52 protein-coding genes and 1 tRNA gene (2 of these 53 running past the window's edge) are annotated in these 56,248 nt (G+C 70.6%); 24 read left to right on the forward strand and 29 right to left on the reverse strand.

The features are described from left to right. Both Apa02nite_RS13820 and Apa02nite_RS13825 read right to left on the reverse strand, forming a co-directional pair. Positions 1-73 (reverse strand) — tRNA-Gly (locus Apa02nite_RS13820) (it extends 1 nt beyond the left edge of the window). A 134-nt stretch (positions 74-207) separates the two neighbouring features. Further along, on the reverse strand, positions 208-714 hold the full coding sequence (locus Apa02nite_RS13825; RefSeq protein ID WP_067701838.1) for a pyridoxamine 5'-phosphate oxidase family protein: 507 nt from the start codon (positions 712-714) through the stop codon (positions 208-210). 104 nt (positions 715-818) lie between these two features. On the opposite strand from Apa02nite_RS13825, the gene dcd reads away from it, so the two are divergent. Continuing rightward, a complete protein-coding gene (dcd, locus tag Apa02nite_RS13830) occupies positions 819-1,397 on the forward strand; it encodes a dCTP deaminase (protein ID WP_203825349.1) in 579 nt (192 codons plus the stop codon). Here the strand turns inward: dcd and Apa02nite_RS13835 are convergent. After that, the gene (locus tag Apa02nite_RS13835; RefSeq protein ID WP_203825350.1) at positions 1,394-1,603 is read right to left on the reverse strand and encodes a hypothetical protein; all 210 of its coding nucleotides are present in this window, start codon (positions 1,601-1,603) and stop codon (positions 1,394-1,396) included. The genes dcd and Apa02nite_RS13835 overlap by 4 nt on opposite strands. Positions 1,604-1,710: 107 nt before the next feature. On the opposite strand from Apa02nite_RS13835, the gene Apa02nite_RS13840 reads away from it, so the two are divergent. Beyond that, positions 1,711-1,989 (forward strand): YciI family protein, encoded by a 279-nt coding sequence (locus Apa02nite_RS13840; RefSeq protein WP_067702162.1) that lies wholly within the window; start codon positions 1,711-1,713, stop codon positions 1,987-1,989. A gap of 12 nt (positions 1,990-2,001) precedes the next feature. Here Apa02nite_RS13840 and Apa02nite_RS13845 read toward each other — a convergent pair whose 3' ends face one another. Then, the gene (locus Apa02nite_RS13845) at positions 2,002-2,556 is read right to left on the reverse strand and encodes a phosphoribosyltransferase (RefSeq protein WP_203825351.1); all 555 of its coding nucleotides are present in this window, start codon (positions 2,554-2,556) and stop codon (positions 2,002-2,004) included. Between the two features lie 141 nt (positions 2,557-2,697). Here Apa02nite_RS13845 and Apa02nite_RS13850 point away from each other — a divergent pair, with 141 nt between their 5' ends. Both Apa02nite_RS13850 and Apa02nite_RS13855 read left to right on the forward strand, forming a co-directional pair. Next, positions 2,698-3,807 (forward strand): PP2C family protein-serine/threonine phosphatase, encoded by a 1,110-nt coding sequence (locus Apa02nite_RS13850; RefSeq protein ID WP_198171187.1) that lies wholly within the window; start codon positions 2,698-2,700, stop codon positions 3,805-3,807. 515 nt (positions 3,808-4,322) lie between these two features. Continuing rightward, positions 4,323-6,179 carry an acyl-CoA dehydrogenase gene (locus tag Apa02nite_RS13855; RefSeq protein ID WP_203825352.1) on the forward strand — a complete coding sequence of 619 codons (1,857 nt, stop codon included), beginning with the start codon at positions 4,323-4,325 and terminating at the stop codon, positions 6,177-6,179. 74 nt (positions 6,180-6,253) lie between these two features. Here the strand turns inward: Apa02nite_RS13855 and Apa02nite_RS13860 are convergent, their stop codons facing one another. Further along, positions 6,254-6,772, reverse strand: coding sequence for a SixA phosphatase family protein (locus Apa02nite_RS13860; protein WP_203825353.1), 519 nt, complete (start codon positions 6,770-6,772; stop codon positions 6,254-6,256). An 81-nt stretch (positions 6,773-6,853) separates the two neighbouring features. On the opposite strand from Apa02nite_RS13860, the gene Apa02nite_RS13865 reads away from it, so the two are divergent. After that, positions 6,854-7,135: a DUF6458 family protein gene (locus Apa02nite_RS13865; RefSeq protein WP_067701824.1), complete on the forward strand. Its 282-nt coding sequence runs from the start codon at positions 6,854-6,856 to the stop codon at positions 7,133-7,135. Between the two features lie 83 nt (positions 7,136-7,218). Here Apa02nite_RS13865 and trhA read toward each other — a convergent pair whose 3' ends face one another. Beyond that, positions 7,219-7,896, reverse strand: a complete 678-nt coding sequence (gene trhA, locus Apa02nite_RS13870) for a PAQR family membrane homeostasis protein TrhA (RefSeq protein ID WP_203825354.1) — start codon at positions 7,894-7,896, stop codon at positions 7,219-7,221. A gap of 78 nt (positions 7,897-7,974) precedes the next feature. On the opposite strand from trhA, the gene Apa02nite_RS13875 reads away from it, so the two are divergent. Beyond that, positions 7,975-8,763 carry a LamB/YcsF family protein gene (locus Apa02nite_RS13875; RefSeq protein ID WP_239164307.1) on the forward strand — a complete coding sequence of 263 codons (789 nt, stop codon included), beginning with the start codon at positions 7,975-7,977 and terminating at the stop codon, positions 8,761-8,763. Here Apa02nite_RS13875 and Apa02nite_RS13880 read toward each other — a convergent pair. From Apa02nite_RS13880 to pdhA, 6 genes are all read right to left on the reverse strand, one after another. After that, positions 8,738-10,531 (reverse strand): NHL domain-containing thioredoxin family protein, encoded by a 1,794-nt coding sequence (locus Apa02nite_RS13880; RefSeq protein WP_067701813.1) that lies wholly within the window; start codon positions 10,529-10,531, stop codon positions 8,738-8,740. The genes Apa02nite_RS13875 and Apa02nite_RS13880 overlap by 26 nt on opposite strands. A 90-nt stretch (positions 10,532-10,621) precedes the next feature. After that, positions 10,622-14,089: a hypothetical protein gene (locus tag Apa02nite_RS13885; protein ID WP_203825356.1), complete on the reverse strand. Its 3,468-nt coding sequence runs from the start codon at positions 14,087-14,089 to the stop codon at positions 10,622-10,624. 313 nt (positions 14,090-14,402) lie between these two features. Beyond that, positions 14,403-14,543 (reverse strand): hypothetical protein, encoded by a 141-nt coding sequence (locus Apa02nite_RS13890; protein ID WP_198171186.1) that lies wholly within the window; start codon positions 14,541-14,543, stop codon positions 14,403-14,405. Positions 14,544-14,743: 200 nt separating this feature from the next. Beyond that, the gene (locus Apa02nite_RS13895) at positions 14,744-16,180 is read right to left on the reverse strand and encodes a dihydrolipoamide acetyltransferase family protein (protein WP_203825357.1); all 1,437 of its coding nucleotides are present in this window, start codon (positions 16,178-16,180) and stop codon (positions 14,744-14,746) included. A 5-nt stretch (positions 16,181-16,185) separates the two neighbouring features. After that, positions 16,186-17,172, reverse strand: coding sequence for an alpha-ketoacid dehydrogenase subunit beta (locus Apa02nite_RS13900; RefSeq protein WP_373872930.1), 987 nt, complete (start codon positions 17,170-17,172; stop codon positions 16,186-16,188). Beyond that, positions 17,172-18,362 (reverse strand): pyruvate dehydrogenase (acetyl-transferring) E1 component subunit alpha, encoded by a 1,191-nt coding sequence (gene pdhA / locus Apa02nite_RS13905; protein ID WP_203825358.1) that lies wholly within the window; start codon positions 18,360-18,362, stop codon positions 17,172-17,174. Before pdhA ends, Apa02nite_RS13900 begins: the two co-directional genes overlap by 1 nt. A gap of 411 nt (positions 18,363-18,773) precedes the next feature. Here pdhA and Apa02nite_RS13910 point away from each other — a divergent pair, with 411 nt between their 5' ends. After that, on the forward strand, positions 18,774-19,544 hold the full coding sequence (locus Apa02nite_RS13910; RefSeq protein WP_203825359.1) for a hypothetical protein: 771 nt from the start codon (positions 18,774-18,776) through the stop codon (positions 19,542-19,544). Continuing rightward, positions 19,541-19,795 (forward strand): hypothetical protein, encoded by a 255-nt coding sequence (locus Apa02nite_RS13915; protein WP_203825360.1) that lies wholly within the window; start codon positions 19,541-19,543, stop codon positions 19,793-19,795. Before Apa02nite_RS13910 ends, Apa02nite_RS13915 begins: the two co-directional genes overlap by 4 nt. Positions 19,796-19,802: 7 nt before the next feature. On the opposite strand, the gene Apa02nite_RS13920 is transcribed toward Apa02nite_RS13915, so the two are convergent. The 3 genes from Apa02nite_RS13920 to Apa02nite_RS13930 are packed head-to-tail and all read right to left on the reverse strand — an operon-like array spanning position 19,803 to position 24,426. Next, entirely contained in the window at positions 19,803-21,008 is a 1,206-nt protein-coding gene (locus Apa02nite_RS13920; RefSeq protein ID WP_203825361.1) for a hypothetical protein, read from the reverse strand. A 35-nt stretch (positions 21,009-21,043) separates the two neighbouring features. Beyond that, positions 21,044-22,723 carry a GTPase family protein gene (locus tag Apa02nite_RS13925; protein ID WP_203825362.1) on the reverse strand — a complete coding sequence of 560 codons (1,680 nt, stop codon included), beginning with the start codon at positions 22,721-22,723 and terminating at the stop codon, positions 21,044-21,046. After that, positions 22,720-24,426, reverse strand: a complete 1,707-nt coding sequence (locus Apa02nite_RS13930) for a GTPase family protein (RefSeq protein ID WP_203825363.1) — start codon at positions 24,424-24,426, stop codon at positions 22,720-22,722. The genes Apa02nite_RS13925 and Apa02nite_RS13930 overlap by 4 nt, the downstream gene beginning before the upstream one ends. Positions 24,427-24,856: 430 nt before the next feature. Between Apa02nite_RS13930 and dnaK the strand changes: the two genes are divergently transcribed. The 4 genes from dnaK to Apa02nite_RS13950 all read left to right on the forward strand — a co-directional run bounded on the left by dnaK (position 24,857) and on the right by Apa02nite_RS13950 (position 29,064). After that, positions 24,857-26,716 (forward strand): molecular chaperone DnaK, encoded by a 1,860-nt coding sequence (gene dnaK, locus Apa02nite_RS13935; RefSeq protein ID WP_067701783.1) that lies wholly within the window; start codon positions 24,857-24,859, stop codon positions 26,714-26,716. After that, positions 26,713-27,324, forward strand: a complete 612-nt coding sequence (gene grpE / locus Apa02nite_RS13940) for a nucleotide exchange factor GrpE (protein WP_203825364.1) — start codon at positions 26,713-26,715, stop codon at positions 27,322-27,324. Before dnaK ends, grpE begins: the two co-directional genes overlap by 4 nt. Positions 27,325-27,397: 73 nt before the next feature. Beyond that, positions 27,398-28,603, forward strand: coding sequence for a molecular chaperone DnaJ (gene dnaJ / locus Apa02nite_RS13945; RefSeq protein WP_067701777.1), 1,206 nt, complete (start codon positions 27,398-27,400; stop codon positions 28,601-28,603). A gap of 20 nt (positions 28,604-28,623) precedes the next feature. After that, entirely contained in the window at positions 28,624-29,064 is a 441-nt protein-coding gene (locus tag Apa02nite_RS13950) for a heat shock protein transcriptional repressor HspR (RefSeq protein ID WP_067701774.1), read from the forward strand. 54 nt (positions 29,065-29,118) lie between these two features. On the opposite strand, the gene Apa02nite_RS13955 is transcribed toward Apa02nite_RS13950, so the two are convergent. The 4 genes from Apa02nite_RS13955 to Apa02nite_RS13970 form a co-directional block, all read right to left on the reverse strand. Continuing rightward, positions 29,119-29,565, reverse strand: coding sequence for a hypothetical protein (locus Apa02nite_RS13955; RefSeq protein ID WP_067701771.1), 447 nt, complete (start codon positions 29,563-29,565; stop codon positions 29,119-29,121). Positions 29,566-29,764: 199 nt separating this feature from the next. Further along, on the reverse strand, positions 29,765-30,973 hold the full coding sequence (locus tag Apa02nite_RS13960; RefSeq protein ID WP_067701768.1) for a cation:proton antiporter: 1,209 nt from the start codon (positions 30,971-30,973) through the stop codon (positions 29,765-29,767). Between the two features lie 10 nt (positions 30,974-30,983). Then, positions 30,984-31,478, reverse strand: coding sequence for a cation:proton antiporter regulatory subunit (locus tag Apa02nite_RS13965; protein ID WP_067702153.1), 495 nt, complete (start codon positions 31,476-31,478; stop codon positions 30,984-30,986). A gap of 44 nt (positions 31,479-31,522) precedes the next feature. Continuing rightward, positions 31,523-32,725, reverse strand: coding sequence for a sugar efflux transporter (locus Apa02nite_RS13970; RefSeq protein WP_203825365.1), 1,203 nt, complete (start codon positions 32,723-32,725; stop codon positions 31,523-31,525). A 144-nt stretch (positions 32,726-32,869) separates the two neighbouring features. On the opposite strand from Apa02nite_RS13970, the gene clpB reads away from it, so the two are divergent. The 6 genes from clpB to Apa02nite_RS13995 all read left to right on the forward strand — a co-directional run bounded on the left by clpB (position 32,870) and on the right by Apa02nite_RS13995 (position 40,410). Continuing rightward, entirely contained in the window at positions 32,870-35,458 is a 2,589-nt protein-coding gene (gene clpB / locus Apa02nite_RS13975; RefSeq protein WP_203825366.1) for an ATP-dependent chaperone ClpB, read from the forward strand. A 585-nt stretch (positions 35,459-36,043) separates the two neighbouring features. Beyond that, positions 36,044-37,189, forward strand: coding sequence for a shisa family protein (locus tag Apa02nite_RS13980; protein ID WP_203825367.1), 1,146 nt, complete (start codon positions 36,044-36,046; stop codon positions 37,187-37,189). A 134-nt stretch (positions 37,190-37,323) separates the two neighbouring features. Next, complete coding sequence (locus Apa02nite_RS13985) at positions 37,324-38,421, forward strand: hypothetical protein (protein ID WP_203825368.1); 1,098 nt, start codon at positions 37,324-37,326, stop codon at positions 38,419-38,421. Positions 38,422-38,813: 392 nt separating this feature from the next. Continuing rightward, entirely contained in the window at positions 38,814-38,942 is a 129-nt protein-coding gene (locus Apa02nite_RS51895; RefSeq protein ID WP_269748420.1) for a hypothetical protein, read from the forward strand. Positions 38,943-39,262: 320 nt separating this feature from the next. Continuing rightward, positions 39,263-39,640 (forward strand): ArsR/SmtB family transcription factor, encoded by a 378-nt coding sequence (locus Apa02nite_RS13990; RefSeq protein ID WP_067701749.1) that lies wholly within the window; start codon positions 39,263-39,265, stop codon positions 39,638-39,640. A gap of 95 nt (positions 39,641-39,735) precedes the next feature. Beyond that, the gene (locus tag Apa02nite_RS13995; protein ID WP_067701746.1) at positions 39,736-40,410 is read left to right on the forward strand and encodes a class II aldolase/adducin family protein; all 675 of its coding nucleotides are present in this window, start codon (positions 39,736-39,738) and stop codon (positions 40,408-40,410) included. A 259-nt stretch (positions 40,411-40,669) separates the two neighbouring features. Here Apa02nite_RS13995 and Apa02nite_RS14000 read toward each other — a convergent pair whose 3' ends face one another. The 3 genes from Apa02nite_RS14000 to Apa02nite_RS14010 form a co-directional block, all read right to left on the reverse strand. Then, entirely contained in the window at positions 40,670-41,488 is an 819-nt protein-coding gene (locus Apa02nite_RS14000) for a DedA family protein (RefSeq protein ID WP_239164308.1), read from the reverse strand. A 144-nt stretch (positions 41,489-41,632) separates the two neighbouring features. Then, positions 41,633-44,125, reverse strand: a complete 2,493-nt coding sequence (locus Apa02nite_RS14005) for a polynucleotide kinase-phosphatase (RefSeq protein ID WP_203825369.1) — start codon at positions 44,123-44,125, stop codon at positions 41,633-41,635. Beyond that, positions 44,122-45,498: a 3' terminal RNA ribose 2'-O-methyltransferase Hen1 gene (locus tag Apa02nite_RS14010; protein WP_203825370.1), complete on the reverse strand. Its 1,377-nt coding sequence runs from the start codon at positions 45,496-45,498 to the stop codon at positions 44,122-44,124. Before Apa02nite_RS14010 ends, Apa02nite_RS14005 begins: the two co-directional genes overlap by 4 nt. Positions 45,499-45,595: 97 nt before the next feature. On the opposite strand from Apa02nite_RS14010, the gene Apa02nite_RS14015 reads away from it, so the two are divergent. The 4 genes from Apa02nite_RS14015 (at position 45,596) to Apa02nite_RS14030 (ending at position 49,079) form a co-directional block, all read left to right on the forward strand. Further along, positions 45,596-46,078: a SigE family RNA polymerase sigma factor gene (locus tag Apa02nite_RS14015; protein WP_203825371.1), complete on the forward strand. Its 483-nt coding sequence runs from the start codon at positions 45,596-45,598 to the stop codon at positions 46,076-46,078. Next, the gene (locus Apa02nite_RS14020) at positions 46,075-47,103 is read left to right on the forward strand and encodes an LCP family protein (protein WP_203825372.1); all 1,029 of its coding nucleotides are present in this window, start codon (positions 46,075-46,077) and stop codon (positions 47,101-47,103) included. Before Apa02nite_RS14015 ends, Apa02nite_RS14020 begins: the two co-directional genes overlap by 4 nt. A 324-nt stretch (positions 47,104-47,427) precedes the next feature. Then, a complete protein-coding gene (gene fbaA, locus Apa02nite_RS14025) occupies positions 47,428-48,453 on the forward strand; it encodes a class II fructose-bisphosphate aldolase (RefSeq protein ID WP_067701735.1) in 1,026 nt (341 codons plus the stop codon). 104 nt (positions 48,454-48,557) lie between these two features. Further along, positions 48,558-49,079, forward strand: a complete 522-nt coding sequence (locus tag Apa02nite_RS14030) for a hypothetical protein (RefSeq protein WP_232344787.1) — start codon at positions 48,558-48,560, stop codon at positions 49,077-49,079. Positions 49,080-49,089: 10 nt separating this feature from the next. Here Apa02nite_RS14030 and Apa02nite_RS14035 read toward each other — a convergent pair whose 3' ends face one another. The 4 genes from Apa02nite_RS14035 to Apa02nite_RS14050 form a co-directional block, all read right to left on the reverse strand. Further along, positions 49,090-49,272, reverse strand: coding sequence for a hypothetical protein (locus Apa02nite_RS14035; protein WP_203825373.1), 183 nt, complete (start codon positions 49,270-49,272; stop codon positions 49,090-49,092). Between the two features lie 93 nt (positions 49,273-49,365). Further along, positions 49,366-49,563: a hypothetical protein gene (locus tag Apa02nite_RS14040; RefSeq protein WP_203825374.1), complete on the reverse strand. Its 198-nt coding sequence runs from the start codon at positions 49,561-49,563 to the stop codon at positions 49,366-49,368. A gap of 32 nt (positions 49,564-49,595) precedes the next feature. Next, a complete protein-coding gene (locus Apa02nite_RS14045; RefSeq protein WP_203825375.1) occupies positions 49,596-49,859 on the reverse strand; it encodes a hypothetical protein in 264 nt (87 codons plus the stop codon). Positions 49,860-49,894: 35 nt separating this feature from the next. Then, positions 49,895-51,082, reverse strand: a complete 1,188-nt coding sequence (locus tag Apa02nite_RS14050) for an LOG family protein (RefSeq protein WP_203825376.1) — start codon at positions 51,080-51,082, stop codon at positions 49,895-49,897. Between the two features lie 74 nt (positions 51,083-51,156). Here Apa02nite_RS14050 and Apa02nite_RS14055 point away from each other — a divergent pair, with 74 nt between their 5' ends. Together Apa02nite_RS14055 and Apa02nite_RS14060 are read left to right on the forward strand one after the other, a co-directional pair. Beyond that, a complete protein-coding gene (locus tag Apa02nite_RS14055) occupies positions 51,157-52,146 on the forward strand; it encodes an ADP-ribosylglycohydrolase family protein (RefSeq protein ID WP_067701717.1) in 990 nt (329 codons plus the stop codon). Between the two features lie 67 nt (positions 52,147-52,213). Then, positions 52,214-52,636, forward strand: coding sequence for a DUF3151 domain-containing protein (locus tag Apa02nite_RS14060; protein WP_067701715.1), 423 nt, complete (start codon positions 52,214-52,216; stop codon positions 52,634-52,636). A gap of 236 nt (positions 52,637-52,872) precedes the next feature. Here the strand turns inward: Apa02nite_RS14060 and Apa02nite_RS14065 are convergent, their stop codons facing one another. The 3 genes from Apa02nite_RS14065 to Apa02nite_RS14075 form a co-directional block, all read right to left on the reverse strand. Further along, on the reverse strand, positions 52,873-54,291 hold the full coding sequence (locus Apa02nite_RS14065; RefSeq protein WP_203825377.1) for a cobalamin biosynthesis protein CobQ: 1,419 nt from the start codon (positions 54,289-54,291) through the stop codon (positions 52,873-52,875). Positions 54,292-54,354: 63 nt separating this feature from the next. Next, entirely contained in the window at positions 54,355-55,302 is a 948-nt protein-coding gene (locus Apa02nite_RS14070) for a diacylglycerol kinase family protein (RefSeq protein ID WP_203825408.1), read from the reverse strand. Next, on the reverse strand, positions 55,299-56,248 hold the 3' portion of the coding sequence (locus Apa02nite_RS14075; protein ID WP_203825378.1) for an adenylosuccinate synthase. 343 nt of this gene lie beyond the right edge of the window; 950 of the gene's 1,293 nt are visible here — the last part of the coding sequence; its start codon lies off the right edge, out of view; it ends in the stop codon at positions 55,299-55,301. The genes Apa02nite_RS14070 and Apa02nite_RS14075 overlap by 4 nt, the downstream gene beginning before the upstream one ends.

Raw genomic sequence — 56,248 nt, forward strand, 5'->3', positions numbered from 1 at the left:
GGAGCGGGTGACGGGAATCGAACCCGCGCTGTCAGCTTGGGAAGCTGATGTTCTGCCATTGAACTACACCCGCAAGCGGCCTCACTGTACCTGATTATCCGGGTCGGTGACGGGGCACCCCGCAATGTGGTCACCCCGGGGGTGGCCCGGATCGCCCGGCGGCTTCGGGCGGGTGATCCGGGCCGGCGGGCTTGCGGAGGAAGGTGGTCAGCCGGCCATGGCCAGGCGGCGGGAGGGTGTGCGGGTGGCTCGCCAGGACTGGGCGATGGTGATCGGGAGTGGGGCGGCGGCCAGGGGCAGGGCTCCGGCCGGGCCGTGCTGGCGGAGCGTGGCGGACTCGATGTGCAGCTCGAAGAGGCGCCAGTCGACGTCGGGGGAGGCGCGCAGGGCACCGGCGATGGCGGTGATGGTCTGCGGGTCGCGGACCGGGAGGGCCTGGCCGGTCAGGTAGGCCTCGTCGTCACACTCCTCCGGCGGGTACGAGTGCAGCGCGTAGCGCGGGTCGCGTTCCAGGTCGCGGCGTTTCGGGGAGTTGACCAGGAAGCAATACAGCCCGGCGTCGGTGAAGACCGGGGAGACGGGGTGCACTCGTGGGCCGCCGTCGGGGCGGAGGGTGGCGAGGTAGCCCATGCCGGGGCCGTACTGCTGCAGGAGCGCACGGATGCCGGCGGCGAGCGACGGCTCGGCGGCGGCGAATTCGGACCAGGAAGCCATGCGGGCAGTCTATCGAACATACGTTCGAGGCGGCCAGTGAACACGCCGATCGGGTGACGTCGGCCCGGTCCGGGAGCCGTTATCAGGCGAAGTATGGTGTTCCGATGCTGCTCTCCGACCGTGACCTGGTTTCCGCGATCAAAAGCGGGGATCTCTCGCTGGAGCCGTTCGAGCCGTCGCTCATGCAGCCGTCCAGCATCGACGTCCGGTTGGACCGGTTCTTCCGGGTCTTCAACAACCACCTCTACACCCACATCGACCCGGCGGAGCAGCAGGACGAGCTCACCGCGGAGGTCGAGGTCGAGGACGGGCAGCCGTTCGTGCTGCACCCGGGTGAGTTCGTGCTGGCGTCCACGCTCGAGGTGATCGGCCTCGGTGACCCGCTCGCGGCGCGGCTGGAGGGCAAGAGCAGCCTGGGCCGGCTCGGCCTGATGACCCACTCCACGGCCGGCTTCATCGACCCGGGCTTCTCCGGTCACGTCACGCTGGAGCTCTCCAACGTGGCCAATCTGCCGATCAAGCTCTGGCCGGGGATGAAGATCGGGCAGTTGTGCATCTTCCGGCTGTCCAGCCCGGCCGAGCACCCGTACGGTTCGGCCGTCTACGGCTCGCGCTACCAGGGTCAGCGTGGCCCGACGGCGAGCCGCTCGGCGCTGAACTTCCGGACCTGGCCGACCCGCTAGCGCCGGGTGCCGAGGTTGAGCAGCACCATCGGCACCACCACGGCGACCAGCGTCCCGGCGATCAGCAGCCAGGGCTGGAACTCGCCGGTGAGGAACTGGACCAGCGCGGTGATCGCCAGCAACACCCAGCCGGCGACACGCGCGGCCATCATCGCCGTACGAAAGTGGTGTCCTGCCGCGGGAACTGCGGTGGCCTGAAGCTGCATGTCTGAAAAATAGCTTTTGCCCGGGGCGAATCGACACCATCCAGACGGTCAATCCGCGCTGACCCGCAGGTCATCCCCGGGAGATCTACGATGACGCGGTGTATCTGATGATTTCCACGTACCAGAAGCCGCTCGCCGAGGTCGATCAGGCGCGCGACCAGCACCTCACGTTCCTGGCCGGGCTGGAGGAGCGCGGGCTCGCGGTCACCGCGGGCCGGCAGGACCCGCCGAACGGCGGCATCATCCTGCTTGACGTGGACACCGAGGCCGAGGCCCAGGAGCTGATCTCCCAGGACCCGTACGTGCTGCAGGGCCTGGCCACCTACGCCGCCGTCGGCTGGCAGATCACCCGCGGCGCCCTGGCCGGCTACCAGCGCAAGTACTGAGCGCGCGGAGCTCTACCGTGGACCCACCGGGTCGATCTCGGAGCCTGTGAGCAGGCTGCGGATGGTCAACTCGGCGGTGACCGCGGGCGGGCACTCGTCGAGGATCACCGCGGTGCCCACGTACCGATCGCCGACCAGCGCGCGCAGGCCCCGGGCCTGCGCGCCGGTCGAGGCCCAGTCGTCGACGACCAGCACCCGGTCGTCGTCGGCGAGCAGCCGGCTGCGCACCCCGAGGTGCTGGACCTCGCCGCGATGGTCGGCCGGCACCTCGGCCCAGATCATCGGTTCGGCGATGGCCCGGCGTGCCCCGGCCCGGAACGCCTCCACGAACCCCACCCCGAGGGCCCGCGCCACCAGCGGACCGAGCAGGAATCCGGTCACCTCGGGTGAGACCACGACGGTGGGCCGGTCGGCCCGGAACTTGTCGGCCAGCGCCGGGCCGAGACCGTCCAGAATCACCGGATCTCGCCACCAACCGGACCGGTCACTGACCAGATAATCGGCGGGCGGGCCGGGGTCGGTCCAGCGGAACGCGCCGCGCAGCCGGTCACGGAGATCGTCGGTCATCGGGACATCGTGTCACCGTCACGCCGCCCCTCGTGGACCGACCGAATGACCCCAGGACTGACAGGTGGTCAGAACCTGATCGGACAACGGGTCAACTTGATGCCCGACACCGTGTCTATCGGGCATGCTGTCCGCGGAACCATGCCTACCTTCGCGCCGGGCCGCCGCCCGATGAGCCCAGGGAACCGCGCCGGTCTCGGCGCGGCTTTTGTGCTGCTCGCCATCGTGTCCGCCGTGGAGTCCGGCGACAGCACCTCGGCCGGCTATGTGGGACTGCTCGCGATCGGCCCGATAGTGGCCGCGCTGTTCGCCGTCTGGCAGTTCGTGCTGGGTGTCGGGGTGGTCGCCACCCTGATCGGCGCGATCTTCGTGGGCCAGGCCGGTGGGTCCGGCCCGGCCGGGATGGTGCACCTGCTCGGCATCATGCTGGCGACCGGCATCGCGGTGGCCGGCGCGACGATGCGGCAGCGCCAGTCGGAGCGGATCGCCGAGCTGCTGCAGCTGGCCTCGGTGGCCCAGCAGGCGGTGCTCCGGCCGATCGGGCCGCAGGTGGGCGCGCTGGCGGTGGCCGGCCGGTACATCTCGGCGACGGCCGCCGCGGACATCGGCGGTGACCTGTACGAGGCGCTGAACACGCCGTACGGGGTCCGCATCATCATCGGTGACGTGCGGGGCAAGGGCCTGGACGCGGTTCGGCTGGCCAGCATCGTGCTGGGGTCGTACCGGCACGTCGCGTTCGAGCGTGCCGACCTCAAGTCGATCGTGGCGGACCTGGACCGGGCGGTGGCCCGCAGCGTGGGCGACGAGGACTTCGTCACGGCCGCGCTGGTCGAGGAGCGCGGCGGGACGCTGACCATCGTCAACTGTGGACATCCGGCGCCGCTGCTGCTGCGCCGTGGCCTGGTCATCCCGCTGGAGCCGCCGGCACCGGCGCCCCCGCTCGGGTTCATGCCCGAGGTGAAGGCGCGGGTCGAGCGGCTGGAGCCGGGCGACCGGCTGCTGCTCTTCACCGACGGTCTCGGCGAGGCGCGCCGGGACGGCGAGTTCTTCCCGACCGCCGACCGCGCGTGGCGTCTGCTGGGCCACGGCACGGTCGGGGACGGGCTGGCGTCCCTGGAGACCGCCCTGGTGGACTGGGTGCACGGCCGGCTGGAGGACGACATCGCCCTCGTGCTGCTGGAGTACGCCGGCCCCGATGCCGGCGCGTCCATCCCGGTACCCAGCTGGGAAGTCGGAGCGGCGGGCAGCTGAATGCCCGGCCGACGACCCGAAGACCCCTGAAAAGCAGCTAGGCCCAGCTCCAGGTGGAGCCAGGCTCAGCTAAGCGGCGGAGTTCTCGTCCGGCTCCGCAGGTGCCGGGGAGATCGGAGCCGGAAGTGGTGGTACCGGTTCAGGCTGGCGATGCCGGCCGACGTAGTTGCGCGGCTGGTTGGCCTGGCGCGGCTCGGGAATCAGACTCTTCAACGTGGCGAACATGGCGGACGCCCCCCTCAGTGCTCGCGGCGAAACGTTCTTCGCTGTCTATCCGGAGCAACGAGCCTCATCGGTGTGCGATACGTGGTTCCGGGTTCGAAGTACGCAAATGGCCGAACGGCTGTACTGGTGACCACCTGATCGGCGACGTTTGACCCACGATCCGACGGACCGGGTCCCCTGGGCAGGTGAGTTGGGCCATAAACCTTACCCGGGTTGTCGCTACCTACCGATGAGTAATACAGTGCTAGTTACTGACGGGTAACTCGCGTTCGGAGAGCGGGCCAAACACCATGACTCACTACCAGAGCAACCTTCGTGACCTCGAGTTCAATCTGTTCGAGGTCTTCGGGGCGGACAAGGCGTTCGGTCAGGCGCCGTTCGACGAGATCGACGCGGAGACTGCTCGCGACGTGCTCGCCGAGGTGAACCGGCTGGCCCGCGAGGACCTCGCGGCGAGCTACACCGACGCCGACCGCAACCCGCCGGTTTTCGACCCGGCGACGCACACGGCGCCACTGCCGGATTCGTTCAAGAAGTCGTACGCGACGTTCATGGCTTCCGAGTTCTGGCGGCTGGAGCTGCCGACCGCGCTGGGCGGCACCTACGCCCCGCGGACCCTGATCTGGGCGATCGCCGAGCAGATTCTCGGCGCCAACGCCCCGATCTGGATGTATGCGTCCGGCCCCTCCTTCGCCCACGTGGCGTACACCGAGGGCACCCCGGAGCAGCAGGAGTGGGCCAAGCTCTTCGTCGAGAAGCAGTGGGGCTCGACGATGGTGCTGACCGAGCCGGACGCCGGTTCGGACGTCGGCGCCGGCCGCACCAAGGCGATCCAGCAGCCGGACGGCTCGTGGCACATCGAGGGTGTCAAGCGCTTCATCACCTCGGGTGAGCACGACCTGACCGACAACATCATCCACTACGTCCTCGCCCGCCCGGTGGGCGTCGAGGGTGTCGGCGGCCCGGGCACCAAGGGTCTGTCGCTGTTCATCGTGCCGAAGTACCACTTCGACGCGCAGACCGGCGAGCTCGGCGAGCGCAACGGCGTCTACGCGACGAACGTCGAGCACAAGATGGGCCTCAAGGTCTCGAACACCTGCGAGGTGACCTTCGGTGAGCACGGCACCCCCGCCAAGGGCTGGCTGCTGGGCGACAAGCACGAGGGTATCCGGCAGATGTTCATGATCATCGAGGCTGCCCGGATGATGGTGGGCACCAAGGCGATCGCGACCCTGTCGACCGGCTACCTGAACGCGCTGGAGTACGCGAAGAACCGCGTACAGGGCGCCGACCTGGTGAGCAACGGTGACAAGGCCGCCCCGCGGGTGACCATCACCCACCACCCGGACGTACGCCGTTCGCTGATGCTGCAGAAGTCGTACGCCGAGGCGCTGCGCGCTCTGGTGATCTACACGGCGTCGTGGCAGGACAAGATCGCGATCGCGCAGGCGGCCGGCGACGAGAAGACCGCGAAGATCGCCAGCAAGGTGAACGACTTCCTGCTCCCGCTGGTCAAGGGCGTCGGCTCGGAGCGGGCGTACGAGCTGCTCGGCCACGAGTCGCTGCAGACCTTCGGCGGTTCCGGCTTCCTGCAGGACTACCCGCTGGAGCAGTACGTCCGGGACGCGAAGATCGACACCCTGTACGAGGGCACCACCGCGATCCAGAGCCTCGACCTGATCTTCCGCAAGATCGTCAAGGACAACGGCCGGGCGCTCGGCACGATCGCCACCGAGATCCAGGGCTTCATCGACAGCGAGACCGGCAACGGTCAGCTGAAGGACGAGCGGCTGGCGCTGGGCAAGGCGCTCGGCGAGCTGCAGCAGATCCTCGGCGTGACGATGGGCTGGCTGGCCGCGGTGCAGGGCGGCGAGGCCCGCGAGCTGTACAAGATCGGTCTGACCTCCCGCCGGATCCTGCTCGCCCTGGGCGACGTGGTCCTGGCCTGGCTGCTGCTGCGTCAGGCCGACGTGGCGCTGACCGCGCTGAACGGCGAGCTCACCCAGGCCGACAAGAACTTCTACACCGGCAAGGTGGCGGCGGCCCGCTTCTTCACCCGGGAGATCCTGCCCCGGATCGGCTCCGACCGCCGGATCATCGAGAACACCAACCTGGACCTGATGGACCTGTCCGAGGACGTGTTCTGACCTGAAGCTTTTCCCACTCTCCTGAAAAGCAGCAAAGGTCGGCGGACAAAGGCGTCCGCCGGCCTTTGCTGTTGTCAGCCGCGAGCGGTGTGCCGGCGGGACAGGCGCATCGTTCCCGGCTCGGTCCGGGTCCAGGGCTGCTCGGTGGTGTGCACGGCGAGGCCGGACGTCTTCAGCTCGACCGTCACCCCGTCCCACTGGTCGTCCGGGATCAACAGGGCGGACACTTCGGACACCGTCGGGTTGTGCCCGACCACCAGGACCGTACGGACGGTCTCCGGCACGGCCCGGAGCAGGTCGAACACCTCGGTCCGGCCGCCGTGGTAGAGCGTGTCCTCGTAGTGCACCTCGGGTGCGCCCCGGGACGGATCGCCCTGTGCCAGCGCCACCGACGCGGCCTGCCAGGTCTGCCGGGTGCGCTTGGCCGCCGAGCAGATCACCAGGTCGGGGTGCACCCGCTCGTCCACCAGCCAGGCCCCCGCCGCGTCAGCGTCTGATGTGCCACGTTCGGTGAGACTCCGGTCGAAATCCGGTGTTTCGCCGGGAGTCTCCGCTTTGGCGTGGCGTAGCAGGATGAGCGTCCGCAAGGTCATTGGAATAGCTTGCCTGATTGGAACTTCACCCGTACGGGTATGCCTCGATCGACGCATTGGACACTGAACGAGGAGGCCCCGATGGGCATCGGCGCAAGCATTTTCCTGCTAGCTCTGGGGGCGATCCTGGCGTTCGCCGTCAACGCGGACATCAGTGGCCTGGACATCAGCGTGATCGGCTGGATCCTGATGGCAGCCGGGCTGGCCGGGCTGGTCATCACGCTCTGGTTCTGGAACACCCGCCGCCGCACCGTGGTGACCCGGTCCACCGGCGCGCCGGTCGCCGGCACCGCCTACGCGAGCGAATACCAGGAGGTGCGTCAGGACGACGTGCCGCCGCCCCCGCCGCCGGCGTACCGCTGATCTTGATTTTCAGATAGTGGAAACGGCCCGGAGGAAATCCTCCGGGCCGTTTCCATGAGCGGTTGTCGTCAGGCGAAAAGGGTTCAGGCGTAGAGGGCGAAGTAGATCGCGACGTGGTGGCAGATCGCCGCGACCAGGGTGCAGGCGTGGAAGAACTCGTGGTGACCGAAAACGGTCGGCCAGGGGTTCGGTCGCCGCAGCGCGTAGAACACCGCGCCGACCGTGTAGATCAGGCCGCCGGCCAGCATCAGCACCAGGCAGGTCACGCCACCGACGTGCAGCACGTCCGGGATGATCGCGACCGCGACCCAGCCGAGCGCCACGTAGAGCGGCGCGCCCGCCCAGCGCGGCAGGTGCGGCCAGATCACTTTCAGCGCCACCCCGCCCAGGGCGCCGCCCCAGACCAGGCTCAGCATGATCGTGGCGGGCTTGGTGTCCAGCAGTGACACGCAGAACGGGGTGTACGTGCCGGCGATGAAGATGAAGATCATCGAGTGGTCCATCCGGCGCATGATCTGGTACCCGCGTTCGCTCCAGACCCGCCGGTGGTAGAGCGCGCTGATGCCGAAGAGGCCGCACACCGTGAGGCTGTAGATCAGGCAACTGATGAACGGGGCGATGCCCGGCCGGCTCAGTGCGATCGAGCAGAGCACGATGCCGCAGACGGCGGCGACGAAGAACGCGTATTGATGCAACCGGCCGCGTAGTCGCGGCTTGCCGAGGTCGGTCGGCTTCATCCGGAACGGGGCTGAGGCAGTCACGGGATCTAGGTTACGGCAGCGTAGGTTACTAGCGGGTAGTGATGCCGCATACGGTTCGCCATGACAGATGATTTCCCCATGACGTCGACACCAACCGCGGTTGATCTCAACGCCGACCTCGGGGAGGGATTCGGCGCCTGGCGACTGGGCGACGATGAAGCCCTGCTAGGCATCGTGACCTCGGCAAACGTGGCCTGTGGCTTCCACGCCGGTGACCCTGCCACGATGCATCGGGTGTGCCGGGCGGCCACCGAGCGGGGTGTCGCGATCGGCGCACAGGTCGGTTACCGGGACCTGGCCGGTTTCGGTCGCCGCCGGATCGACTACGAATTCGGTGAGCTACGCGACGACGTGCTCTACCAGATCGGGGCGCTGGAGGCGTTCTGCCGGGCGACCGACGACCGGGTCCGGTACGTGAAGCCGCACGGCGCGCTCTACAACACCGCCGCGGTCGACCAGGGGCAGGCCGATGCCGTGGTGGCCGCGGTGCTCGCCTACGACCCGGCGCTGCCGGTGCTCTGCCAGCCCGGGTCGGTGCTGTTCCGGCAGGCCGAGCAGGCCGGGCTGACCGCGGTCGGCGAGGGCTTCGCCGACCGCGGGTACCTGCCGGACGGGCGGCTGGTGCCCCGGTCCCGGCCGGACGCGCTGGTGCACGACCCGGACGCGGTGGTGACCCGGGCGACCCGGATGGCCGCCGACGGTGAGGTGGTCGCCGCCGACGGCACGGTCATCGCCTGCCAGGTCCGGTCGATCTGCCTGCACGGAGACACGGTGGGCGCGGTCGAGCTGGCCCGCGCGGTGCGGTCCGGGCTCGAGGCCGCTTCCCTTTTCGTACGACCGTTCAGCCGTCAAGACCCCGCAGGATGAGCGGCAACCGGTCCGGCCCGGTCGGGTCGATCACCACCGGCACGCCCCAGTCCTGCCTGGTCAGGTGGCACGCGCCGTACTCCGCGTCGACGTCGCACGTCGCGGCCTGAGCGACCACCTGCAGCACGCCCTTGCTGACGGCCGGATTCAGCACCAGCGTGCGGGACAGCTCGGTGCTGGTGCCCTCGCCGTCGAGCAGCAGCTCGGCCGGTGAGGCCGAGACGGTCAGCCGCAGCGGCGAGCCGAACTGGCTGTCCAGCTTCTGGCCGGGTGCCGGCGTGAAGATCACGTCGAGGGTGACCTGGCCCGGCGCCAGGTGCGACGGCGGGCGCTCGGTCTTGTGCCGCTCGCCGGCCACGGTCTGCACCACGCCGGGCGCGAGCCGGGTCAGCCGGTGCGCGGCCGACTCCACGACCAGCACCTCGCCCGCGGCGGTCACCAGGACGTCGCTGGGCTCGGCGAGGCCGGAGTCCACCGTGGAGACCTGGCCGGCGGCCGGGTCGAAGCGCCGGACCGCGCCGTTGTAGGTGTCGGCGATCAGCACCGAACCGTCGCTCAGGGCGGCGACACCGAGCGGGTGCTGGAGCAGCGCGGTGTCCGCCGGGCCGTCCACGTGACCGAAATCGAACAGTCCCTGGCCGACCGCGGTGTGCAGGGCGCCGCCCTCGACATACCGCAGCGCGGACGTCTCGCTGTCGGCGATCCAGAGGCGCGAGCCGTCCGCGCTGACCGAGAGGCCGGACGGCTGGGCCATCCAGACGTCCGGGAGCGGGCCGTCGCGGAGCGCCTCCACCGTGGTGCCGGCGTAAACGCCGACGGTGCGCTTGATCGGGTCGAACCACCACAGCTGGTGGATACCGGCCATCGCGACGATGACCTTGTCGTCGTACCAGGCCAGGTCCCACGGGGAGGAGAGGTCGGCGGCGAGCGCGTCGTGCGCGTGGTCGTCCACAGCGGAGCGCCACGGCTTGCCCGAGCCGGCCACCAGGGTGATCACGCCGGTCGTCGTGTTGATCGCGCGGAGCTGGTGGTTGACGGTGTCGGCGACGACCACGTCGTACCCGGCCACCTCGGCGACCTTCGGCGGGAGCAGGACCAGGCCCTGCGGCTCGCTGAACGGCTGGTTGCGCTCCTGGCCGCCGAACCGGCGGAGCAGGGTCTCGGCGTCCGGGGACAGCTCGACGACCGAGTGCCGGGCCGAGTCGGAGACCAGCAGATTGCCGCTCGGCAGCTCGATCGCCTTGCCGGGGAAGCGGAGCAGGCCGTCCGGTGCGGGCGGCGGGACGTACGGGCCGTTGCCGCGGTGCAGGGTGCCGTCGGCCTCGTGCTTGGCGACCAGCTCGTCGATCAGCCGGGACAGTCCCTCGGCGTGACCCTCACCGGCCATCGAGGCGACCAGGTAACCGGTCGGGTCGACCACGGCCAGGGTGGGCCAGGCCTTGGCGGCGTACTGCTGCCAGAGGTGCATGTCGCCGTCGTCGACGACCGGGTGGTGCACGCCGTACCGCTCGACCGCGGCGGCCAGCGCCTTCGGGTCGCGCTCGTGCTCGAACTTCGGGGAGTGCACGCCGATCACGACGAGCGCGTCACCGTACTTCTCCTCCAGCGGGCGCAGCTCGTCCAGGACGTGCAGGCAGTTGATGCAGCAGAACGTCCAGAAGTCCAGAACCAGGATTTTGCCGCGGAGGTCGGCCAGGGTGAGAGCCTTCCCACCGGTGTTGAGCCAGCCGCGTCCCTTGAGTTCGGGCGCACGCACGCGAGAAGTCATCCGACCATCGTGCCTCAGCGCCCGGATCGGGCCGCAACGACGTCGGGACGCCGTGTCGAGGGTCTCCCGGCACGGCGTCCCGACGGTCGGCTAGCTGGGCTTGGTGAGGCAGAAGACCTTCTTGTCGGCCACGATGTACGGCTGCGCCTTGTCGGTGCACTGGTCCTTGGCGTCGACGATCTGCGCGACCTTGTAGGCGCCCGACTCGGTGCAGGCCACCTCGGTGACCTTGTCGCCGTTCTTCACGCAGTCGCCCTGGCTGACGTCGAAGTCGTCGCCACCCGAGGAGATCAGCCAGGTCAGGCCGAACACGATGGCCAGCAGCAGGGCCGCGCCGAGCACCACGAACAGGGTGACCGGGCCGGTCTTGACCGCGGTCTTCGGCGCCGGAGCGGGCTCCTCCGCCTTGAACTGGCTCTCACCCGGGCCGGGCCAGCTCGTGGTGTCCTCCGGGCCGGGCGGGGTGACCGTGGCCCGGGCCGCCGGGTTGGCGCCGAACGGGTCCGAGGAACCGAACTGCTCGGTGCCGCCGAACGGGTCGGAACCCGGAGCCGGCGCACCGGGCATCGGCGGCAGGGCCGGCGCCGGCACGTACGGCGAGTTGCCACGGCCGGAGACGTCGGTGGTGTGCTCGCTGAAGTGGTCGGAACCGGGCGCGGCCGGAGCCGCGCTGGTGAAGTCACCCCAGGCCGGCGCGCCCTGCGGCGTGCCATAGGTCGGCGCCTCCGCCGGCGTGCCGTAGGTCGGTCCGTCCTGCGGGGTGCCGTAGGTCGGAGCCTCCTGCGGGGTGCCGTAGGTGGGCGAGCCCTGCGGCGTGCCGTACTGCGTCGGCGCGCCCGAGGTGGCGGCCGGCGTCCCGAACGGGTTCGAAGCGGGCGGCTGGCCGAACGGGCTCGGCGTGGGCCGCTCTCCGAACGGGTTCGAGGTGGCCGGCGGGCCGGAGAACGGGCTCGGTGCGCCGGACGCCGGGAACGTGCTGGCCGAGCCCGGGAACGAGGACGACGGCGGCGGGAACGTCACGTCCTCGGCCGGCGAGCCGTGCAGTCCACCCGGAGCACCGGACTGCGGGAACGGGGGCGCCGAGAACGGCGAGTTGCCGTCCTGCGGTGCCACCCGGGCGCTGCCGGCGGCGGGGCTGGTCGGCGCGGTGGGCGCGGCCGGCTCCGGCGGTGAGACGCGGGCGCTGGCCGAGGCGCGGGCACTGGCCCGAGCCGGCGACTGCGGCGCGGCTCCCGGGGCCTCGCCCTGCGACGGCGAGTATCCGCCGGAGTTCTCCTCGCTGCGCTGCGACGGCGGGAACGGGCTGTAACCCCCGGAGCTCTCCTCGCCGCGCTGCGGCGGCGGGAACGAGCCGTAGCCCTCCGAGCGGGAGGTGGGCGGCGGGAAACCACGGTCGTCGGCCGCCTGGCCGCGATCGTCGGTCTCCTGCCCCTGGTTCTGCTGGCTCTGCTGGCCCTGACTCTGGCCGAACGGGTTGCCGTAGGCGCCGCTGGACTCCGGCGACTCGAACGGCGAGGTCTCCGGCATCCGGGCGCCGGGGAAGGGCGACCCGCCGTACGGCGAAGCCTCCGGGGCTTCCGGGGTTTCCTCGGGCTCGTCGGCGGCGGGCGCCGGACGGCCGTAGACCCGGGCCTGCGGCGCGGCGCTGGCCGGCGGGACCTCGGCCCCGTCGGCCGGCGGGTTGACCCGGCCGGGCACCGAGACGCTGGCGGTCACCGGGCGGGCCGAACCGGAAGCGGGCCGGGCCGCGGCAGCATCCCGCGGCTGCGGCACCGAGCCGGCGGCGGCCGGGGAGACCGAGGCCGAACCGGGCACCGAGGCGGAACCGGCGGGCGGGACCGAGACGGACCCGACCGGCACCGAGGCGGACCCGGAGGTGGGCGCCGCAGCGGAACCGACCGGCGGGAACGCCGCAGCGGAACCAGCCGGCGGGAACGATGCCGACCCGGCCGGCGGGAACGACGGTGACCCGGACTGCTGCGGGGCCGCATTCGCACCGGGGGTGGAGGCGAGCGGAGAGATCGAACCACCGGAGTTCAGCCCGGCGCCGGGCACCCGCTGCGGGAACCCGGACGGGTTGACCTGCGGCTGCTCGGAACCCGAGTCCGCCGAAGCCGGCGACGCGCCATAAGGCGAGTCCGCCGAGGGCTGCGACGTGCCGTAGGGCGAGTCGGCCGAGGCCTGAGCCGTGCCGTAGGGCGAGTCGCTCGAGGCCTGAGCCGTGCCGTAGGGCGAGTCGCCGAACGGCGACGGGCCGGAGGCGGCATACCCCGGTGAGCTGCGGACCGGGAGGTCGAGGTTGGGGGTCTCCCCGTCGGCGCTAGGCCCGGCCGGCGCGCGCAGCGGGAACCCGCCGCTGTCGCCCTGGCGGGTCGGGAACGTGGTGGAGCCGGGCTGCTGCGGCGGTGTCGCCGTGCCGGACGCTTCCGCGGCCGGGCGGGCGGCGTTGCTGAGCCAGCTGTTGTCAGCCGGCCCGGTCAGGCCTGGCCGGGCCGCCGAGGCGTCCGGAACGTCGGTGAGGGTGGCGCCGGGCACGCGGCCCTTCTGGTCGCCGAAGGCGGAGAAGGTCGACTGGTCGGCCGCGGCGGCCGAGGCGCCCGGAGTCCGCGTGGGCAGCCCGTTGCTCGTGGTCGGCGACGGGAAACCGGACGTCTCACCGGACGGCGGCGGGAACGCGTCAGCGCTGCCCGACGGGGGCGGGAACGCCGAGGCGCTGCCCGACTGCGGGGGGAAGGCCGGTGCGTTGCCGGAGGCCGGCGGGTAGTCCGAAGCCGGGCCGGACGGCGGCGGGAAGTTCAGCGAGCCACCCGACGGCGGCGGGAACGGCGAGGCGCTGCCCGGCTGCGGGGGGAAGGCCGGTGCGTTGCCGGAGGCCGGCGGCGGGTAGTCCGAGGCCGCGCCGGACGGCGGCGGGAACCCGTTGCCCGAGGGCGGCGGGAAACCCGGTGAGCTGCTGGACGGCGGCGGGAACGCGGGAGCCTCCGGAGAAGAAGCGGACGGCGGCGCGAACGGGTTGGCACCCGGCACCGACGCGGAAGCCCGGCCGGGCGGCGTGAAACCGGCCGGCCCGAACGGCGAATCGGCCGGCGCGGGAGCAGGTGTGCCCGGCGGCGCCCAGGCCGACGGCGACGCGTCGGGCTGCTGGCCGTAGGGCGACTGCTGCTGCCCGTACGGCGAGCCCTGGTCGAAAGACGGTGACGGTGACGGCGAAGCGGACCCGTAGGTGGACCCGGCCGCGCTGGGCGACACCGATCCGTACGGCGAGGCCGCCTCGGGGGACACCGAACCGTACGGTGACGCCTCGTCCGGCTGCGGCACACGAGCCGAGCCGTACGGCGTACCGGCCTGGCTGGACCCGGAACCGAAGGTGGAGACCGCGGGCACGACGAACGGCGAACCGCCGCCCGGTGCCGTCTGCGGCGGGGGACCGTACGACGTGGGGACTCCCTCGGCGGGAGGCGGAGCCGAAGCACGGCCCGAAACTCGCTGCCCGTCGGAATCCGGTCCGCCCGACGTGGCCTCGGCCGGCTGACCGGCGTGCTGCCCCTCGGACGTCATACGCGCCTCCTCATCGATGCGGCCGTGCCAGCTTCGCACGGACGCGACCCCGTCGCGACCTTCCGCCCAGGGTCGTGCCAGCTTCCAGGCCAGGCCTGCTGGGCGCGCCGGCATGTCGCCGTCGGGAGCCCTGGTCACCCATCCGAACGGCCTCACCGGACGGGGAACCAGTGCTCAACCGTACCGGGCGTTCGCCGTAGAGAAAATCCCGGTGTACGCCACTGAGGTAACGCCACGCGGGGTGTCGGCACGGTCGCCGATACGAAACAGCCCGCCCGGGTGACGCGGGCGGGCTGGTTGTCGCACGTGCGGCCTAGAACGGCTGACGGCGCTGGGCGAAGATCGCGATCTCGTTGCGCATGGCCGGGGTCATCGCGTTCTGCATGGCGCGGTCGATGTCCCGGTTCTGACGACTGACCTGGCGACGCTGACGGAACCGCTCGATCATGCTCATGACACGTGCTCGTTTCTCCGGCGGTGAGCCGGTGTCTACGACGTGCCGCCCCCGGCCCGCTTGTGGCGGACACCGTAGGCGCACGTCTCAGGTGTGCCTCAAGTGTCCGCCGCAGCGGTGAATCTTGCCAACTAATTAGGGGGTAATCCGGGTCACCTGTTTAACAATCGAAGGTCAGGTGAACTTCAGGCCGAAAGTCCTTAGGTCCACGCCAGGATTGCCGCCTCCGGGTCGGTGAGGAACACACCGATGTCCCGGAGGAACTTCGAGCCCAGCTCGCCATCGACGATCCGGTGGTCGAAGGAGAGCCCCAGGGTGGTGACCTGACGCACCTTGATCTTGCCCTTGTGCACCCACGGGGTCGGCCGGATCGCGCCGAACGCCAGGATCGCCGACTCGCCGGGCGGCAGGATCGGGGTGCCGGTGTCGATGCCGAACACGCCCACGTTGGTGATCGAGAGTGTGCCGTGCGACATGTCGGCCGGTGTGGTTTTGCCCGATTTCGCCGTCCGGACCAGCCCGTTCAGTGATTCGGCGAGCTCCCGCAGGGTGAGACGGCCGGCGTCCTTGACGTTCGGGACGATCAGTCCGCGCTCGGTCGCCGCGGCGATGCCGAGGTTCACGTACTCCTTGACCACGATCTCGTTCGTCGCCGCCGACCAGGACGAGTTGACCATCGGGTGCCGCTTGACCGCGAGCAGCACCGCCTTCGCCACCATGAGCAGCGGAGACACCCGCAGCTCGGCGAAGTCCGGCCGGGCCTTCAGCTTGTCCAGCGCCTTCATCGTCCGGGTGACGTCGACGGTGAGGAACTCGGTGACGTGCGGCGCGGTGAACGCCGAGGCCACCATGTTCTCCGCGGTGAGCTTGCGCACGCCCTTGACCGGGATGCGCTGCTCGCGAGAGGCGTCGAAGACCGCGACGGAGGTGGCGGGCGCGGTCGCCGGCGCGACTGCCGGTTGCGCTGCGCCTTCGGCGGCCTTTTGTACGTCCTCCCGGGTCACCGAACCGACCGGCCCGGTCCCCTGGATCGTGGCCAGGTCGACACCCAGGTCCCGGGCCAGTTTCCGGACCGGCGGCTTGGCCAGCACCGGCCCGCTCCGGACCGGTGCCGCCGGGGGGACGGCCGGTGCGGGAGCAGCCTGAACGGGAACAGCCGGGACGGGCGCAGCGGGGACGGGAGCAGCCGGAGCAGCCGCCACCGGGGCGGCTGACGCCGTACCGATGCGGGGTCGCCTTTTTCCGCTGGCCTCCCGCGGTCCGTAACCGACGAGAACCGCAGTGCGCCCGCCGGGAGCCGGCCCACCGATCAGTCCCGCCTCGATGACCTCCTCGGCCGGTTCGGTCGAGGACGCCGCGGGCGGCGACACGGCCAGCGGCCCGGCACCGGGATCGGTGTCGATCGCGATGATCGGATTGCCCACCTCGACCGTGACACCGGCCTCGTGGAAGATCCGGGTGACCACGCCGGCCCACTTCGCCGGGATCTCGACGGCCGCCTTCGCCGTCTCCACCTCGACGATCGGCTGGTTCAGCTCGATCGTGTCGCCGACCTTGACCAGCCAGGCGAGGATCTCGCCCTCGGTCAGGCCCTCGCCCAGGTCGGGCAGGTTGAATTCCTTGATCCGCGTGGACATCCGGGTCACCAGCCGAACGAACGGTCGACGGCGTCCAGGACCCGGTCCAGGTCGGGGAGGTACTCCTCCTCCGAGCGGGCCGCCGGGTACGGGATGTCGTAACCGGTCACCCGCAGCACCGGAGCCTCGAGGGAGTAGAAGCACTCCTCGCTGATCCGGGCGGCCAGCTCGGAGCCCAGGCCCAGGTTCCCCGGCGCCTCGTGGATCACGACCGCGCGGCCGGTACGCCGGACCGACTCGAAGATCACCGGATAGTCCACCGGCGAGAGCGTGCGCAGGTCGATGACCTCGAGCTGCCGGCCGTCCTCGGCGGCGACCGCCGCGGCGTCCATCGCGACCCGGACCATCGGGCCGTACGCCAGCAGCGTCGCATCCGACCCGGCCCGCGCCACCCGCGCGTTGTGCAGCGGGTACGCGTCGGCGAGCGGCGCGTCCAGCTCGACGTCGCCCTTCTCCCAGTAGCGCCGCTTCGGCTCGAAGAACACGATCGGATCGTCCGAGGCGATCGCCTGCTGGATCATCGTGTACGCGTCCGCCGGGTTGGAGCAGCTCACCACCTTGAGACCGGGGGTGTGCGAGAAGTACGCCTCGGGCGACTCGGAGTGGTGCTCGACCGCGCCGATGCCACCGCCGTACGGAATCCGGATCACCATCGGCACCCGGACCTTGCCCTTGGACCGGTAGAACATCTTCGCCACCTGGGCGACGATCTGGTTGTACGCCGGGAAGACGAACCCGTCGAACTGGATCTCGCAGACCGGCCGGTACCCGCGGATGGCCAGGCCGACCGCGGTGCCGACGATGCCGGCCTCGGCCAGCGGGGTGTCGATGACCCGGTCCTCGCCGAAGTCCTTCTGCAGGCCGTCGGTGATCCGGAAGACGCCGCCGAGCTTGCCGACGTCCTCACCCATGATCACGACCTTCGGGTCGTTCTCCAGCGAGCGGCGCAGGCCGTGGTTGAGAGCCTTGCCCAGAGTGATCTTGTCGGCCATCAGTGCCCACTCCCCTCGAACGTCGCGTGGTACGCGGAGAACGCGGTGCGCTGCTCGTCGAGCTCCGGCGAGCCGTTCGGATAGACGTGGTCGAACATCGTGACCGGTTGTGGATCAGGCATCGCCAGCACCCGTTCGCGCAGGTCCAGAGCGAGCTTGCCGGCGGTCGCGTCGACCTCTTCGAAGAAGTCGGCGTCGCCCATCTGCTGCTTGGCCAGGAACGCCTTGACCCGCGCGATCGGGTCCTTCGCCCGCCACGACTCGACCTCGCTGGCGATCCGGTACCGGGTCGGGTCGTCCGAGCTGGTGTGCGCGCCCATCCGGTAGGTGTACGCCTCGATCAGCGTGGGGCCCTGGCCGTTGCGGGCGTTGTCCAGCGCGGCGCGGGTGACCGCGTAGCTGGCCAGCACGTCGTTGCCGTCGATCCGGATGCCCGGGAAGCCGTAGCCGCCGGCCCGCTTGTAGAGCGGGATGCGGGTCTGCCGCTCCAAGGGCTCGGAGATCGCATATTGGTTGTTCTGGCAGAAGAAGACCATCGGGGCGTTGAACACCCCGGCCCAGACGAACGACTCGTTGACCTCGCCCTGGCTGGTCGCGCCGTCGCCGAAGTAGGCGATAACGGCCTCGCCGTCCGGGGTGCCGGTCTTGCCGTCCATGGTGACGCCCATGGCATACCCGGTCGCGTGCAGCGTCTGCGAGCCGATCACGATGGTGTAGCTGTTGAACTTGTGCTCGTTCGCGTCCCACCCGCCCTGGTCGACGCCGCGGAACAGGCCGAACGGCATGATCGGGTCGATACCGCGGCAGTACAGCACGCCGTGCTCGCGGTAGGTGGGGAAAGCCATGTCCTGCTTGCGCAGCGCCCGGCCGGAGCCGACCTGCGCCGCTTCCTGGCCCAGCAGGCTGGCCCAGAGCCCCAGCTCACCCTGACGTTGCAGAGCAGTGGCCTCGGCGTCGAGCCGGCGTACGGTCACCAGGTCCCGGTACAGCCCCTTGTACTCGTCGACGGTGAAATCGACGGCATACGTGGTTCCGTCCGCGGTGGTGACACTGCCGAGGTGCTCGCCGTCGGGCGTGAGCAGTTGGACGAAGCCGCCGGCCGGGGCGTCTGCGGGGTGTTGATCCCCCGCGCCACCTGAAGCAGGCGCCGCCGGTCGTGTTGCACCGGCTTTGCGTTCGCCTTTCGCCATCCGTGTCTCCCTGTATCTCTCTGCGCCCGCGTCGGGTGTCGCCCGGCCGCGAGGCGGAACCACTGGGTACCGCGCATGGACCGGGTGAGGCTGCCGCGCGGCGTACCGGCTTGAACCGTGTCCCTGCCGGGACGGCCCGCCGTTGCCCCGCTTGTCGGCGGAAGGCGACGGCGGCGGTGCCGTCGGTCCCCATCCTGACAGAGGGAGTGAGGAGGGTTACAGAGTGCGTGGATCACGAATAAAGATTTTCTGCCCACGCATCGTTAACAGTATTTGTCCGATTTAGTAACTTTTGTACTGTCACTACGGTACGAATGGCCACACCTTGCCGCTGCCGAATGCCCGATGCGTCGTTCATCCCTCTGACCGAGACGGATCTAGGTTGATCTTTGGTTGGAGAGGGACACCCGCGTGCCGCACCTACCCGATGACGACGGCTTCGAGCCGCCCCTGAAGGTGCTCCGGAAGCGGATCAACGGTGTCTACCGCGAGGACCACGGCTTCTCCGGCCCGACCCGCAGATATCTCCTGATGGTGGTGATGCTGGTCGGCCTGGCCTCGGTGCCGACCCTCGCGGTGATCACCGCCGGGACCAGCGAGATCGCCCACAATGGCCGGAAAGACGCGATGGACGCGCCGTTCCTGCCGCCCGCCGCCTCCGGTCCGGTGCGACCGGCAACCCCACCGAAAAACCCTTTTGGGTACGACGATCCGAGCGTCGCCCCGTCCGATTCCGACACTGAGCCCGCCAAGCCGCCCGGCGTGTCGACACCGCGCCCGCCGAGCACCGGGGCGCCCAGGATGCCCGAGGTGCCCGGTTTGCCGCGGGTGCCGGACGATCCGCCGCGCCCCGCGCCGACGCGTTCCGATGTGGATCCGCGCGGCGGGTCCACCGACGGCGGGGTGTCGCGACCGGCCCCGGCAACGGTGTTCCCCACCGTGCCAGGGCTGCCCGAGGTGCCCGACGAGGACTGGAACGACTCGCTGGCCCGGCGCGCGCCCCGGGTGTCCGGCGCCTTCCTGGCCTCGCCGGGACGGCCGGACCCGGACAGTGACCATTCCCCATCGGACAAACCGGATTCTTCAGATAACGCGGATTTGTCCAACGACTGTGCCGACAACGACTCCACCAGCACCGACCGGTCGACCGGCGGTCCGACTCCAGCCGGAGGTCAGCAGTGACCGAACGCCAGCCCCACGTCAACGCCGCACGGCTCCTCGAGTACGGCCATCCGGAGGGACGCAACGTCCGCCGGTCGATGGTCCAGCCCCGCTCCGAGGAGAGCCGGCTCACCAACCGCCCGTACCGCGGTCACCACCGCGCCGAGCACACCCTCGACGACGAGAACATCTCGGCGTTGCAGCGCAGCTCACGGATGGGCCGGCACCACGCCGACCCGGCCTCCGACGACCATCACATGAACCACCGCTGAGGCCGGCTCACTCGTCGCCGAGGCGGTCCCCGTTGGCCTCGAGCCACGCGTCGATCGCCGCGGCGTCGTTCGGGTCGACACCCTCGGAGATCAGCTGGGCCACCGCGGCGGTGGCCGGGCTGCGCCGCTCGCCGGTGGTGTAGAGCCGGGCGAACTCCGGCACCAGCTTCTCCACCTCGGCCTCGGTCTCGGCGATCGCGGCCGAGGGCAGCCCGCGCCGCCAGGTCGCATACCCCGACCAGGCGCGCACCACCCGCGGCAGCATGGCCGCGTCGTCGATGTCCAGCACGGCACGGCGGTGCACCCAGTCCAGCAGGAACAGGCCGGCCACCGCCGGGCTCCAGCGCAGCGGGTCGCCGCCGGGCAGGGTGGCCGCGTGGTCCAGCAGCAGGCCGACGCAGAACTGCAGGGACGGCTGGTCGGCGTCCGGCCCGCTCAGCCCGGCGCGGCTGGCCTCGGGCGAGGCCAGGAAGTCGCGGATGAGCTCGGGGAGGTTCGGTCCGGTCGGCTCGGCGAGCGGCGGCGTGGTCGCCGCGGGCAGCAGTGCCAGCCGGGCCGCGGCCAGGGCCCGGTCGGTGGCCAGCGAGCCGTCCGCGGGCAGGTCGCCGAGGTCGTCGGTGATCTCCAGGTGCCGGTCCACCTCGTCGCGGGCCCGGCCGGGGTCCTCGTCGCGGAACCAGGTCAGGTCGTCGTGCTCGCACACCGTCCGGACCTGGGCGAGGATCCGCTCGGCCGAGGCGGCGACGAAGATGTCCTTGAGGATGCCGATGTTGTGGTCGACCAGGGCCACCACGGCGTGCTCCGGTCCACCGGCGACGCTGTCCTCGTACGCGTAAGTGACCAGGTAGGACGTCTGGTCGCCGTACACGTCGCCGTACGAATAGCAGCCGGTCGGCCGGACCCGCCCCAACTGGGCGGCCCAGGACGGGCCTCGCGCGCCGTGCCCGACCTCGGCGGCCCCGGTGGCGTCCGGCACCAGCGTCGCGAAAACCTCGCGGATGGTCTCGGCGGCCGGGTCCGGTCGCCGGCCGGTCGCGGTCAGGAACTCGGTGACGAACTCACGCACCGCGGCCGCCCGATCACCGGGCGCCACGGAATACACGCTGCCGAGCAACGCGGTTCCGAGCATCTCGGCGTCCAGCGCGCAGTCCAGCCTGGTCACGTCGCGGGCCGCGTGCAGCACCGCCTCGTACACGCTCTGGGGTGCCGACATGCCGCGAGCCTACCGCCCGCGGCATGTTCGGCGAATTATTCCGGACGCACCACACCGAGCGCTTCGCGCGCCTGGGCGTACGCGTTGAGCACCTCACGCACCGGCGCCACCACGTATTCACGGCCGACGTCGGTGACCGCGGCCCGCAGCCGCTGCTCGGCCCGGCGCCGGGCACGTCGCCCACCCACCTCGACCATCGGTTTCAGCAGCAGCCAGACCAGCAACCCGGCCAGCAGCCCGCCGAGCAGCAGCACGGTCGGCAGCGGGACCACGCCCAGCTCCGGATTGTCGAGTTTCGGCAGACCGAGGGCCCGCAGCCCGTAGCCGACCACCAGCCAGAGCAGGCCGGTCACCGCGGTGGCGAGCAGCACCCACTGCAGGATCCCGGTCACCCGCCACCAGAGCGGCCGGCGATCCGCGGCCAGGTCGGTGGTGGCGATCGCCCGGTCCAGCGCGTCCGGCAGGTCCGCGGTGCGGGACCGGGCAGCGGTGTTCAGAGCCGGCGCCCAGACCTCGGGCAGCGGCGCCGCGGCCCGGTCGGCGACCGCGCGGACCGAGAGGCCCACCGCCGACTTCTGCGCGGCGTCGGCCTCCGGCAACGAGGTACGCGGCACCACGTCGGTGGACACCCCGTCGGTCTTGACCTCCCCGGCCAGGTGCAGCTTGCGCAGCGGGTCGGGCCGCAGCCGGCGCAGGCCCCGGACCAGCGGCCAGCCGGTCGCCGCGGCAGCCCGGTGGCGATAGGCGGCGGCGGTCGCGTCGGCCACCGCGGGCACCCCGGCGGACGCCGAGAGGGTCTCGGTGAGCTGGCGTACGGTCGCCCGGTCCACCTCGTCCTCGGCGGCCGGCGGGCCCATCATCTCGGCCAGGTCCTCGGCGACCGCGTCCAGGTCGGCACCGAGCCGGCGCAGCGCGGCCTGCCGGTCGGCGACCGTGGACTCCAGCGCCCCGCGCAGATCGGTCAGCATGCCGGGCTGTTTCGCCGAGGTGGCCATCACCGGCGCCCCGTCCAGCCCGTCGTCGCTGAGCAGCCGCCGCAGGTCGGTGAGGACCGCCTCGGTGTCGGTGGGGCTGAGCCGGTCGGCCTGGTTGAGCACCACGATGGTCACGCCGACGTGCGAGGCGAACTGGGAGAGGTAGGCCCGGTGCAGGATCCGGTCGCCGTACTTCTGCGGGTCGACCACCCAGACGATCTGGTCGACCAGGCCGAGCAGCCGGTCCACCTCGAGCTGGTGAGCGTGTTCCACCGAGTCGAAGTCGGGCAGGTCGAGCAGGACCAGCCCGCGCAGCGAGGCCTCGTCGTCGCCGTCCAGCGCGCTCTCCCGGACGAAGCGCTGCCGGGGCAGCACACCGACCCAGTCGAGCAGCCGGCTGGCCGGTTCCAGCGGGCCCCAGACCACGGCGTGCGCGGTGCCGGTGGTCGGCCGGCGGACACCGACCGGGGACAGCTTGAACCGGGCCAGCGCGTTGAACAGGCTGGACTTGCCGCTTCCGGTGCTGCCGGCGAGCGCCACCACGGTGTGCTCCAGCGACAGGGTGAGCCGTCCGCTGGCCCGTTCCACCACGGTGTGCGCCGCGACCAGCTCGCCGTCCGGCAGGTACGGGTCGACCAGCCGGAGATACCGGGCCAGGGCTTCCAGTCGCCGGGTCAGTCCCTCGGCGTCCACCCGATCGACGGCCTGGCCGTCCCGGGATTGCTTCTCCACCAGACTCATGACCCCGATCCGGTCAACGCGATGTCCTTCCGAGCGCTCTCCACCGCGGCGGCGGCTTGGCGCAACAGTGTGCCCGGCTCCGCCTCGCGGCGGACAGCCGAGGTTCGTGCGGTGTAGCGGGCGGCCTCGGCGTCGAGCAGCTCGTCGACCCGGCCGACCAGCTCGGTCCGGGCCCGCTCGGCCAGCGTACGGATGGCCTGGTCACCGAAGACCGCCTCGAGCACCTTCTGCGCGGCGACGGTGGTGCCGGCGCCGACCGCGACCTCCAGCCCGGTCGGGATGAACGCGGTCGAGGTGAAGACGGCGATCATCACGGCCAGGCCGGCGCCGTTCACCGCGTACGCCGCGCCGCGGGCCACCGAGCGCTTGTCGCCGGCCTCCCGGCGGACCAGGTCGAGCACCCAGCGCTGCCAGTCGCGGACCAGCCGGTCGGCGACCAGCGGCAGGTCGGACGAGGCCGTCTTCAGGTCGGTGACCAGCAGCGCCTCGCCGGACGGGTGGGCCTGCCAGGACGCGTACGCCTGCTCGGCGGCGTCGGTCGCCACCCCGCGCAGCAGCGTGACCAGCTGGGACTCCAGCGCGACCTGCAGGCTGCGGCTCGGGCCGGGCCGGCCGGTGACGGCGGCGATGAACTTGTCGCGCAGTTGCCCGACCCGGGACTCCAGGCTACGGACGAACTCGCCGGTGCCGACGAACTCCTGCCAGCGGGCCAGCACCTCACCGCGGAGCAGCCGGCCGTCCTGCAAACCGTCGCGGACCGTGCGTTTCGCGGTCCGGTAGGCCGCGTCGACCCGCTCGTCCAGCGCCTGCGCCGTCCGGGTCTGGTCCTCGGCCGCCTCGGCCAGGCCCTCCACCGCCGGGGCGAGCGCGGCGAGCGCGCCGTCCAGGGTCTGCCGGGCCACCGCGTCGCGCGCGGCCGGGTCTGCCGAGAGCTGGGCGAACCACTGCCGCATCCCCTCGATCACCGGGCCGGGCAGCATGCCGCGCTCGTCCAGCTCGGTCTCCGGCAGCACGAACAGCGGGGCGTTGCCCAGGTTGTGCTCGGTGAGCATCTCGCCCAGGTGCGCGGAGATGTCGGCGGCGGCGTCCAGCGGCACCCGGTCCAGCACCAGGGCGATCACCGTGCCCCGCAGCTTGGCCGTCTTGAGCAGCTCCCAGGGCACCGCGTCGGCATACCGGGCCGCCGTGGTGACGAACAGCCACAGGTCGGCGGCGGCGAGCAGCTGTGCGGCCAGTTTGCGGTTGTGGTCGACCACCGAGTCGACGTCCGGCGCGTCCAGCAGGGCCAGGCCGGGGCCGATCGCCCGGGCGCCGACGACTTGCAGGGAGTTCGGATCGTCACTGCTCTTGACCGTACGAATAAGGGCCGGCAACAGGTGTGGCTGCTCGAACCAGGCAAGGTTTTCCGGGTGGGCGACGAGCACCGGCGAACGGGTGGTCGGGCGCAGCACCCCGGAGTTGGTCACCCGCTCCTGGACCAGGCTGTTGACCAGTGTCGACTTGCCCGCGCCGGTGCTGCCGCCGACCACCACGAGCAGTGGGGCGTCCAGCCGGTTCAGTTTGGGCAGCAGATAGTCGTCGAGTTGGGCGAGCAGGGCGGAGCCGACCCGCTGAGCCTCGTCGGCGGACGGGAGTACCAGTGGGTACGAGACCGTGCCGAGGGTCGTCCGCAGACGGGTCAGCGCCGCCGCGAGTCTGCCCACGGCGGCCGGTGGTTCGACCGGTGCGATGCCGCTCTCCTTGTTCGCCGGACTTGCCGGTTGAGTCGCCGTACGATCAGAAAGGTCTGTTCGCGCCTCTCCGGCGCCTGCCGCAGGCGTGGTGACCTGGTGTTTCTCACTCGATGCGGCGGGGACGGCGGATAGGGCCGACGGACCGACCGCGTCTCCGGGCGTCGTCACGGATAAAGCGTGCACGATCTATCCAGAGCGAGCAACGGGTACCGGTATGCCGTGACCGGACAGGTATGTAGGTGATTTCGCATGGTGCGGGCGTGCGACGCTCGACTTGCGTCCCTTCGACTCAACTTCGATTTGCCGTTTGGCAGACGCGTGGCATCATTGAGTCGGTTCCACTCAACCCTGTACGGACTCACGCTCGTACGACACAGCCGGTAATGAAGCGAGGAACACCATGGCACGTGCGGTCGGCATCGACCTCGGCACCACGAACTCCTGCGTCAGCGTTCTGGAAGGAGGCGAGCCCACCGTCATCGCCAACGCGGAGGGCTCCCGGACGACGCCGTCGATCGTGGCCTTCGCCCGTAACGGTGAGGTGCTCGTCGGCGAGGTCGCCAAGCGCCAGGCGGTGACGAACCCGGACCGGACGATTCGCTCGGTCAAGCGGGAGGTCGGCACCAACTGGTCGATCGACATCGACGGTAAGAAGTACACCCCGCAGGAGATCTCCGCGCGGGTGCTGATGAAGCTGAAGCGTGACTCCGAGGCGTACCTGGGCGAGACGATCACCGACGCGGTGATCACCGTCCCGGCGTACTTCAACGACGCCCAGCGTCAGGCCACCAAGGAGGCCGGCGAGATCGCCGGCCTGAACGTGCTGCGGATCGTGAACGAGCCGACTGCCGCCGCCCTGGCGTACGGCCTGGACAAGGGCACCAAGGAGCAGACCGTCCTGGTCTTCGACCTGGGTGGTGGCACCTTCGACGTCTCGCTGCTGGAGCTGGGCGACGGCGTCATCGAGGTGAAGTCCACCTCCGGCGACAACCACCTGGGCGGCGACGACTGGGACCAGCGGATCATCGATCACCTGGTGAAGACGTTCCGCGGCGAGCACGGCATCGACCTGTCCCAGGACAAGATGGCCCTGCAGCGTCTGCGTGAGGCCGCCGAGAAGGCCAAGATCGAGCTGTCCGCGGCGACCACCACCAGCATCAACCTGCCGTACATCACGGCCGGGGCGAACGGCCCGCTGCACCTGGACACCTCGCTGTCCCGGGCCGAGTTCCAGCGCATGACGCAGGACCTGCTCGACCGCTGCAAGGGCCCGTTCGAGTCCGCGATCAAGGACGCCGACGTCAAGCTCTCCGCCATCGACCACGTCATCCTGGTCGGCGGCTCGACCCGGATGCCGGCGGTGACCGAGCTGGTCAACGGCCTGATCGGCCGCGAGCCGAACAAGGGCGTCAACCCGGACGAGGTCGTCGCGGTCGGCGCCGCTCTGCAGGCCGGCGTGCTCAAGGGCGAGGTCAAGGACGTCCTGCTGCTCGATGTCACCCCGCTGTCGCTGGGCATCGAGACCAAGGGCGGCATCATGCACAAGCTGGTGGAGCGCAACACCACCATCCCGGCGCACCGCTCCGAGGTCTACACCACCGCGGACGACAACCAGCCCTCCGTGCTGATCCAGGTTTACCAGGGTGAGCGCGAGATGGCGGCGTACAACAAGAAGCTCGGCACCTTCGAGCTCAGCGGCATCGCGCCGGCCCCGCGTGGCGTTCCGCAGATCGAGGTCTCCTTCGACATCGACGCGAACGGCATCGTGCACGTGTCCGCCAAGGACCTGGGCACGGGCAAGGAGCAGAAGATGACGATCACCGGCGGCTCCGCGCTGCCGAAGGAAGACATCGAGCGCATGATGCGCGACGCTCAGGACCACGCGGACGACGACAAGAAGCGTCGCGACGACGCCGAGGCCCGCAACCTGGCCGAGCAGCTGCAGTGGCAGACCGAGAAGTTCCTGGCGGAGAGCGGCGACAAGCTCCCCGAGGACAGCAAGAACAAGATCGGCGAGGCGCTCGGCGAACTGCGCGGCGCGCTCGGCGGCACCGACATCGAGAAGATCAAGGCGGCGCACGAGCGGCTGTCCCAGGTCTCCCAGGAGGCCGGTTCGCTGCTCTACTCGCAGGGTGAGGCCCCGCAGGCCGGTCCCGAGGCCGGCGCCGGCGCGCCCGGCGGCGCGACCGGTACGGGCCCGGCGGCCGGCGGCGGCGACGACGTCGTGGACGCCGAGATCGTGGAGGACGACAAGAAGTGAGTGCCACGGACGACGACAACGACGGTCAGACGACCGAGCGGGAAGTCATCCAGGGCGAGATCGACACGACCGACGAGACTTCCCCGAAGAAGCCGGGCAAGGCGGGTGGCGCACATCGCGCCCCCGACGAGGAGGACGAGACCCCGGTGGCCGAGGACGCCAAGCCCGGTCTGGGCTCCGAGGTGGCGGCACTGCGCAACGAGCTCGACGAGCGCACCCACGACCTGCAGCGGGTGACGGCGGAGTACGCCAACTACCGCAAGCGGGTCGACCGCGACCGGAGCGTGGCATCGGAGCAGACCACCGGTGCCGTGCTGACCGCGCTGCTGCCGGTGCTCGACGACATCGACCGGGCCCGTGAGCACGGTGACCTGGTCGGGCCGTTCGCCTCGGTGGCGGAGCAGCTCACCGCGTCGACCGGCAAGCTCGGCCTGGTGGCGTTCGGCGAGAAGGGCGACCCGTTCGACCCGAATCGTCACGAGGCGGTCGCTCACCAGACGTCCGCGGACGTCACGGAGCCGACCTGCGTCGACGTGATGCGCCGTGGATACACGCTGGGCGAGCGGCTGCTGCGCCCGGCGATGGTCGCTGTCGCCGACCCGGAGTGAGCCTGAAGTCCTGCCCCGCCCGCCGGTTCACCGGCGGGCGGGGCGCTACCCGTCAGTCGAGGAGGGAGGCCGGATGAGCTCGAAGGACTGGCTGGAGAAGGACTTCTACGCCGTTCTCGGCGTGACCAAGTCCGCCCCCGCCGACGAGATCAAGAAGGCGTACCGGAAGCTCGCCCGCGACCTGCATCCCGACCGCAACCCGGACAACAAGGAAGCGGAAGAGAAGTTCAAGGCCGCGTCCGAGGCGTACGACGTGCTCTCGGACGACAAGAAGCGCAAAGAGTACGACGACATGCGCTCCCTGTTCAGTGCCGGGAACTTCCGTCGTGGTGCCGGCCGGCCCGGTGCCGGCGGGGGCCAGTTCGACCCGAACGACCTGTTCAACGGGTTCACCGGTGGGGCCACCGCGGGTGGCGGCGGCGCCGACCGGCGGTTCGGCGGCACCGGATTCTCCGACATCTTCAGCTCGATCTTCTCCGGTGGCGGCGCCACCGGCGGTCCGGCCGGGCGGCGTGGCCCGCAGCGGGGCCGGGACGTGGAGACCGAGGTGACGCTGGACTTCGCGCAGGCGGTGCGGGGCACCACGCTGCCGTTGAGCCTGCGTACCCCCGGGGCGTGCGACACCTGCCACGGCAACGGCGCCAAGCCCGGGACCACCCCGCGCCTGTGCCCGAAGTGCCAGGGCAGTGGCCTGATCTCCAGCAACCAGGGCTCGTTCAGCTTCTCCGAGCCGTGCCGTGACTGTCAGGGCTCGGGCAGCATCGTCGACGAGAAGTGCCCGGAGTGCCGGGGCACCGGCGGGGTCACCAAGACCCGCACGATCAACGTCCGTTTCCCGGCCGGTGTGGCCGACGGGCAGCGGATCCGGCTCAGCGGCCGTGGCGAACCGGGCGACCGGGGCGGCCCGGCCGGCGACCTGTACGTGCAGGTCAAGGTGCGTCCGGACGAGCTGTTCGGGCGCAGCGGCGACGATCTCACGCTGACCGTGCCGATCACTCTGGCCGAGGCCGTCCTCGGCGCCGACCTGCGCGTGCCCACCCTGGACAACCCGGTCACCCTGCGGGTTCCGGCGGGCACGCCGAGCGGCCGCAAGCTGCGGGCCCGGGGCAAGGGTGTGGCTCGTAAGGAAGGTCAGGCGGGCGATCTGATCGTCACCGTCGAGGTGCAGATCCCGTCCGGCGTGACCGGCGAGGCGCGCGAGGCGCTGGAGCAGTTCGCCAAGCTGACCCCGTCCGCGGGGCGGGAGCGGCTCGAAGCGCGCTTGCGTAAGACCGGATAGGACGTTTCCGGAGGTGGCACATGTATGAAGAGATCAGCATCTCGGTGGAACAGGCCTCCGACGCGAAGGTCCTGATCATTTCGGTGGCCGCCCGGCTGGCCGGCATGCACCCGCAGACACTGCGTCAGTACGACCGGCTCGGCCTGGTACAACCCGGCCGGGCCGGCGGCGGTGGCCGCCGGTACAGCGAACGGGACGTGGCGCTGCTCCGCGAGGTGCAGCGGCTGAGCCAGGAGGACGGCGTCAACCTGGCCGGCATAAAACGCATCATCGGCCTCGAACAGATGGTCGGTGACCTGCAACAACGGGTCGCCGACCTGGAGCACCAGCTGGAGGACGCGTATGCGCGGATCGCCCAGCTGCAAGCGATCAGTCCGTACTCCGGGCGGGATCTGGTGCGTCAGGAGACCCACTCCACGGCGCTCGTCGTGTGGCGCCCACGCCGCTCTCCGGACAAGTGAACGGCGGCCCCTCAGATGATGGGGCCGCCGTTACTGCTTGAAGTGACCGACTGATTACCGTCGGTTGAAGAGACCGAGCCGGCGCGGGTTACGCACCAGGCCGCCCTCCATCCAGTCGTGGTGGTCGAACAACTCCGGCCGGGTCATCAGGACCCGGCAGTTGTGCGCCCAGATCTGCATCGGCTCGTCGCCGACCTCCTCGGCGCGTTCCACGAACTTCTTGAGCCGCCGCTTGCGCTGGCTGCTCGCGTTCTGCCGGACACCGTCCGCCGCGTAGATGTACATGCAGTGCTGCGCAAACCGGCGGGCCGGGCACTGCCGGTCCATCGCCAGTTCGAACAATGTCGGCCCGAGCACGTCGCCGGAGATCAGAAGATCCCAGTCCCGTGGCATCGCGCTCAGGGGTACCGCTTCGGGGTGGTAGGCCCACGATTCGATCTCGCCCGGCCGGGGATCGACCGGGTTGCCGAACCCGATGAATGTCGCCTCTCGCACGCTCAACGCTGGCCGCCTTATTCACCCGTTCGCCCGCGACCGAGATCACACCGTCAGTCGCAAGTGTCGAACGTCCCAACACAGAGAGTTGTCGCGGCGCAACGTTAGCGCGATCACCCGATGAACGGAAGTGTCAAGAGTTCACATTCAGATACTCGACAGTAACTTTCAGCTCGCTCGATAGTTATTCAGATCACACCGCGCGTCAATCGATGCTGGGCAGTGGTTTCGCGGTCGCACGCTGGGCGGCCATCCGACGGCGGATCACATTCTTGAACCAGGCGTAGTCCGGGAGCCGCGCGAGCATCGGACCGGTCACCACGGTGATCAACACGTACGCGGTGGCGAGCGGAGCGAGTTTCGGCTCGACCCCGGACGCGACCGCGAGCCCGGCGATGACGACCGAGAACTCGCCGCGCGGGGTGAGCGCGAGCCCGGCGCGGAGCCGGCCGGGCAGCGCGATCCCGGCCCGCCGCGCGGCGAAGTACCCGGTGGCCACCTTGGTCAGCATGGTCAGCACGGCCAGGCCCAGTGCCGGCAGCAGCACCGGTGGCATGTCGGCCGGATCGGTGGAGAGCCCGAAGAACACGAAGAACACCGCCGCGAACAGGTCCCGCAGCGGCGACAGCATCTCGGTGGCGTGGTGCGCGACCGGACCGGAGAGCGCGATGCCGACCAGGAACGCGCCGACCGCCTCGGAGACCTTGAGCTCGGCGGCCACCCCGGCCACGAACAGGGTCAGGCCGAACACACTGAGCAGCAGCGCCTCCGGATCCTTCACCGACATGAACCGGCTGATCGTGCCGCCGTACCGGATCGCCACCACCAGCACCGCGACCACCGTGACCACCGCGACGCCGAGCGTGCTGAGCCCGCCCAGCAGGCCGGCGCCGGCCAGCACCGCCGTCGCGATCGGCAGGTAGAACGCCATCGCCAGGTCCTCGATGACCAGCACCGAGAGGATCACCGGCGTCTCCCGGTTGCCCACCCGGCCCAGGTCACCGAGCACTTTGGCGATCACCCCGGAGGACGAGACCCAGGTGATCCCGGCCAGCACCAGGGCCGCCTTCACGTCCCAGCCGAGCAGCAGGGCGAACGCGGCGCCGGGCAGCGCGTTCAGCAGCATGTCGACGAGGCCGGCCGGCGCGGCCGCGCGCAGGTTGCCGACCAACTCGTCGGCGGAGTACTCCAGGCCCAGCATGACCAGGAGCAGGATCACGCCGATCTGTGCGCCGATCCCGATGAAGTCCTCGCTGGCCGAGAGCGGGATCAGCCCGCCGTGGCCGAAGGCGAGCCCGGCCAGCAGGTAGAGCGGGATCGGCGAGAGCCCGAACCGGCGGCCGACCCGTCCCAGCATGCCGAGGCCGAACAGAAGTGCGCCGATCTCGATGAGCAAGACCGTCGTCGAATGCACGTGAGAACCCTCAGTCGGTGTTACCGGCCAGGATGGCGGTGACGCCGTCCAGGCCGTCGCGGGTGCCGACGGCGACGACCACGTCGTTCGCCTCGAACGTGAAGGAGGGTCCGGGGGAGGGGATCACTTCGCGGTCGCGCAGCACCGCCACGATCGACGCGCTGGTGCGGGTGCGGGCCCGGGTGTCGCCGAGCTGGCGGCCGACGAACGGTGAACCGGCCGGCAGCGCGATCTGCTCGGTCAGCAGCCCGGCGGCCTGCTGACGCAGCCCGGCCAGCTGGCCCAGCATCAGCGACGCGCCGAGGACGTCGGCCAGGGCCTCCGCCTCGTCGTCGGTCAGCGGGATCGAGGCCAGGCAGGAATCCGGGTCGTCGACGTCGTAGAGCACCAGGTCGCGGCGACCGTTGCGGTGCGAGACCACCCCGACCGTACGACCGGAGGAGGTGACCAGGTCGTGTCGAACGCCGATACCCGGCAGCGGAGTCTGTTCCACCCGTACGCGCACGATCTCCACGTTAGCCCGTACCGGGTGATTTTCGTCGCAGCAGCTCAAGCCTGCTCGGCGGGTACCTCCGGGAGCGGGCTGGCGACCGTGCGGTGCGGCGGTCTGGCCACCAGCAGCAGGATCAGGCCGAGCACGGCGAGGACCAGGTTCAGCACGTAGGCGAGGCGGTAGTCGTACTGCTGGGCCAGGCCGAAGAGCGGGGCGGCCAGGATCTGCCCGATCGGGAACGTGTTGGTGAACATGGTGGTCGCGCGGCCCGGGTGCAGCGGCATCATGTCCTGCACGTACGAGATGCCCAGCCCGGAGTTCGCCGCGATGAACATGGCGTTGAGCACCTGGGCGCCGGCCAGCATCCACACCGACTGGGCGGTCGCGGCCAGCGCCTGATAGCCGACCGCGCAGACCGCGCCGAGCAGGATCAGCCGTCGTACCGGTATCCGGGTGCTCAGCGCGCCGAAGCCGAGCATCAGCGGGATCTCCAGTGCCGCGCACAGGCCGAGGACCAGCCCGGCGTCGCCGACCGTGCCGTGCAGCTCGGTGCTGACGTAGAGCGACATCGCCTGCACGCCGAGCACCATCGTCGTGGTGAGCAGGGTGAACCCGGCGATGATCACGTACATCGAACGGGGCGGCCGGAAGTCGTCCGGGGTGCCTGCCGGCGGCGGGGCGGGCGCCTCGATCGCGGGCAGCCAGCGCGTGGTGATCAGGGCGGCGACCAGGTAGAGCACCGCGGCGGTGCCGTAGACGTACCGGAAATCGGCGACGTCCAGCAGCATGGCGGCCAGCGGCGGACCGCCCACCCAGGCGATCGAGAAGACCGTGCGCAGCGTGCTGATGCCCATCGCGGCCCGGGCCGGGCTCTCGCTCTGCAGCACCTGCCGGGCGTACGCGAAGGACTGCGGATACAGCGACCCGGCGATCGCGGTGGCCGTGACGGTGAGCGCGAGCAGCAGCCAGTAGTCGCGGACCACCGAGGTCAGACCGGCACCCGCGCAGCCGGCCAGGGCGGCCGCGATGAGCAGGGTGCGCCGGATCGGACGGCGGTCCGAGAACCGGCCGATCACGTGTGACATGGTCACGCCGGAGAGTGCCGCGGCGATCAGGAACACGGTGACCTGAAGCGGGCTGGCGTGCACCTCGGTGCTGAGGAACATGCCCAGGAACGGGCCGACCACCGCGGTCGCGACCCCGGAGGCGAGAAAGATGAAGCCGAGCGGGAGCAGCCGCCGCGACAGGAGGCGCGTCACGATCCGTACGTTACGGCTGAACCTGGGAGAGCGCTCTCGACGGTGGTGTCCGTCACCCGGTACTTTCCCGAGCGAGTTAAAGTTGAGTGGATTACGCTCAAGTCTGTTGGGTTACACCCGGTGGGAAGCCGATCAGGGGAGCTCATGAACGCCGAACGTTTGACCACGAAAAGCCGCGACGTGATCACCGGCGCGGTGGCCAACGCCGCTCGCAGCGGCCACGCCACGGTGGAACCGTGGCACATGCTTTTGTCGTTGCTCGACACCGCCGGGTCCACCGCACCCGCGCTGTTGCGCGCTGTCGGCGCCAACCCGGCGGACGTCCGCCGGGCCGCGGCCCGGGCCGTCGAGCAACTGCCCAGCGCCCGGGGGTCCAGCACCGCCGAGCCCAGTCTGTCCCGCGAGTTCGTCAACGCGATCGGCGAGGCCGAGCTGATCGCCAAGCCGCTCGGCGACGAGTACATCTCGACCGAGCACCTGCTGGCCGGCCTGGCCCGCTCCGGAGGTGCGGTGAGCCGCGCGCTCAAGGACGCCGGCGCCGCCGAGGAGATCCTGGTCAACGCGTTCCCGCAGGTGCGGGGCGGCGACCGGAAGGTGACCAACGCCGATCCCGAGCAGACCTACAAGGCGCTGGAGAAATACAGCGTCGACCTGACCGCCCTGGCCCGGGAAGGCAAGATCGACCCGGTCATCGGCCGGGACACCGAGATCCGCCGGGTGGTGCAGGTGCTCTCCCGGCGTACCAAGAACAACCCGGTGCTGATCGGCGAGCCGGGTGTCGGCAAGACCGCGATCGTCGAGGGCCTGGCCCAGCGGATCGTGGCCGGCGACGTGCCGGAGTCGCTGCGCGACAAGAAGCTGGTCTCGCTCGACCTCGGCGCGATGGTCGCCGGCGCGCAGTACCGCGGCCAGTTCGAGGAGCGGCTCAAGAGCGTGCTGGAGGAGATCCGCAGCTCGAACGGCCAGGTGGTGACGTTCCTCGACGAGCTGCACACGGTGGTCGGCGCCGGCAAGGGCGAGGGCTCGATGGACGCCGGCAACATGCTCAAGCCGATGCTGGCCCGCGGCGAGCTGCGGATGGTCGGCGCGACCACGCTGGACGAGTACCGCGAGCACATCGAGAAGGACCCGGCCCTGGAGCGGCGCTTCCAGCCCGTTGTGGTCGGCGAGCCGACGGTCGAGGACACCATCGGCATCCTGCGCGGGCTCAAGGGGCGGTATGAGGCCCATCACCGGGTGCAGATCACCGACGCCGCGCTGGTCGCCGCGGCCAGCCTCTCCGACCGCTACATCAGCGAGCGGTTCCTGCCGGACAAGGCGATCGACCTGATCGACGAGGCGGCCTCCCGGCTCCGCATGGAGATCGACTCCCGGCCGGTCGAGCTGGACCAGCTGCAGCGGCAGGTCGACCGGATGCGGGTGGAGAAGCTCGCGCTCGACAAGGAGACCGACCCGGCGTCGGTGGCCCGGCTGGACCGGCTGGAGCGTGACCTGGCCGACCGCGAGGAGGAGCTGACCGCGCTGAACGCCCGGTGGGAACGCGAGCGCGGCGGGCTGAACCGGGTCGGTGAGTTGAAGAAGCAGCTCGACGAGGCCAAGGCCGCCCAGGAGCGGGCCCAGCGCGACGGCGACCTGCTGCAGGCCTCCCGCCTGCTCTACGAGGTGATCCCGGGCCTGGAGAAGGAGATCGAGGTCGCCTCCGAGTCGGAGGAGGAGAACGCCGAGCCGCCGATGGTCAAGGAGGAGGTCGGCGCGGACGACATCGCCGAGGTGATCTCCTCGTGGACCGGCATCCCGGCCGGTCGGATGCTGGAGGGCGAGACCGCCAAGCTGCTCCGGATGGAGGAGTCGCTGCAGGCCAAGGTGATCGGCCAGCGGGAGGCGGTGGCCGCGGTGGCCGGTGCGGTCCGCCGGTCCCGGGCCGGTATCGCCGACCCGGATCGCCCCACCGGCAGCTTCCTGTTCCTCGGCCCGACCGGTGTCGGCAAGACCGAGCTGGCCAAGGCGCTGGCCGGCTTCCTCTTCGACGACGAGCGGGCGATGGTCCGGATCGACATGAGCGAGTACGGCGAGAAGCACTCGGTGGCCCGCCTGGTCGGTGCCCCGCCCGGCTACGTCGGGTACGAGGAGGGCGGCCAGCTGACCGAGTCGGTGCGCCGCCGGCCGTACAGCGTGGTGCTGCTGGACGAGGTGGAGAAGGCCCACCCGGACGTCTTCGACGTGCTGCTGCAGGTGCTCGACGACGGGCGGCTCACCGACGGCCAAGGTCGTACCGTCGATTTCCGGAACGCGATCCTGGTCCTGACCTCGAACCTGGGGTCGTCGAATTCCGATTTCACGATGAGTGACGAGGAGCGGCACGACGAGGTGCTGGCCTCGGTCCGGGCGCACTTCAAGCCGGAGTTCCTGAACCGGCTCGACGACATCGTGGTGTTCCACGCGCTCACCCGGAACGACCTGACCGCGATCGTGGACATCCAGCTCGCGCGGCTGCGCGCCCGGCTCGCCGATCGGCGGCTCACTCTCGCGGTGACCCCCGACGCGGTGGATTGGCTCGGTGAGCACGGGTACGACCCGATCTACGGCGCCCGGCCGCTGCGCCGGCTGATCCAGGCCACGATCGGTGACCTGCTGGCGAAGTCGCTGCTGGCCGGGGAGATCCAGGACGGCGACACCGTGATGGTCGAGCTGAGCTCGGCGAAGGACGGCCTGGCGGTCCGCCGCGGCCTCTGAGCCCGGAAATGCCGAACGGCCTCGAGGAGTGTGTCCTCGAGGCCGTTCGCCTGCCTGGGTGTTACGAGTCCGACTGCCGGTGCCGATAGGCCTGGGTCATCAGAATGTCCGTGATGGCGTGCTCGCCGTCCGCGGACCAGATTCTGATCCCGTCGCGATGTAGTTGATACCGGACGTCGGTGAAACGGGTGCGGGTGTCGTCATGGTGAACGACGGTCAGAGTGTCGGCGTGGGGCATGGGACTCACCGGTCCTTGTCAGGTCTGGGGCGGCCGCGGTGTGGTCACGCGGCCTGCGCATTCGGAAGAGTGCCCGGAAACGGTCTGCCTCGGCCCCGGCGATCAATGAGCGGGGCGGGCGACTCGTGCGGGCAGTGGGCGTCACCGGAGGTCTCTGGTGCCTACCGGACGCCACGGCTGGAAGTCTAGGTGTTGGCGTCCAACGATGTCGCCCCTCGAACGAGCGACCCTGTGCGGGCCGCCTGAACCATCGTTGCCCGATGTTGCCACAGCGTTGCGCAGCGTGCGTGCCGGTCGCGGGACATGCCCTCCGACCGATACCGTGAATGGATCTAGAGGAGGACCCCGTGACCGTTCCCACATACTCAGCGCCGTACCCCACGGCGCCGCCGCCTCACCGGCCGATCACCGTGACGATCGCATCCGTGCTGCTCTTCGTGGTCGCCGCGGTCCAGGTCGTGTTCGCGATGATCGCTTTCTCGACGTTCGACAAGGCCGCGCCGATCTACGACGACGCCTACGCCGGCACCGACTTCGAGAGCTTCGGCAGCGCGCTGGCGACACTCTCGGTAGTGATGATCATTCTGTACGGGATCATCGCGGTCGGCATGGTGATCCTCGGCGTCTTCAACCTGCGCGGCAAGCAGCCGGCCCGGGTGATCACCTGGATCTTCTCCGGTGTCCTGATGTGCTGCTCGGTGGTCCTGCCGTACATGGCGGTCATCCTGATCACCCGGTTCGCCGAGGCGGTCGACGACGGCTCCGGCGCGCAGCGGCTGCCCACCCAGCGCGAGTTGGACGCCCGCCTCAACGACGTGGTGCCGGGCTGGTTCTCGTCGGTCGCGGTGCTGTTCACGCTGTTCGCGCTGGCGTCGCTGATCGTGGTGATCATCCTGCTGTCGGTGCCGGCGTCGAACCGGTTCTTCCGCAAGCAGGTGGCCGGGTGGAACCCGTACCAGACCGGGTACCCGCAGCAGCCGGCGTACGGCCAGCCGTACCCGGGGCCCTACGGGCAGCAGCCGGGTGCTCAGGACCCGGGATACGGGCAGCCGGGGCAGCCGGCGCCGGGTCTGCCGCCGTATCCGGGGCAGCAGCCGTCCGGGCCGCCGTCCTACGGGGCGCCAGCCGGGTACGACCCGTACGCGCAGCCGGGGCAGCCCTATCCGGGCCAGCCGCAGCCGGGGCAGCAGTTCCCCGGGCAGCAGTTCCCTGGGCAGCAGTACCCCGGGCAGGCGTATCCCGGGTCGGCCTATCCGGGGCAGCCGGGGTATCCGCCGCCGTCCGATCCGGGCGCCGCTTACGGTTCGCCGCCGTCCGACCCGCTGGCCGCTCCGCACGGGCCGCCGTCCGAGCACGGGCCGGCCAGCGACCCGTGGGCGTCCCCCGCGCCGCCGGCCGCGCCGCAGTCCTCACCGCCGGCCGACCAGCCGCCCGCGTCGCCGCCGGGCTCTTCACCCACCGATGAGCAGCGGCCGCCGCACAATCCGATCTGATCCGTACGTCCCGGACCGGCCCGCCCCTCCTCGGCGGGCCGGTTCGCTTTATCCACAGGCCGTCCGGGTACGCCCACGTCACGACCCGGGTACGCGATAGCGTTCGTGCCAGCCGACCACCGCGGGAGCCATCGATGTCGTACGCCGCCCTGCCGCCCGTCACCGCGCCCGTGCCGCCGCCCGGCGGCGCACCGCGCCCACCCGCGGTGTCGTCCGCGTCCGCCCTGCTCTGGCTGATGGGCGCGGCCGGCCTGGTCTACGCCGTCGCCGCGGTCGCCATCGCGCCCGGCACGGTCAACCGCTTCCGGGACGCGGCCACCGGTGACACCGCGGAGAACTACGTGTCGGTGATCTGGCTGGTCGCCGCGCTCGCCGCGGTGCTGGCGATCCTGTCGTTCGCGCTCTTCGTGGTGCTCGGCCTGGGTCTGCGCCGGGGCAGCCGGGTCGCCCGGATCGTCGCTCTGGTGGTCTGCGTGCTGGGCGGGCTCGGCGGGCTGGCCTCGTTCGTCTCGGTGCTCGTGCAGCGCTCCGGCGACCCGGTGCCGGGTTCGCTCGGCGAGGCGCTCGGCTCGGCGTACCCGGACGGGTGGATCGGCCTGAACGCCGTGGTCTCCGGTCTGCAGGTGCTCGCCTATCTCGCGGTCGGCGCGATGCTGCTGGCCGCGCCGCGGCCGTTCTTCGGCCACGCCCCGGCTTCGGCCGCGCCGTTCGGTACCTCTTTCGGTGGGCCTTCGGGTGCTCCGTCGGGTGCGCCTTTCGGCGGGCAGCCGGCGTCATCCGGCGCTCCTGGCTCCTTCGGGGCCCCGGCCACGCCCTACGGGTACCAGTCGCAGTCGCCCTATGGAGTGACTCCGGGAATGTCCTATCCGCCGGCCGGGCCGTCCGGATACGCGCCGACCGGTCCGCAGGGGTTCGTCCCGCCGGTTTCCCACACCGGCTGGCAGCCGCCGGTGTCGCACACCGGGTACCCGCCGGCCGGTGCCCAGCCAGTCGGGTTGCCGACTGGCACATCCCCTGGCAGCGCGTTCGGGAGTGCCCCGGAAGGACCCTCGGGCGCCGCCGGGCGATCGTCAGGCGATGTGACGCAGGGTTCCGGAAACCCGCCGGCCGTTCCGCCGACTACGCACGGTGGGCAGGGGCCGCACGGCGCCGTGCCGCTACCGGGTGATCCGGCCGCGAACCGGCCCGCGCCTGGCTTCGATGACGAATACTGGCGTCGACCGTCCGAGTGACCTTGCCGAAGAACGCCTAGATCCGGTTCCGTATCGACGACTGTGGGTCACTCGAACGGGTACAGACGGTTTCCCAAGGCGTCACCCGATCGGCTGTCCGGATAGCAGTAGATCGGCCATCCGGTGGGTGTTTTTCCCCAGTCGGACAAACGTGAATACCGTGGTTCACAGCACTCTCACAGCGCGGCTACCAGGTCATCTTGAGGCATGGATGGGTACCGTGACGGTGTTACCTGCTTTGAGCTGCATCTATGGTCGCCGGAAAGGTTGAGGGCCGATGAGCCATCGGTAAACCTTCTTTACAGAGTCATGTAGAGCACTGGGTCAATAGTTCCGTTCGTCCCGGCGGGGCGAAAGATTCCGGTTTCCTTCAAGCCAGTACGCTCGATGTCATGGATGCACGGCACGACCTGGGTAAATTCATCACTGAATTGACCGTCGCGCAGCGTGGTGTCGTGCTTTCATCGGGTCGTGAGGCGCGTAGCAACCCGTTGATCGCGCAGCGTGGCGTGATGATGTAGACGCGTTCCGTGTTGAGTCATCGTTCTGGATCGGTGAACGAAACAATCGATGAATTGACAATGTGGGTTGGCTCACTCCCGAGAAGGGGATCGAGACCTCGACACGGATGGGTAGCGACCAGATGGCGGCTGAGGCGTTGCAGGAGGCAGAGACCGAAGTCGGTGTCGGCGGAAAGGTTGATCGGATGGGTGGTGCGGTACGGGGCTCCGGCCCGCGCCGGCGGTCGACCGACACGGCGATCGATCTCGGCCTTACGGCCTGAAAGTTAACCGGTTCGTCCCTGCTCACATGCAGGAGAATCGATGCAGTTGGTGGAAGGATGGAGATCGTGGGAACTGCGTTGGCGGAAATGACTATGCCTCAGATCTCGCCGCTTGCCGGTGAGCCGATTGAACGCGCTGACGCCGAGCGCCTGGCGGGAGTGCTTAAGGCGCTCGCCGACCCGGCTCGGCTGCGGCTGCTGAGCCTTATCCAGTCCGCAACGGACGGTGAGGCGTGTGTCTGCGACCTCACCGCGCCGCTGGGTCTCTCACAGCCGACTGTGAGTCACCACCTGCGGATCCTGACCGAGGCTGGCCTGCTGGAGCGGGAGAAGCGCGGTGTGTGGGCGTACTACCGCCTCGTGCCGGCTGCTATCGCGACGATCGCCGACCTGCTGACCCCGCCTCGTAAGCGGGCGACCAAGAAGGCTCGCTGATCGGTGGTTATGCCTGGCGTCACTGAAACATGGGGGCGTGACGCCAGGCCGAGGACCTCTTCCCCTGGCCACCCCTGGCATTCGAGGAGGAACGGGTGAACTACGTCCCGGGTGATCTGCGTGATCAGCTCGCACACGTGGGTTACGACGTGGTCCAGGCCGGTCTTGTCTGTGGTTCGGGCGGAAATCTCTCCGCCCGGATTCCCGACGAGGAAGCCATCTGGATCACCGCGAGTGGTGCGTGGCTCGACCGGCTCAGCCGGGCCAGCTTCGCGCCGGTTCGTGTCACGGACGGTGAAGCCGCGGTGATCGGTGCTCTGCCGCCGCCGCGGATCGAACCGTCCAGCGAGCTGGCGTTGCACCTCGCGCTCTACCGTGCACGGCCGGACGTGAACGCCGTGGTGCACCTGCACCCGCAGACGGCCCTGCTGCTCGACGCGCTCGGCGAACACATCCGGATCGTCACCACGGACCACGCGTATTACCTGCGCCGCGTGTCCACCGTGCCGTTCCGGCTGCCGGGCACGACCGAACTCGCCGCGATGACCGCGGCGATGGCCGCCGACGGCACCGACTGCCTGGTGCTCAGCCAGCATGGCTGTGTGGTCATGGGTGACACGGTGGAGTTGGCACACAAGCGCGCCCGCAACCTCGAGGAAGCGGCCGCGATGACTTACCAAGCACTGGCCGCAGGCCGGTTGGAGCACCTCCGGGACTGCCCGGAGGAGTTTCTGAACCGGCTCGCGGGTTCCGCTGCCGTCTCGGTCTAGACGGAAACGCACTGACGCGGCCAGCCGGCCGTCCCCTAGGGCCGGCTGGAATGCGTCTTCCTGATCCGCCCGTAGCTGCCATCCGCAGCCGCGGGCTTTTGTCGTCTCCGGGCCCCGCCGGGCGCCGCAGGACCTCGGCTGGCTCTCAGGGGTGCCTCCGGCCGCCGGAGGCACCCCTGAGAGCTGCCGATACCGCGAGGTCATCGGGATGCACAACGGCCGGCCCCGGGATCCGGGACCGGCCGTGTGGTGGACGTGATCAGGCGCGGTGTGAGCGCGGGCGGCGGTTCGGGTCCTCGTCGTCCTCGACGTGGTGGGTCACGGCCTCGGCGAGACCGGCGATGCTCGCCGCGGCGACCACGCCGACCGCGGCCGACGCCTGCGGGCCCTGGTGCGTGCCGTTCCGCTTGGCCTTCCGCTCGCGCAGCATCTCGATGAGGATCGGCAGCGCCGAGATCAGCACGATCAGCACGACCACCGGCAGGATGTAGTGGTCGATCTTGTCGCCGATCGCGTCGTAGATCTTCCTGGCCAGCAGGTAGCCGATCAGCAGCACGCCGTCGACCCAGAGGACGGCGCCGACGATGTTCCACAGCAGGAACTGGCGGGCCGACATGCCGAGAGTGCCGGCCACCGGGTTCAGGAACGTCCGCACGATCGGGATGAACCGGGCCAGCACCACGGCCTTGGCCGGGCCGAACTTCTGGAAGTAGTACTCGGCCTTCTCCACGTACTCGCGCTTGAACAGCTTCGAGTCGGGGCGTTCGAACATCTTGCGGCCGTACTTCGCACCGAGCCAGTGGCCGAGCTGGGCGCCGACGATCGCGCAGATCGGCCCGCCGATCAGCAGGGCCGGCAACGAGATCTGGGTGCCGGGGCCGAAGATGGCGTCGGCCACCGGCGAGGCCGCGATACCCGCCAGGAACAGCAGCGAGTCACCGGGGAAGAAGAAGCCGACCAGCAGGCCGGTCTCCGCGAAGAGGATGGCCCACACGCCGTACGTCCCGAAGGTGTTGATCAGGTCCGTCGGGTCCATCGGGTTGAAGGCGAGCTGCTCGGTGAGCGCACGGATGTCCACGATGAGCCAGGGTACCGGCCCGACGGTAGCCCCAACCTGTATGACTGCTGTGGATACCTTGTGCTTGCCGGGGGGAAACCTCCCCGTCACGCGGCGTGTGCCCGGATGCCGATCGGGTGATCGATCGGCATCCGGGACGAACCGTCACAGGCGCGGGTCCACCGGTTCCGACTCGGCCGCCAGGATCGCGAAGACCAGCTCGTGCACCTGCCAGGACGGCGCGCCCTCGGCCAGCCGGTCCAGCGCCGCCAGGCCCAGCCCGTGCTCACGCAGCGCCAGGTTCCGCTTGCGGCCCAGGTTGCGCTGCCGCAGCCGGTCGAGCTGCTCCGGCCGGGTGTACTCGGGGCCGTAGATGATCCGCAGGTACTCCCGGCCACGGCACTTCACCCCGGGCTGCACCAGCCGGTTCTTGGCGCTCACGGTGGCGAGACCGGCGTACGGCTTCACCACCATGCCCTCGCCGCCGGCACCGGTCAGCGCCAGCCACCAGTCGGTGGCCTCCGCCTCGGCGGACGGGTCGGCCAGGTCGAGCACGAACCGGCGGGTCGGGGTGAACAGCTCCGGGTCCGCGGCGACCAGACGATCGGCGATCGCCAGGTGCCAGCCGTGGTCCTTGGCCGCGTACGACACACCGGCGCCGGCCAGCACCGCGAACGGCGCGAGGGTGACCCCGGTCAGGCCGTCGGTCGGCTTCACGTACGCCCGGTACGCCGCCGAGTAGCCGTCGATCTCCGCGGAGCGCAGCTCGATCCGGTCGCGCAGCGCGCTGACGTCCAGGTCCCGTGCGGCCACTTGGTCCAGCACCGCCAGGGCCGCCGGCAGCGCTGCCCGTCCGGCCGCGCCCACTCCGGCGTACTGGTCGCGGATCAGGCCGCCGGCCTTCGCCGACCAGGGCAGCAGCTCGGTGTCGAGCAGCAGCCAGTCGGTCTCCAGCTCGGCCAGGATCGGCTCGACCGCGACGCGGACCCGGGCCAGCAGCGGCTCGAGCAGCTCCGGTGCGAAGAACGGCCGCCCGGTCCGGGTCCAGATCGAGTCGCCCACGCCGGACGCCGAGATCCGGACCACGGCCCGGGAACCCATGTGCTTCTCCTCGCAGACCACCTGGTCGACGCCGGCCGAGCGCAGGTCGGCGAAGGCCGTTGCCGGGTACTCCAGGTAGCCGTCGACGGTCGAGCTGGAGCACGGCGCCATCGTCGGCGGCAGCCAGATCAGGGTCTCCGGGTCGATCGAGTACCGGCCCATCACCTCCAGGGCGGCCGCGGCGTTCTCGGCCGGGACGGTGGTCCGGCCGTATCCGTACTCGAGGTGTTTGCGTCCGGTGACGTCGGCGATGTCCAGACCGCGGTCCGGTTCGGTCTCGACCGTGGTCAGCGGGCGGATCGGGGCGTAGTACTCCTTGGCCGCCGGCACGCCGACCAGCTCGCGTTCCGGCCAGCGCAGCGCGGTCAGCGCGCCACCGAAGACGCAGCCGGTGTCCAGGCAGATGGTGTTGTTGATCCATTCCGGACGGGTGGTCGGCACGTGGCCGTAGACGACGGCCGCGGAACCGCGGTACTCCTGCGCCCACGGGTAGCGGACCGGCAGGCCGTACTCGTCGGTCTCGCCGGTGGTCTCGCCGTAGAGCGCGAAGCTGCGCACCCGGCCGGAGGCCCGCCCGTGGTACGCCTCCTTGAGCCCGGCGTGCGCCACCACCAGTTTGCCGTCGTCGAGCACGTAGTGGCTGACCAGGCCGTCGATGAAGGCCTTCGCCCGGTGGACGAACTCCTCCGGCTCGGCGGCCAGCTGTTCGAGGGTCTCCGGCAGGCCGTGGGTGAGCTGGACGGTGCGCCCGGCCAGCTTGCGGGCCAGCTTCTGCTCGTGGTTGCCCGGCACGCAGATCGCGTGGCCGGCGCCGACCATGCCCATCACCAGGCGCAGCACACCCGGCGAGTCCGGGCCGCGGTCGACCAGGTCGCCGACGAAGACCGCGGTGCGGCCCTCCGGGTGGGTGGCGTCGACCGGCCGGCCCGCCTCGTCCCGGACCAGCTCCCAGCCCAGCGTGCCGAGCAGCGTCTCCAGCTCGGCGCGGCAGCCGTGCACGTCACCCACGATGTCGAACGGGCCGCGCTCGTCGCGCCGGTCGTTGAACAACTTCTCGTAGCGGATCTCGGCGCCGGCGATCTCCTCCTCGCCGCGCAGCACGTGCACCTTGCGGAAACCCTCGCGGGCGAACTGGCCCAGCGAACGCCGTAGGTCGCGCTGCATCCGGGTGAGGACCCGCCGGTCGAAGGAGCGGTCCGGCCGGGCCTGGGTGCGGTCCCAGGCCACCGACTCGGGCACGTCCAGCACGATCACCACGGGCAGCACGTCGTGCTCCCGGGCCACCGCGATCAGCCCGGCGCGGGCGTGCGACTGCAGGTTGGTGGCGTCCACCACGGTCAGCCGGCCGGCCGCCAGCCGCTTGCCGGCCACGTAGTGCAGCACGTCGAAGGCGGCCGCCGAGGCGGACTGGTCGTTCTCGTCGTCGGCGACCAGGCCCCGGAAGAAGTCCGAGGAGAGCACCTGGGTCGGCGCGAAGTGGGTGCGGGCGAACGTCGACTTGCCGGATCCGGAGATGCCGACGAGCACGACCAGGCTGAGCTCAGGAATGTCGATCATGCGGTCACCTCCGTCGTGGTTTCGGTCTTGCGGAAGAGGGCGAGCTGAGTGGGTGCGCCGGTGGTCTCGTCCGGGTCGCCGACACCGCGGATGGTCACCGTGTAGCCGTAACGCTCGGCGACACCCTCGGCCCAGCCGGCGAACTCGGCCCGGGTCCACTCGAAGCGATGGTCCGAGTGCCGCATGCCGGTCAGGCCCTCGTAGTGCACGTTGTACTCGACGTTCGGGGTGGTCACCACGACCGCGCCGGGCTGGGCCCGGCCGAACACGCTGGCCTCCAGGGCCGGCAGCCGGGGCAGGTCGACGTGCTCGATCACCTCCATCAGGACCGCGGCGTCGTACCCGCTGAGCCGGCCGTCGCGGTAGGTCAGCGCGGTCTGGATCAGCGTGATCCGGTTGCGCTGCCGCTCGGACATCTGGTCCAGCCGGAGCCGGCGGGCGGCCTGGTCGAGCGCCCGCGAGGAGACGTCGGCCCCGACGATCTCGGTGAACCGGGTGTCCTTGATCAGCGCGGTGAGCAGCGCGCCGGGCCCGCAGCCGAGGTCGAGTACCCGGGTCGCGCCGACCTCGGCCAGGGCGGCCAGCACCGCGTCCCGGCGCTGCCCGGCGAGCGGCGCCTTGCGGGCCACCGGCAGTTCGGCCTCTTCCTCGCTGACCGGCTGGTCGGCGTCGAGCAGCGTCAGCGCGGTGGTCGCGTACGACTTGCGGTGCGCCAGGTAGCGACGGGCGATCAGCACCTTCTCCGGGTGGCCGGCGAGCCAGCCGGCGCCGGAGCGGAGCAGCTTCTCGATCTCGTCCGGGGCGACCCAGTAGTGCTTGCCGTCGTCGAGCACCGGGAGCAGCACGTAGAGGTGGTTCAGCGCGTCGGCGAGCCGGAGCGTGCCGGTCAGGGCCAGGTCGACGTACCGGCTGTCGCCGCCGCCGACCTCCTCCTCCAGCGGGATGGGTGTGGCGGTCACCGCCCAGCCGAGCGGGGTGAACAGCCGGGTGACCAGCTCGGCGCTGCCGCGCAGCACCGGCACCCGGATCTCCAGCGGGATGGCCTCGGCGGCCAGCTCGGGGCGGTCCTTCGAGGCACCCCGCAGGGCGGTCCGGAAGACCTTGGCGAGGGCGCTGGCGAGCAGGCTGGAGGCGGCGTAGGGGCGGTCGTTGACGTACTGGCTCAGCTCGAAGGAGTCGGCGCGGGCGCGTAGTCGCTGGGGATCGACGTCCAGCAACAGGGCGGCGGTGCACCGGTCGTCGGTGGCCTCCGGGTACATCACGTACGCCGTACCGGTGGGCATGTCGAACGAGTGCACCTTGCCGGGGTGTTTGACCAACAGGTAGCCGAGGTCGGTCGCGGGCCGGTGGGTGGTCGTCACGGTGAGCAGCACGGGTCGATGGTGTCAGTGCCAGGCCGCCCGGGCGATTGATTTGCCGCTGCGCGCAATGATTGCGGGGCCCGTTCCCGTCGTAGGAGCGGAGGTGCCCGTGACCTACGAGGAATTCGCCGACAGCCGGCTCAACGCGCTGCTGCGTTATGCCGTCATGCTGACCGGCGATAGCGACACCGCGCAGGACCTGGTGCAGGAGACCATGCTTCGGGTCCAGCTGCATTGGCGGCGGGTGACGCACAGCGACTCGCCGGACAGCTACGTACGCAAGATCCTCACCAACCAGTTCATCGAGTCGCGCCGCACCTCCTGGTGGCGGCGCGTGCTGTTGCGGCCCGATCCGGACCCGGTGGTCGCGGCGCCCGCCGATCACGCCGCCGAGAGCGCCGAGCGGGACCGGGTGTGGTCGCTGCTCGCGATTCTGCCCCGCCGCCAGCGTGCGGCCCTGGTCCTGCGGTTCTACGAGGATCTTCCCGACCAGGAGATCGCCGACATTCTCGGCTGCGCGGTCGGGACGGTTCGTTCGTCCATCTCGAGAGGGCTCGACGCGCTGCGCGCCGAGCTTGCGGAGGTCCGATGAGCACGGTCGAAGAAGAGTTGCGGGCCGCTTTTCAGCGGCACGAGGAGACGACGCCGGATGCCGGACCGCTGCGGCACCGGATCGATGCCGGATGGGTACGCGTGAAGCGCCGCCGCGCCCGCCGCCGGGTGATCGGAGCCGCTGCCGCGGTGCTGCTCGCCGGGCTCGCCGTTCAGGTCGTGTCCTCCACCTGGGGGCACGGGGGACAACCGGAAGCGGTGACCTTGGACGCGGTGGTGCCGGGTGACGGCGCGAACCTGCCCGCCGAGCCGGTCGACGTGCTGCTGATCGGCGCCGACCCCGGAGCCGACACCGGAACCCCGCGCGCCGACACGGTGATGCTCCTGCACGTGCCGGCCGACCGCGGCGCGGTGTGGATGGTCAGCCTGCCGCGCGACGGCCTGGTGAGCACGTCCGGTGCCCGGCCCGAGAAGCTCAGCTGGGTCCTGTCCACCGGCGGCCCGCGACGGGTGGCGAAGGCGGTGACGACGCTGACCGGGGTCACGCCGGACGCCACGGTGGTGGTTGACCTCGCCGGCCTGCGCGGGGTGACCGACGCGGTCGGTGGTGTGCGGATGTGCCTGGACGAGCCGGTCACGGCGCAGTTCGGCCGGAAGGGCCTGGCGAAGGGCTGCCAGCAGATCGACGGCGCCGAGGTGGAGTCGCTGCTGCGGGCCCGGCTCGGCATGGCGGCCGGTTCGCTGGAGCGGGACCGGAACGGCCAGCGGTTCCTGCGCGCGCTGACGGCCAAGGTGACGGCCGGCGGGGTGGTGGACCTTCCGGCGGCGCAGCGGCTGCTGACCGCGGCGGCCGGCGGCATCACCGTCGACGGGGACCTGGCCAGGCTGGTGCGGGTGGTCGGTGACCTCGGCTCACCGCAGCTGATCGGGATCAGCGAGCCGGTCCTGAACACGCCCCACCCCGAAAAGATCTATCCGACCGTTGGCGAGAGTCTCTTCCCGGCGATCCGCGACGACGGGCTGACGGCCTGGGCGGCCGCCAACCCGGGCTACGTCACGCGCTGAGGTGTGACATCGGGTGTGATGTTGGTCCCGTCACCCCGGCCCGGAGGGGACGAAACGGCACCCCAGGAACGGCCGCTCGGCCGTTGCGCCCGGCGTCGGCACGGAAGCCCTGCACAGAGCGCGAGCGAGCTGACCGTGCCGATCTGTCACACAAGTGCTGGTATGGCCCGGGAGTATTTCTCCGTTACGCGGCCTACGCCGGGTTCCAGTGTCGAATTTCGGGGTGATTTCCGCTACGCACCGCGACTGCGGAATACTTCTGTGCTGGAGGACAGCGCGGTCCTGCCCTCTGCATCCCGTGATGAATGAGCAAGGAGCGCACCGATGCCTATCGCTTCCCCCGAGGTCTACGCCGAAATGATCGATCGCGCCAAGGCCGGCGCGTTCGCCTACCCGGCGATCAACGTGACGTCCTCGCAGACCCTCAACGCGGCCCTGCAGGGCTTCGCGGAGGCCGGCAGCGACGGCATCGTCCAGATCTCCACCGGCGGTGCCGAGTACGCGTCCGGCCCGACCATCAAGAACATGATCACGGGTGCGGTCGCGCTGGCCGAGTACGCCACCGAGGTCGCCAAGAACTACCCGATCAACATCGCGCTGCACACCGACCACTGCCCGAAGGACAAGCTGGACAAGTACGTCCGTCCGCTGATCGCCATCTCGCAGGAGCGCGTGAACAAGGGCCTCGCCCCGCTGTTCCAGTCGCACATGTGGGACGGCTCGGCCGTGCCGCTGGACGAGAACCTGCAGATCGCCGAGGAGCTGCTCGCCGCGTCCGCCGCTGCGAAGATCATCCTCGAGATCGAGGTCGGCGTGGTCGGTGGCGAGGAGGACGGTGTCTCCGCCGCGATCGACGACAAGCTGTACTCGACCGTCGAGGACGGCCTGGCCACCGCCGCCGCGCTCGGCCTGGGCGAGAAGGGCCGCTACCTGACCGCCCTGACCTTCGGCAACGTGCACGGCGTCTACAAGCCGGGCAACGTCAAGCTGCGCCCGGAGATCCTCAAGGAGATCCAGGACGCGATCAGCGCGAAGTACGGCAAGGACAAGCCGCTCGACCTGGTCTTCCACGGTGGCTCGGGCTCGCTGCTCTCCGAGATCCACGGCGCCTTGGACTTCGGCGTGGTGAAGATGAACATCGACACCGACACCCAGTACGCGTTCACCCGCCCGGTCGTCGACCACGTCCTGAAGAACTACGACGGCGTGCTGAAGATCGACGGCGAGGTCGGCAACAAGAAGGCGTACGACCCGCGCGCCTGGGGCAAGCTGGCCGAGAACGGTCTGGCCAAGCGCGTCCTCGAGGCGTGCGAGCACCTCCGCTCGACCGGAACCACTCTCTCGAAGTAATCAATTTGGCGGTGGCCGGTTCCCGTACGCGGGGACCGGCCGTTGTCGTCTTGCGGGGTTACACAGCGACATGGGTACGATCGAGATGTCTTGATCAAGGGACGGTGATCGTGCTCGCTATCGAGGGTTGGAAACCCGAGTGGCATCACGATGCCGAGGCGCTCGCCGCGACCCATCGACACATGTTTGTGCGGCTCATCGGCCGGAGATTGCGATCAAGCTGGCTGCTCTGGGATGTCGCCGAGCGGGGCTGGTTCGCCGACGGCCCGGTCATCCTCGACTTCGGACTCAGTAGCGTCGAAATCACTCACCGTAAGTTCGACGAGTGTGCGATCACCTGGGACCAGATCGACCTGGCGGTCCCGATCGAGATGTACCAACACATCGATTGGCGCGCCGATCCGCACGCCGCGTTGCGCAACGCCCGCGGCCGTCAGCTCCGCGCCGTCAACATCATCGAGCGGACCACCTCGGCCGACTGGCGGCCCCGGGTGCTGCACGCGATCGAGTTCCTGTTCGACGGGGCCCGTCTCGCCGTCTACAACGCCATGGACGAGAACGGGCTCACCGACGTGGCGGAAGCGGATCTGCCGGCGGTCCACTGGCGCCGCGTGCACATCGCTTGAACAGGGGCGGTCAGAAGCCGCCGGCGCCGTTGTCCCCGGCGCTGCCACCGCGGTAGAGGTCGGTGGTGGCGTTGTCACCGGTCTCGGCCGAGGTCCGGTAGCCGGTCATACCGCTGTTACGCCGGCGCCGGAACCCGACCGCGACTGCCAGAACGGCCACCAGGCCGGCGAAGGTCAGCAAATAGGACAGCATGGTTCCTCCTGATCTGACTGGTGCGGTCGCCGTCGACGAGGACGACCGCACCATTGTCACCCGGCCGGGCGCCGGGAGCGCCTGGCCGAGCGGTCAGAGGCCGCCGCCGAAACCGCCGGCGTCACCGGTGTAGCGCGGCGAGTTCTCGAGGGCGGACCGGGTGGCGGCTTTGTCCGCGCCGCGGGCCGGGCCGTGGCTGGCGACAGAGCCACTGTTGCTGCGGCGCCGGAACTGGATCACGATGGCGATTCCGAACAGCAGAGCGAGAGCTACCAGGGCGAATGTCAGCATGACTGCAGTGTGCGCCATGCCCGCCACCAAGATCAATCTCCGCCGCCGCCACCGTCCCCGCCACCGCTGTCCCCGCCGCCGTCCGAGTAACTGTCACCGGAATGGTGCCCGGAGGAGTCGTGGGAGTGGCCGTGGTGATGGTGCGAGCCGCCGTTGTCGACGTAGTACGTCGGCTCGGTGCCGGCATCCTGCGGCCGACCGCGGTGGGCGTATCCCCGGGACCGTCGCGACCGGGCTCCCTTGACCAGCCCAACGACCGCGAAGCCGGCGATGACGACGATCAGCAGCAACTCCATGAGCGCAGTGTGCGGCATGGCGCCAAACCCGTGTTCTACCTGGTCAGCGCCGCCATCGCCTCGTCCAGCGAGTCGGTGACCACGATCAGCCCGGACTGGTCGCCGTGCGGTGACCGGGCCAGCAGCGTCCCCAGCAGGTCCACCACCGGCAGGTTGGTCCAGTGCTCGACCCGGAGGAAGACGAACGCCCCGGACGGCCCGTCGGTGCGGTAGAACGTCTTCGTCGCGGCCTGGAAGACCTCCTGCACCGTGCCGGCCCAGCCGGGCGCGAAGACGATCCCGCCCCGGGCCAGCCGCAGGATCGAGTCCTCCCGGACGGCGTTGGAGAAGTACTTGCCGATCTGCCCGGCGAACAGGTTGGCCGGCTCGTGGCCGTAGAGCCAGGTGGGCAGCGCGAGGCCGCCGTGCCGGAGCCGGTCGGCCAGGTCGACCGCGGGCAGCGGATAGGCCGCCCGGACGGCCAGGGCCGCTGCGGTGAACGGGTTGTGGTCCAGGAAGTCCGGCGCGGGCTCCAGCATGTCGACCGCCGCAGTCAGCTCGCGTTCGGTGCGGGAGGCGAAATACGCACCCAGGTTGGCCGCCTCCATCACACCCGGCCCGCCACCGGTGACGATCAGCCGGCCGTCGCGGGCCAGTCGCCGGGCCAGCGTCGCGGCCATCCGGAACGCCGCCGAACCACGCGGCTCGGCGTGCCCACCCATGATCCCGATCGCGCCCGCGGTGCCGTGCACCGACGCCCAGGCGGCCAGCGTCTTGCCCAGCGCGTTGTCGATCCCGGCGTCGTGCAGCCGCTGCGCGACCGCCTCACGGACGTCCGGAACGGCGCCGCCGCGGGCCAGGAAGTGCTGGTAGACGAGGGTGTCGTACATGCCGGCGAAGCCCGACTCGGCGAAACCGGCGGACAGGTCCTCCGGGGTGTAGAGCAGCGCCGGGTGGGTCGGGTAGGGCAACGACCGGAACGGCGGCACCAGGTGCGCACCCCGCCGGATCAGATCGATCTCCACCTCCGGGGAGGCGAGCTGACAACCGACAAAAAGCGTTTCTCGTACGTCTACCTGAGACAGGTCCGGCGCGTGCCGATCGAGTCGTAGTCCGAGAACGGTCAGTCCGGCCAGGCTGTCACGGACGAGGTGGCTGTCGAGTTCGGCACGGGACTCGATCTCGAATGCGGTGGCGTCGAACGGCAGGTCGCCGCCGAGCACCGGTTGCAGGGGATCCGGCATGCGTCAATGGTGCGCCTGCCGTGCGAGCCCTCAGCGGACACCCCGGCCGTTGACGACGGTCCTAGAGTTTGTGCATGCGTGCTGCGTCGGGATCGATGTTCGGGCTGGCCTACGGAGATGCGCTCGGCAAGCCCACCGAGTTCATGGACTACCCGTCGATCGTGCACCGTTACGGGCCCGGCGGCCCCCGCCAGCTCGAGGGTGAGCCGGCCCTGGTCACCGACGACACCCAGATGGCGCTCGCGGTCGGCGAGGCGCTGCTCGAGGTGCGCGACCCGACCCCGCGGCTGCTCGAGCCGGTGCTGCGCCGCCGGTTCCTGTCCTGGGCGGCCAGCCCGGAGAACGACCGCGCGCCCGGGATGACCTGCCTGCGGGCCATCGGTGCGCTCGCCGACGGGCGGCCGTGGATCGAGGCGACCCAGACCGGTTCCAAGGGCTGCGGGGCGAACATGCGGGTCACCCCGGTGGGCCTGGTCCCGGGGCTGAGCGACGATCAGCGGGCCGGCGTGGCGCAGTTGCAGGCCGCGCTGACCCACGGGCACCCGACCGGGGTGGCGGCCAGCGAGCTCACCGCGTACGCCGTCTTCTGGCTTCGTGGCGGCCTCGCGCCGGCCGACCTCCTCGCCGCCCTCCGGGATCGCTGCGACGAGCAGCGGAAGAACTACCGCGGCGAGTGGCTGGGCGAGCTGTGGCGGCGGCCGATGGTCGACTCGCCGGAGGAGTTCATCGCGCGCGGCTGGGACGAGTGCGCGGCCGCGCTGGACCGGGTCGCCACCGGGCTCGCGGCCGGCGCCTTCGACGGCGACCCGTGCCTGGTCACCGGGGCCGGATGGATCGCCGAGGAGGCGCTCGCGACCGCGCTCTACTGCTACTTGATCTCCCCGGACGAGCCGGTCGCGGTCCTCAGCCGGGGTGCTGCCTCGTCCGGTGACTCGGATTCGATCGCGTGCCTGGCGGGTGCGTTCGCCGGCGCCGCGCTCGGTCTCGGCGCGTGGCCGGCCGCCTGGCAGACCCAGATCGAGTACGCGGATCGCCTGTTCCGCCTCGGTGCCGCCTGGGATTGACGGCACTCCGGCGTGGGAAACGCCGAGCGGCCGGAATGATCCACTCGGGGGCGCGTTGAATGGGGTCATGCAAAACCTCCTTCCCGAGCCTCCGTCGACCCGACTGCCGGCCGACGCCGAAGCCGACCAGGCACTGGCCGCCGCCGCGGCGACCGGTACCGACGAGGCGTTCAAGGCGGTCGCCGCCAGATACCCCGCCTACAGCGCCGCGTGGGCGCCGCTGGCCACGAACGCGCTGGCCGCCGGCGAAACCGTGACCGCTTATGCCTATGCCCGCACCGGGTACCACCGCGGCCTGGACGCGTTGCGCCGCAACGGCTGGAAGGGCCACGGGCCGGTGCCGTGGGCGCACCAGCCGAACCAGGGCTTCCTGCGCTGCCTGCACGTGCTGTCGCTGGCGGCCGCGTCGATCGGCGAGGCGGACGAGGCGGCCCGCTGCGCCCAGTTCCTCCGCGACAGCGACCCCGCCGCCGCCGACGCCCTGTCCTGACCCGCAAGCGTGGGGACCCCAGGCGCGCTCCGCACCCAAAGTCCCCACGCAGCAGCAGCACCCCGCAAGCGTGTGAAGTTTGGGTGCGCTCCGCACCGAAAGTCCCCACGCAGCGGCAGCACCCCGCAAGCGTGTGAAGTTTGGGTGCGCTCCGCACCGAAAGTCCCCACGCAGCGATGGCACCCCGTGAGCGTGGGGACTTTTGGTGCGCTCCGCGCCGTAACTTCACACGCTGGTCAGAGGCCCTCCGCCACCGCGGCGGCGATCTTGAGCCAGGCTTCCCGGGTGCCGCTGGACAGCGCGCCGTAGCGGAGCGGCTCGCCGGAGTCGATCAGGCGCTCGTACGGCGCCATCTGCACCGCCCGGGTCCGGGCCGCGAAGTGCGCCTGGATCGACGGCAGGTCGATGTCCTTGCGGGTCGGTGGCATGGTCACCACGGTCACGGCCTGGCGGACCAGTCGCTGCCGGCCGCTGGTCTCCAGGTGGTCGAGCATCCGGGCGGCGGTCTCCGCCGAGTCGTTGCGGGCCGACATGGTGATCACCAGCTGGTCGGTGGCGTCGATCGCGGCCTGCCAGTTCTCCGCGCGGACGTTGTTGCCGGTGTCTACGAAGATCAGCTTGTAGAAGCGGCTGACCACGTCCCGGATCTCGGCGAACGCGCCGGCGGTCAACATCTCGCCGGCGGTCGCGGACTCGTCCGAGGCGAGCACGTCGAACATCCCCTCGCCCTGTGACCGGACGTATTTCGAGAGGTCACCGACCCGACCCCGAACGCCCTGCAGCAGCGGCAGGTCGCTGAGCATGTCGCGGACCGTACGGTTGTGGAAGTCCTGCTGCGCGCGCATCCCGAGGGTGCCCTGGGTCTCGTTGTTGTCCCAGGCCAGGACGTATCCGCCGCGCTTCTGGCCGAACGTCATGGCGAGCAGCAGCACGGCGACGGTCTTACCGGCGCCACCTTTCGGGTTGACCACGGTCACCTGGCGCAGCCCGCCGAAGTTGCGCCGGACCGTGTCGACGTCCTGCCGGTAGTCCATCTCGCGCCGTCCCGGTGCGAGCCGGACCAGGCCGAGGGTGCCCTTGCCGACCAGCGCGCGGGGACCCATGGTGGCCGAGGGCGCCGGCGGCGGAGCCAACCGGCGCCGGGCGAACTCGTCGGCGGTGGGTGTGTCGCCGCTGCCCGCGAGCGCTTCCTGGATCGGATCACCCTCCGGCCGCCGACGAGGAGCCGGCTGTTGAGGAGCCGGCTGCTGAGAAGCGGGCTGTTGAGAAGCGGACTGCGCGGGAGCCGGCTGCTGGGGAGCCGGAGCCTCGGGCCGCTGGTGCGGGAGCGGCGTGGTCTCCGGCCGGCCGGGTTGATGGACCGCACTGTCCGGAGGCAGGAAAGCCGGCGGCGCGCCACCCGGCCTGTCCCGCGCGACCGGCCGATAGACCGCCTCGTTGGGATGCACCGCCACACTGGGCCGCGCCGCCGGAGTGATCTCCGGCACAGCCGGCTCCGGATCGGCCGGTGGTCGCGGCTGCGGGGGCCGCCGCAACGGCTGGGCCCACGCGGACTCCACATCCCTGGGAGGAGCCGGTTCCGGTTCCTCCCAGAACGGCTCCACGTCCCGTACCGGTCCGCTGCCCGGTTCGCGGCCGTTGTGCTCGTTCTCCACGGCTCAGGCCTCCCCGTCCGAACTGTCCCGTCACCGAGCGTTCGTCCAGGGTGGCACAGAGCATCAGTCCGCGTACACCGCCCAGGCGCCGGCCTCGGTCCACCAGGAACGTTTCCGGCTGGTCGCACCGGCCACACCGTCGTCGAGGAACTGCAGCTCGCCCTCGCGGGGGAGCACCGACACCGCGCGGCCGCGCGCTCGGCGCACCTCTACGCGTACCCGAGTGCCTTTGAAACGCTGTTTGACGACGACCGGGACCGCGACAGCGACCTCGACACGGCCGTCGGTCGGATCCGGATCGGCCAGCAACCGCAGGCCGTCGAACTCGGCGTACCCGCCGCCGTTGCCGATCGCGCAGGCCAGGATGAGTTCCTCGCCCTCGGACAGGACGTTGTCGTCCACCTCGACCCGGCCCCGCCACGGCACCGCGGCGCCGTTGTCGTCGGCGCCGCCGAGCAGCGCGCCGTCCAGGGTCACCGAACCGCTGTCGTTGCGGAGCAGGTCGAGGCGGCGGCTGTGCCCGACGAGCACCGCTTTGGCCACCTCGGCCGGGGTGCGCGGCAGGCCCAGCTGAGCCGCGAGATCCATCGAGTTGTCCGGGTCGAGCGGCAGGATCGCCAGCGGCGGAAGATCCGGCACGGTCCGCGTCGGGTCCAGGTCCGCCGGCCGCTTGCTGGGCGGCGGCGCCCACCGGCGGACCATCCGGCGTACGACGGCGCGCAGCTGCCCGTCGGTGGCCGTGGCGATCACCAGTCGCAGGTCGTCCCGGAAGGCCGGCCAGGTCAGGCCATCCGCGCGGGCCGGTCCGTCGAACCGGGCCAGCACCGCGTCGATCTCCTGATCAGAACCGGCCTGCACGGTCTCCACCTCGGCGCCGCCCTCGCGGAGCGCGTCCGCACAGGCCAGCACCGGGGTCCGCGGGGTGGCGCAGACGGCGTTGCAGCCGCCGCACCCGGACCCGCACGAGTCGCCCGACTTCTCGGCCAGGCTGAGCACCAGGACGTCCATCAGGCGTCGCCGAGCACCGAGTGCCGCTCGATGACCGCTTCGCGGCCCGGGCCGACACCGACGATGGAGATCCGCGCGCCGATCCGGGCCTCGACGAACTCGACGAAGTCCTGCGCCTCGCGGGGCAGATCGGCGAACTTGCGGCAGCCGGAGATGTCCTGCTTCCAGCCGGGCAGCGTCTCGAAGATCGGCGTGGCGTGGTGGAAATCGGTCTGGTTGATCGGCATCTCGTCGTGCCGGACGCCGTTCACCTCGTACGCCACGCAGACCGGGATCTCGTCCATGCCGTCGTAGTTGTCCAGCTTGGTCAGTGCGAAGTCGGTGACCCCGTTGATCCGCTGCGCGTACCGGCCGATCACCAGGTCGAGCCAGCCGATCCGGCGCGGGCGGCCGGTGGTGGTGCCGTACTCGTGGCCGACCTCGCGCAGGTAGTCGCCCCACTTGTCGTGCAGCTCGGTGGGGAACGGCCCCTCGCCGACCCGGCTGGTGAACGCCTTGAGCACCGCGACGACCCGGTCGATCCGGGTCGGCGGGATGCCGGAGCCGGTGCAGGCGCCGCCGGAGGTCGCGTTCGAGCTGGTCACGAACGGGTACGTGCCGTGGTCCACGTCGAGCAGGGTGGCCTGGCCGGCCTCGCAGAGCACGACCTTGCCGTTGTCGATGGCCTGGGAGAGCTCCAGGGCGGTGTCCGCGACGTACGGCCGGAGCCGGTCGACGTAGGACAGCAGCTCCTGGACGACCTCCTCGGCCTTGACCGCGCTGCGGTTGTAGATCTTCGACAGCACCTGGTTCTTGAACAGCAGGGCGGCGGTGACCTTCTGCCGCAGGATCGACTCGTCGAAGAGGTCCTGCACCCGGATGCCGACCCGGTTCATCTTGTCGGCGTAGGTCGGGCCGATGCCCCGGCCGGTGGTGCCGATCCGCCGTGCGCCCAGGTAGCGCTCGGAGA

Source organism: Actinoplanes palleronii, from assembly GCF_016862315.1.
Classification (GTDB): Bacteria; Actinomycetota; Actinomycetes; order Mycobacteriales; family Micromonosporaceae; genus Actinoplanes; species Actinoplanes palleronii.

What these genes read in the sequence shown, in the direction of transcription:
- Apa02nite_RS13825 (WP_067701838.1), bottom strand. Translation starts at nt 714, where the DNA reads ATGGCTTCCTGGTCCGAATTCGCCGCCGCCGAGCCGTCGCTCGCCGCC.
- dcd (WP_203825349.1), top strand. Translation starts at nt 819, where the DNA reads ATGCTGCTCTCCGACCGTGACCTGGTTTCCGCGATCAAAAGCGGGGAT.
- Apa02nite_RS13835 (WP_203825350.1), bottom strand. Translation starts at nt 1,603, where the DNA reads ATGCAGCTTCAGGCCACCGCAGTTCCCGCGGCAGGACACCACTTTCGT.
- Apa02nite_RS13840 (WP_067702162.1), top strand. Translation starts at nt 1,711, where the DNA reads ATGATTTCCACGTACCAGAAGCCGCTCGCCGAGGTCGATCAGGCGCGC.
- Apa02nite_RS13845 (WP_203825351.1), bottom strand. Translation starts at nt 2,556, where the DNA reads ATGACCGACGATCTCCGTGACCGGCTGCGCGGCGCGTTCCGCTGGACC.
- Apa02nite_RS13850 (WP_198171187.1), top strand. Translation starts at nt 2,698, where the DNA reads ATGCCTACCTTCGCGCCGGGCCGCCGCCCGATGAGCCCAGGGAACCGC.
- Apa02nite_RS13855 (WP_203825352.1), top strand. Translation starts at nt 4,323, where the DNA reads ATGACTCACTACCAGAGCAACCTTCGTGACCTCGAGTTCAATCTGTTC.
- Apa02nite_RS13860 (WP_203825353.1), bottom strand. Translation starts at nt 6,772, where the DNA reads ATGACCTTGCGGACGCTCATCCTGCTACGCCACGCCAAAGCGGAGACT.
- Apa02nite_RS13865 (WP_067701824.1), top strand. Translation starts at nt 6,854, where the DNA reads ATGGGCATCGGCGCAAGCATTTTCCTGCTAGCTCTGGGGGCGATCCTG.
- Apa02nite_RS13875 (WP_239164307.1), top strand. Translation starts at nt 7,975, where the DNA reads ATGACGTCGACACCAACCGCGGTTGATCTCAACGCCGACCTCGGGGAG.
- Apa02nite_RS13880 (WP_067701813.1), bottom strand. Translation starts at nt 10,531, where the DNA reads ATGACTTCTCGCGTGCGTGCGCCCGAACTCAAGGGACGCGGCTGGCTC.
- Apa02nite_RS13885 (WP_203825356.1), bottom strand. Translation starts at nt 14,089, where the DNA reads ATGACGTCCGAGGGGCAGCACGCCGGTCAGCCGGCCGAGGCCACGTCG.
- Apa02nite_RS13890 (WP_198171186.1), bottom strand. Translation starts at nt 14,543, where the DNA reads ATGAGCATGATCGAGCGGTTCCGTCAGCGTCGCCAGGTCAGTCGTCAG.
- Apa02nite_RS13895 (WP_203825357.1), bottom strand. Translation starts at nt 16,180, where the DNA reads ATGTCCACGCGGATCAAGGAATTCAACCTGCCCGACCTGGGCGAGGGC.
- Apa02nite_RS13900 (WP_373872930.1), bottom strand. Translation starts at nt 17,172, where the DNA reads ATGGCCGACAAGATCACTCTGGGCAAGGCTCTCAACCACGGCCTGCGC.
- pdhA (WP_203825358.1), bottom strand. Translation starts at nt 18,362, where the DNA reads ATGGCGAAAGGCGAACGCAAAGCCGGTGCAACACGACCGGCGGCGCCT.
- Apa02nite_RS13920 (WP_203825361.1), bottom strand. Translation starts at nt 21,008, where the DNA reads ATGTCGGCACCCCAGAGCGTGTACGAGGCGGTGCTGCACGCGGCCCGC.
- Apa02nite_RS13925 (WP_203825362.1), bottom strand. Translation starts at nt 22,723, where the DNA reads ATGAGTCTGGTGGAGAAGCAATCCCGGGACGGCCAGGCCGTCGATCGG.
- dnaK (WP_067701783.1), top strand. Translation starts at nt 24,857, where the DNA reads ATGGCACGTGCGGTCGGCATCGACCTCGGCACCACGAACTCCTGCGTC.
- dnaJ (WP_067701777.1), top strand. Translation starts at nt 27,398, where the DNA reads ATGAGCTCGAAGGACTGGCTGGAGAAGGACTTCTACGCCGTTCTCGGC.
- Apa02nite_RS13950 (WP_067701774.1), top strand. Translation starts at nt 28,624, where the DNA reads ATGTATGAAGAGATCAGCATCTCGGTGGAACAGGCCTCCGACGCGAAG.
- clpB (WP_203825366.1), top strand. Translation starts at nt 32,870, where the DNA reads ATGAACGCCGAACGTTTGACCACGAAAAGCCGCGACGTGATCACCGGC.
- Apa02nite_RS13985 (WP_203825368.1), top strand. Translation starts at nt 37,324, where the DNA reads ATGTCGTACGCCGCCCTGCCGCCCGTCACCGCGCCCGTGCCGCCGCCC.
- Apa02nite_RS51895 (WP_269748420.1), top strand. Translation starts at nt 38,814, where the DNA reads ATGGATGCACGGCACGACCTGGGTAAATTCATCACTGAATTGACCGTC.
- Apa02nite_RS13990 (WP_067701749.1), top strand. Translation starts at nt 39,263, where the DNA reads ATGGAGATCGTGGGAACTGCGTTGGCGGAAATGACTATGCCTCAGATC.
- Apa02nite_RS14005 (WP_203825369.1), bottom strand. Translation starts at nt 44,125, where the DNA reads ATGATCGACATTCCTGAGCTCAGCCTGGTCGTGCTCGTCGGCATCTCC.
- Apa02nite_RS14020 (WP_203825372.1), top strand. Translation starts at nt 46,075, where the DNA reads ATGAGCACGGTCGAAGAAGAGTTGCGGGCCGCTTTTCAGCGGCACGAG.
- fbaA (WP_067701735.1), top strand. Translation starts at nt 47,428, where the DNA reads ATGCCTATCGCTTCCCCCGAGGTCTACGCCGAAATGATCGATCGCGCC.
- Apa02nite_RS14035 (WP_203825373.1), bottom strand. Translation starts at nt 49,272, where the DNA reads ATGCTGTCCTATTTGCTGACCTTCGCCGGCCTGGTGGCCGTTCTGGCA.
- Apa02nite_RS14040 (WP_203825374.1), bottom strand. Translation starts at nt 49,563, where the DNA reads ATGCTGACATTCGCCCTGGTAGCTCTCGCTCTGCTGTTCGGAATCGCC.
- Apa02nite_RS14045 (WP_203825375.1), bottom strand. Translation starts at nt 49,859, where the DNA reads ATGGAGTTGCTGCTGATCGTCGTCATCGCCGGCTTCGCGGTCGTTGGG.
- Apa02nite_RS14050 (WP_203825376.1), bottom strand. Translation starts at nt 51,082, where the DNA reads ATGCCGGATCCCCTGCAACCGGTGCTCGGCGGCGACCTGCCGTTCGAC.
- Apa02nite_RS14055 (WP_067701717.1), top strand. Translation starts at nt 51,157, where the DNA reads ATGCGTGCTGCGTCGGGATCGATGTTCGGGCTGGCCTACGGAGATGCG.
- Apa02nite_RS14060 (WP_067701715.1), top strand. Translation starts at nt 52,214, where the DNA reads ATGCAAAACCTCCTTCCCGAGCCTCCGTCGACCCGACTGCCGGCCGAC.